This window comes from Corynebacterium sp. S5S1 (genome assembly GCF_001913985.1).
Lineage (GTDB): Bacteria > Actinomycetota > Actinomycetes > Mycobacteriales > Mycobacteriaceae > Corynebacterium > Corynebacterium marquesiae.
The window spans coordinates 1-56,426 of record NZ_MKXT01000019.1 but is presented as its reverse complement, the minus strand read 5'-3'; the positions used below and the strand labels follow the sequence as shown (position 1 = coordinate 56,426).

Sequence of the window (56,426 nt, the reverse complement as noted above, 5' to 3'; positions counted from 1 at the left end):
AAGAGACCATGCCTGCGTGGCAGCGCATGGTCACCCCGGTGGCAGAGCACATGAATGATGCTCAGCTGGACTCCATGCCGGAAGAGGCCCGCGAGATGATGGGCCCCATGACCAAGATGATGAACCAGATGTCTGGCATGAACTTTGGCATGCAGCTTGGCCACGCCTTGGGCGATTTGGCCTCCCAGGCGCTGACCGGCTCCGATTTCGGCCTGCCCATCGCCCCAGCCAATACCGTGGCACTATTGCCACAGACCATCCAGAAGGTCGCCCGCGAGCTTAATGTTCCTGGCCAGGAAGTGCTGGTTTATATTGCCGCCCGCGAGGCTGCCCGCCAGCGCCTGTTCAAGCACGTGCCCTGGCTGGTAGAGCGCATCGTCTCCTCTGTAGAGGAATATGCCATCGGCCTGGTTATTGATACCTCCCATCTGGAGGAAGTCACCCGCGAGCTCAACCTCGAGTCCGGCGATCCACAGGCAATCCAGGACGCGATGAGCAAATTGCAGGGCATGGACCTCTCCCCGCGCATTACCTCCAAGAACACTGCGGCCGCATCCCGCCTCGAGACCCTGTTGGCACTCGTTGAAGGCTGGGCCGAGCACGTCGTTACTGAGGCACTGGGCGAGCGCATCCCGTCGACCTCGAAGCTGACCCAGGCATGGGCTCACCGCCGCAGCACCGGCGGTTCCGCCGAGAACGCCTTCAGCAAGGTGGTCGGCATCGAACTTAATGCCCCGAAGGTCTCTGAGGCCGCTGAGCTATGGCGCCGCGCCACCGTCGCCGTAGGCGCGGAAAAGCGCGATAAGGCCTGGGATCACCCGGACTTCCTGCCCACTGCAGAGCACCTCGATAACCCGGCCGCCTTCATCGACTCCCTGCTGGACGAAGGCCCGGATGAGGGCTTCGAAGAAGAGTTTGCCAAGTTGGAGGAAATGCTCAAAAACGGCGAGGATTCCTCTGCCGCGCAAGGCGACGAGTCCGAGAAGCCGGAAGGCGAAGACGAGAAGAAGGACAAGGGCAACGAGGACGAGGAGAACTAGCAGCCCCAGCGCTGATAGGCCTCAAGATAGCCCTTCGCCCGCTCAGCGTGGGGCGCCCTGTCCGCCCACTGCCAAAAATCCCGCCCATGACGCGGGATAAAGGTGTGGGTGAGCTCGTGCATAATCACTGAATCCAGCACATAGTCCGGCACGTGTTGCAGCCGGTCGCTCAGCCGAATGTCCGCGGTGGAGGTAGTACAGCTACCCCATCGCGTATTTTGATTGCTCACCCACCGAATAGAGCCGATGGTTGCACGGCCATCTAAATACGCCGCGTTGAGCCGCCGCGCATGTTCTTCGAGCTGGGCGTCCGTGCGGCGGCCACTGCCCTGTTTCTTCTCCACCCGCGCCAACATGTCTGCGACGGCATCGCGCTCATCCCTCACGGACATCCACGCGGGAATGCGTACCTCGAGCACCCCGGATACCATGCGCGCCTGCACGGTTTTCTTCCGCTTGGCAGAGCGAATGACTTTAACCTCTGGGGGCTGCGGTGCGATGGGCTGCGTGCTCGACATGACAGGTGATTGTACCTGTGGTGCAATGGAGACCACATACTTCGGGGGAAGGGGTTAAAAGCGTGGGGATTTCTGCCACCCAAGTGGTCTTGGCGCCAGGCAGCGCAGTGTTGTGCCGCGAGGAAACGGTGATCCAATTTGGCATGGATGCCACCCGCGTTGGGGTTGCGGAAACTGGAAGCGCGCTCACCGTCGCGACGGCTTTCAACACCGCTCGCGAACCAGTGTCCCCGGAGGACTTATCTGAACGACTGCGTGCTGCAGGGCTTGAGAAGGCGGCGGCGCTGAGCCTCATTGAAGACGCACTGGACTACGGCATCCTCTGGCCACACAACGAGGCCGATGCCAAGGCAGACACCATTGTCCTCATGGGAGGATCCGCCTTGGCGGAGAGGCTCCGCGCGCGCCTTGAGGCGGATGGCTTCCAGGTCCGCATCCCGTTGGAGGAAGACAATGTCTTTTCCTATATCCACGACCTCGACGGCATGTATCCAGTACTTGCTGTGGACCAGCTGCACTGCCCACTGGATTGTGCGAATGCACTCGCGGGCACAGACACTACGTGGATTCCGGTGTCTTTGCTGGACAATCGTGGCGTCATCGGGCCTGTACGGCTGCGGGGCCAAGGACCGTGCCCATTGTGTGCGCACTTGGCCCGCGTGGATATGGACCCACTGTGGAATATCATCAGCACCCAGCTCACCCGCGTGCGCCGCACTCCGGAAGCCGTGGTGCTCGATGCGGTCTCGGCGCACACGCAGGTGACTATAAGACGACTGATGGGGCGGCCGCTGCCGCCAGGCGCACCGACCACAAAGCCGCGCCCCGGACAGCAGTGGGAGGTCGATGTCTACGGACACCATCAGCAGCGCACCGTCATTGCGCATCCACGCTGCCCGGTGTGCTTCGGCGGCAAGACCAACCTGGCTAGCTGCGAACCGAACGAATAACCTCTAGTACTTGGGCGCCGTAGCGCTCCAGCTTGCTAGGGCCTACGCCAGAAATGGAGAGCATCTCTGCCTCATCGGAGGGCAATTCCTCCGAAATCGCCTGCAGGGTGGCATCGGAAAAGATGACATAGGCCGGAACCTTTTCCTGGCGCGCAATCTGGGACCGCCACGAGCGTAAGGCGGCAAAGACCTCTTCATCGCCGCCGCCTTCACAATCTTCATGGCGGCCTATGACCTTTTCCGCCGGTGTTCCCAGCGGACCAGAGCACACGCGGCAGCGCTTCGGGCGGCGTGAGCGAGACCCACTGCCGGAGGCATCTTCGGCCGCCGGAACGATGCCATCGAGGAAGCGCGTGCGCTCGCGCGAAGCCCGCGAGCCGGTAGTCTTCGCCAGCGCCCATGACAGTGCGAGGTGCTCACGGGCGCGGGTAATACCCACGTAGAAAAGGCGGCGCTCCTCTTCTACCTGTTCGTCGCCGGCCTTAATGGCATGGTTGATGGGCATAAGCTTTTCCGTTAGCCCCACGAGGAATACCGCGTCCCATTCCAAGCCCTTGGCGGCGTGCACGGTAGCCAGCGTCACGCCTTCCATGGCTGGGGCCTGCTTATCGGTAGAGCGCCGGCGCAACTCCCCCAGCACCCCGTTGAGATCGATGCCAGGAGTGGATTCCACAATCTTTTCGATGAGCCCAACCAGCGCGTTGAGGGACTGCCAGCGCTCACGGGCCTGGGCGCCTTGCGGCTCGGTGGAGCTCAAACCCAGCTCGACAAACGCAGCCCGAGCAATCGCCACTGGGTCATCCGGCAGGTCCTCGCGGCGGGTCGCGGCGATAAGCACGCGGATAGCCTCCAGGATTTCCGGGCGGCGGAAAAAGCCCTCGCCGCCGCGGACTTGGTAGACCACTCCGGCGTCAGCAAGCGCCTGCTCAAACTGCTCCGACTGGGCATTGATGCGGTACAGGATGGCAATCTCGGAGGCCGGCACGCCCTGGTCCAGCAGCGTGAGGACCTGGCCGGCCACCTCCTGGGCCTCAATCTCTTCGGACTCATAGGCCTTGAAGGTGGGCTCGGGACCGGGCTCGCGCATGCCTTGCAGCTCCAAGCGCGTGCCAGCTGCGCGGCCGGTGGCCTTGCCGATGACCCGGTTGGCCAGGTCAGTTACCTGCGGCGTAGAGCGGTAGTCGCGCTGCAGCTTGACCACGGTGCCATCCGGGTACGTGCGTGAGAAATTGAGCAGGTAGTCCGGGGAGGCGCCGTTGAAGGAATAGATGGTCTGGTTAGCATCGCCCACCACGGTAAGGTCATCGCGTTCGCCCAACCAAGCGTTGAGCACCCGCTGCTGCAGCGGGGTAACATCCTGGTACTCATCGACGACAAAGGTGCGGTACTGCTCACGGAAGGTCTCCGCAATCGCCGGCACATTCTCGATGGCACCTGCGATGTGCATGAGCAGGTCATCGAAGTCCAAGTGCATCATGTCCGGCGTGGCCTTGGACTGCTCGTAGCGGCGGAAGGCCTCTGCTACCTTGGCCGGATCGGCCGGTGCACTGCGGTACGTATTGGCGATCACGGACTCATAATCTTCGGCGCTGACCAGCGCGGACTTAGCCCACTCGATCTCGGCCAGGACGTCTCGAATCATGTCCTTGGAATTATCCAGCCCCACCGAGCGCACCGCGCGGGCAACTAGGGGGAATTTATTATCCAGCAGCTGCCACGGAAGATCTCCTGCTACCTGCGGCCAGAAATACTTCAACTGGCGGCGCGCCGCCGCGTGGAAGGTCTGCGCCTGCACGCCGGCCACGCCCATAGTGCGCAGGCGATCGCGCATTTCTCCGGCCGCTCGCGCCGTGAAGGTCACCGCAAGCACGCGCTGCGGGCTCACAAAGCCTTGGTCCACCAAGTTGGCAATGCGATAGGTAATAGTGCGGGTCTTGCCCGTACCCGCGCCGGCCAAGATGCACACGGGCCCGCGCGGCGCCGTGGCCGCGCGCAGCTGATCTTCATCCAGCAGGGACAAATCCGGCTTAGTCACCGTGATACCACTCCATGATCATCGTGTGTGCAATTGAACCCGGACGTGGAAGCTTTAGCTCAAGGAGCTCGGCGCGCTCCACCCACCGGATTTCTTCCAATTCCCCATCAGTATGGCAGGTGGGGTGGACATCAGCCGTGCGCGCACAAAAGCCCAGCATAAGGGAGCCACTCGGTGGCCACGCCTGCGAGCCCCAATAGCGAATATCGTCCACCTTGCGCCCGGTTTCTTCCAGGGCCTCGCGTGCAAAAGCAGCCTCTGCGGTCTCGCCCGGCTCAACGTAACCAGCGATCAGGGAGAAAAAGCTAGTGCGGCGGCGATTGCGCGCCAGCAAAATCCGGTCGGTGCCGCTGAGGCGAATAAGCCCGATGACGGCAGGATCTAGGCGTGGGAAAACCATCCGGCGCTCGTCCAAGGGATCGCGTCCCACGATTCCCGGTGCTGGGTAGTCCAGCTTGTGACCGGTGCGCGGATCAAAGCGCTGCTCGCGCCGGTTGCGGATCAGCGCAATCGCCTGCAAAATCACCGGTCGGTCCGCAAAGAACGTCGCGCTTTCTAGCCGGCCCAGCTCGCTAGCACCGTCTTCCGGATACGCGCACGCCTGCAGGGTACCTAGGTCCACTACTGCGTGCTTGCCGACGCCCCCGGGAACCTTCTCCACCAGCACCGGTTCCCCCGCTGCCGTAACCGGAACCTGGCCGTGAGGAGTTACTGGGAGGAACATTTAGTCCTCATCATCATCGTCCATGACCTCGATGGGCTGTTCCATCTCATGCTTGATGTAGAGCAGGCGGTCGCCCGGCTTCAGCGCGGAGGCATCCGCGGTATCCACGCGGTGCAGCTCGTTATTGCGCAGGACAGCCAGCACGATATCTGCCAGGTGGCGTGGGTTGGACCCTACCTCGAATTCGCGCACGGCGCGCTCGGCTACGGAAAAACCCTCGTTGGGTGAAAGCAGGTCTTCCATCATCTCCACCACCGTCGGGGTGACGGTGGCCAGGCCTAGCAGTCGACCGGCCGTCTCAGCGGAGGTGACCACGGAATCCGCACCGGATTGGAGCAACAGGTGACGGTTTTCGGACTCGCGCACCGACGCCACGATCTTGGCCTTGGGCGCAAGCTCTCGCACGGAGAGGCAGCACAGCACCGCGGTATCGTCCGTGGATGGGGTAACGACAATGGAGCTGGCGTGCTCTACCCCAGCGATCTTTAGCACGTCCTGCTTGGTGCCGGAACCAAAGATGGTGACCAATCCGTGGTGCTCGGCGTGAGCGAGGGACGCACGGTTGGTATCGATGACCACGATCTGGGAGGACGGAACATCATCGGCCAGCAGCGCGGCCACGGCTCCGGCGCCCTTGGTGCCATAACCGATAACGACGGTGTGGTTACGCAATTGCTTTCTCCAGTTCTGGATTTGGAAAGTACGGCGGGCCTTATCCGTCAACACGGACAAGGTCGCGCCGACCAATAAAACAAGGAAGATCAGGCGGGCAGGGGTAATAAGCACTAAGTTAATGAACCTGGCCTGCGGGGACACGGGCACGATATCGCCGTAACCCACGGTGGTCAGGGACACCGCCGCATAGTAGGCGGAGTCCAATAACGACATGTCCTCGCTATACCCACCGCCGTCCACATAGACCACGATGGTCACGAAGACAACGATGCCAAAAGCCCACAGCACACGCTTGCCCAGCTGACGCCACGGGCTGGAATTTTCATCCCTCGGCACCGTAATGACATCAATGAGCGCGTGATCCGGCTGCGAGGACAGCTCGACCTGCGGCAAGAAGCGACTTCTAAAGCGTGACTTCATTGCCTGCGCACGTTTTTGGGCCACTAGTCCAGCCTTCTTTTCTGGTCTCGAATGGTTACTCAAGAGATTGCGCGCTTACGCAACCGCCCACATACCTTAGCCCTTGTGGTACTCAACTGACGATTCAAGGAGTTTCTTCAGCTCTTCCCCACGCGGCAGGCGGGCAGGCTCAAAGGTATAGCCATCGTGCACATAATAGAACGCTGCACGAATCCTTTCCTCGCCGTGGATGCGGCGCCAGGCCTCTGCATACACCGCTAGCTGTATCTTGGCAGCATCCATGGCTTCTCCCTGGGGTGGGCGGCCGGTCTTCCAGTCCACCACCATCCAGGTGCCATCCTCCAAGCGGAATACCGCATCCATGCGCCCGCGCACCACGGACTCACCAATAGTGATTTCAAAGGGCGCCTCCACGTGCTCCGGTTGACGCTCGGCCCACTCGGAGTTCAGGAAGGCCTGCTTGAGCTCTTCCAAATCGAAGTCTTCCGGTTCATCGATTCCCGGAAGTTCTTCCTCGCCCAATAGCGCCGGGCTGCCGAAGCGGTCCTCCAGCCACGCGTGGAAGGCGGTACCGCGCTTGGCATAGGAATTCGGCTTAAACGGCACGGGGCGGCGCTGCCTGCGGGCAAACTGAAGCGGGTCTGCCCGCAGCGCAACCATGTCAGAGGCGGTCAGCTCGCTGGGTAGCTCAACGTCTACCACCGGCTGTTGCAGGGCCTTATACTCCTCAATGAGAGCGCCAGCTTCCTGCTCCCATAACTCAAAGGTTTCACCCCGGCTCAAATCTGGGAGTTCCTCCATTGCTGCAAGGACTAGGTCCGCACCGGCGACTGCCTCTGGGCTAGCCTCAAGCGCTGGGAATTGTGCGCTCTCCCCAAAATCATCCTCGGAAGGCTCGTCGGGGACGGACCACTCCACCACGTACTGCGGGAATTGCTCTTTCAGGCGCTCTAGGTATTCATAGGGAACCTTCTTGTTCTTTCCATTGGCGTTATTGGTGCCCGAGCCGGTAACGGTCAGGGTAGATTCGGTACGCGTCAGCGCCACATAAAAAAGGCGCGCCGATTCTTCCGCCTTGATGGCGCTATCTGCTTTCTTAAACTCCTCGCACGCGTTTTGGAAATGCGAGCGCTTTTGGGCATCCTCCGGGACCTCAATATAGTCATCGTCTCCCGGGACCTTATCGATCCTGGACAGGAAGGTCTCTGCTTGTGCGCTATAGCTAGACGAATCCGCATGCACCACGCAGACGTGTTCCCATTCCAAGCCCTTGGCCTTGTGCGCGGTCATAATCTGCACGCGGTCAGTGGCCGCGGGAACCTCGCCAAGGTCTAGGCCATCTTCCTTTTCGAGCGCTAACGCAAAGTAATCCAAGAGCGCATACAAAGAATCACCGTGGAAGCCCGCGACGATATCGGCAAATTTATCCAGATGTGTCGCGCCCCCTGCGCTTCCACGCGCAAGGACTTCGGTGCGGATATTAAACAATGCTTCAATATCGGCGAAGATATCCACCAGCGGTTTGGACAGAGAATAGGTGCGCAGGTGTCGCAGTTTGGCAGAAACCTCTTCCATACGGGCGAGGCCTTGCGGAGTATAGCGGTCTCTCTCACCTAGATCGGCCAAGGCGTCGGCAAGGCCGACGCGCTGATCCGGCTCCTCAGCGGTGACATCTTCCAACTGCGCACGCAGGTAGTCTTCCGGGTCCATCCCCGGCTCCCAGCGCAAGCGCTCCTCCCTCGCGCCGGCCAGGTTTCGTTGGCGGGAAGCAAGCGCTTGAATATCACTAATTCCCAGGCCACAGATGGGCCCTGCCAGCACCCGCACTGCCGCAGGCAAGTCTTCTGGGCGCACGAGCATGGTGGCAATAGCTACGAGGTCCTGGATTTCTGGCTGCCACAGCAGGCCACCGAGACCAATGATCTCATTGGGTACGCCCGCTTTGTCTAGCGCCGCAGCGATGGGGGCGGAGTGCCTATTTTTACGCACCAAAACAGCCGCGCTGAAGGTATCTCCCTCGCGCTTTTCCCACTGCTCTTTCAGGTACTCGGCAACGAATTCACGCTCGCGAACTTCGCTGTCGAAGTACGCCAACTGGATGTCGCCTTCGCCCTTATGCGGGGCGGCAGACAGCTCGTCCACGGGACGTTCAACGCCTTCGAATACGCCCTCCGCCACTGAGTTAGCCAAGTCCAGCGCACCAGAGGGGTTGCGCCAAGAGGTGGTCAACTGGTCCTTCGGAGCGGGTGTGCCCGGCGCGACCGGGAAGTCCTCCACGAAGGCAGTGAGGTTTTCAGAGGTCGCACCACGCCACCCGTAGATGGCCTGCATTGGATCACCCACGGCCGTCACAGAAAGATCCTTTTGCTCCCCTCCGAACAGGCTTCGTAGAAGCACGCGCTGGGCATAGGAGGTGTCTTGGTACTCGTCTAGCATGACGACCTTATAGCGCTGGGATTGTTGCTTGCCCACCACAGGATGATCGCGCGCTACGCGGGCAGCGACGGCCATTTGCTCGCCGAAGGTGATGACTTGTCGCTCGGATTGTTCCTTTTTCAGGGCCTCCAGCAGCGGCACGTACTGCACGCGGCGCTCCTGTGTTTGGATATAGCCCAGCAGCGTCTTTGAGTATTCGGGGCCATTTTTTTGAGATTTATCGAGGTTATCGATGTCCGCCCGAAAATCGCGAGCATGCTCGGCGATGTGACTCGTGTCCTTGAGCCCATTATCGATGTCTTGGCTGAATTTCAGCAGGGTCTCGGTAATCGTGGCTAGGGCGCGATCATCCTCCAGCTGGCCGGTGTAATTGCGCACCACATCGTAGGCCAAGGAATAGCGCTCGGCCTCGGTGATGATGCGTGCGGTGGGCTCTACCGGAACCAAGAGCCCGTATTCACGGACGAGTTCTCCCGCGTAGGAGTCATAGGTGGCTACCTTCGGCGCGATGTTTTCTAGCGCTTCTGCCACCTCGCCGCCTGGCGGGATGAGGCCGGAATCGCGCAATTTAATCAGCTGCCGCCGGATGCGCTGCTCCAGCTGTTGCGCGGCCTTACGGGTGAAGGTCAGGCCGAGAACCTGCTCCGGGCGCACATAGCCATTGGCCACCAGATATACCACGCGCGAGGCCATGGTTTCTGTCTTTCCGGCACCAGCGCCGGCAACCACGAGTTTGGGGCTAAAGGGGCCTTCGATGACATGGGTTTGTTCCTCGGTAGGCGGAAAGTCCTTGCCCAAGGCTGCAGCGATCTGCTGTGGGGAAAAATTGCTCTTAGGCATCGGTAGTCATCCTTCCTTCTTCCTGCACGGGGCAGATGGAGCGAATTGGGCACTTATCGCAGTCTTTATTGGTGCGCGCTGTGATGCGCGGGCCGCGCATCTCTTCGACCAGCGGGGGTAGAAGTGCGGCGAATTCTTCCAGGGCCTCCGGCGATTTATCGCTTTGCCAAATCTCACCAATCTTTTTGGTGGTCGCACCCGGATACACCAGCACACCGCCCTGGCGCGGCATGCCTTCGCCGTCGTGAACCTGGTGGCCGTCAAATGCGCCATGGGCAAGCGCGAGCTGATAGGTCATCAGCTGCACATGGTCCTCGCCCTCTTTCTTAGCTGGCGTGCTTCTACCCGTCTTGAGGTCCACCACCAAGTAATTTCCCTCTCCATCGCGAAGCAGACGGTCCATATAGCCGCCGATGCGCACCTCCTCGCTGACGCGTACGCCTACGGGGATTTCCACACCGGCAAGCTCTTGATTGACCTCGGATTGGCGCGCCCATTCCCGGGCGCGGTCCAACAGGGTGGAAAACTCATCGAGCTTAAAACGCAATTGCCACTGCGGTACGTCCTGAATGCGCTCGAAAGCCTCCATCACCAATAGCTTGGCCTTTTCCGCATCCATCCCGCGGCCAATGGCTTCAAAGAAGGCGTGCGCCAAAGTACCGCGGAGCAGGTGCTCCTCGGTGCTTGGGTCCTCGGTCACATTTCCTAGCACGGCCTTGAGCGGGCAGTTGAGTAATGCTTCCACCCGGGAGGGTGACAAACTGTCGCTGGTATGCAGCGGCAGTTCAGCTGCAACGGAGCGCGCAGACCACCACTGCTCCGGGTGGGCGCCAGGGATATCGGCTGCCGCTAGCCGAGCGAGTTGGCGCGCTGCTTGTTTGCGCTCAACCTCACCGGATTCCGGATTGGTAACTACGCGGCGCAATTGTGCGACAAAGGCCGGCACGGACAGCACCGCCACATCGAGGGGATCCACCTCGAGCCCGTCGCGCAATGTCACGGGTGCGGGTTCGGGCACATCGAGGCCCAGTTCGCGCGGGAGCTGGGTGCGACGCAGCGCCCGCTTTGCTTGCCGACGCCCAGCCTGGCCGGGCACGTCCACACCACGGCCAGCGAATTCGCTAATGAAGCGCGAAGGCTCAGAGACCGTATCACCTTCCGGGTTTTCCACAGCGGCAATGAGCAGGCGCTGTCGGTGACGCGTGGTAGCGACATGGAAGAGTCGACGCTCCTCTGCCAAACGGGAGGCAACGTGGCTGACGGGGGTATCGGGATCAATATCGTGGTCGAGGAGATCGATGAGATCTTCTTGACCAAAGATGGAGCCGGTCTCCCCTAGCGAAGGCCAGCTTCCTTCCTGCGCGCCGGCCACGATGACGGTATCCCATTCGCGGCCCACGGCGCCGTGTGCAGTCAGGATCTCTACTGCCTGCGGAATAGCGGTGCGGCGGTCACGCACACCGGTGGGAAGTTCCTGTTCGGTGATATGCGTCAGGAAGGCACGCAGCGAGGAATCAGGGCGGCGCTCGACGTAGTCACCTGCGGCGTCAAAAAGCGCCATCATTGCATCCAAGTCGCGGTCGGCCTGCGAGCCGGTCGCACCACCGCGCAGCGCCGAAGCCTGCAGGCGGTTATCGAGCTCGGTTGCGCTCCACACAGCCCAGAGGACCTCCTCCACCGAGGCCCCGGAGGCGAGTGCGTCCCGGCCGGCGCTTAGAACCGCGCGTACACGCTCCAGAATGGAGTATTCGTGCTCAGTAAGTTGCCCATTAAAATCTGGAAGCTCGCCATAGAGAAGACCGCGAAGGCTATCGATGCCCCGGGTGGTGGAATCCCAGCGGCGCAGACCGCGGATAAGGCGGCGCAGGGTGACGGGATCGGCGCCACCCACGGGGCCGGTGAGTAATTCTTCCAACTCCGAGTTTGATAGGTCTTTCTCCAAGGCACGCAGGGCGAGCAGCACGGCGGAAACCAAACGCTGTTCGGCTAAGACGACGTCGGTAGGGCTAATGTGCACGGGCACGCCGGCGGCCAAAAGAGTGCGGCGCATCTGCCCGATATCACCGGTTGAACGAACGATGACGGCGATATCGCGCCAGGCCACGCCGTCTTCTAAGTGGCGGCGGCGCACAGTATTGGCTACGACGTCACGCAGCCTGCCCTCCGAATCCACGATGGAGATGCACGCCGGTGTGGGTGTGCGGTGAGGCTCGGTGAGCTCGATGTCGTGGTCAGCTGGGAAGTCCCGCAGGAAACGCGAGCTAGCACCGCGGAAGGCATAGACGGACTGATCGGCATCGCCGCCCACCACCACGAGATCCGCCTGCGGGGCCATTTCGCGAATGAGCTTGCCCGCAGTGGGATCAAGCAATTGCGCATCATCGACGATAATGGTGCGGAAGGGGTGCTCGCGCAGGAGCTGGGGGCGCTGAAGAACTGCGGTCACCAATTCCGCAGCGGAATAGGAATGAGCGCGGGAAAGAAGCTGCACGTGTTCGTACTCGCGCAGGAATTCACCCGCCGCGGACCACATGGGGCGGCCGTGCTCGGCGCCGAGGCGCTCTAGGTCGCCCGGGCCCAGGCCGCGTTCAATGGAGCGCAAAAGGAAATCGCGCAGCTGCCGGGCGAAGCCCACATATTCCAGCGCGGGGCGCATTTCCGCGGGCCACGAGCCATGTCCGTCTTCTGCTTGGCCAGTGAGCAGCTCGCGGATGACGGCGTCTTGCTCCGCACCGGTGATAAGTCGCAGCTCCTCCTCGGCCGCTGTGCGCAGCAACGCGAATGCGAGGGAGTGTACGGAACGCACCATGGAGGTCTGTGCGGCGTAATCCTCGAGCCGCTCAGAGAGCTCGCGGCGCAGCCGGGCGCCGGACTCCTTTGAGGGAGCGATAACGAGGATGCCAGAGGGATCCGCGCCGGTCTCCCGGGCTTTATCCAAGGCATGAATGACGGTATCGATAAGGAAGCTGGACACACCGGTGCCGGCGGCACCGGTTACCTTCCAGCTACCGGATTCGGGCAGGTCAACAGGCCAACTGCGGGTCGTGGCGGACTGGGTACGGGGAACGAGGCGCACCTGCGGGGACGGTGGAAGGACCACTCCCGCACGCGCGGTGGAATGGGGGTCGTAACTCACCGCTCCAGTATGGCAGATGCCCGCGACACCAGATGCTGCTCCACCCGCTCAATGTGCGAACGCGTGTTTGAACGCGAGGCGGGGTGCAGGTCATTGATGTGTCGGCGATACGACACCGCGCGCAACAGCAATTCCTGCATACCGAGTACGTGACTGAAGCGCTGGCAAATCCCATCATCAACAGCCTGGGCAATGAGCCCGTCCACAATAACCAAAGCGGCGGTCCAGCCGGCTGGGCGTGGGGATTCGCTCGGCACAATCTCCACGATGCCCGGCGGGTTGGAGCCATGGTAAACCGTGGTGGTGAGAAGAGCGGTGTGGGCGGGGATAAGGGGGACGTCGGCAAGCAGTGCTGGGCGATAAGCCTCGCCCGTTTCCTCCCAGGCGGCGCGCTCTGCGCGAGCGAAGGCATCGCTGCGCTGCCCGTTGGGAAGGGGTACCTCGGCTATAGCCGCATCCAAGCGCAACGCCATCTGTGCGGTTTCATCAATTCGCCCGCGTACTTGGCCCGGAATAAACTGGGTAGCCTTCCACCCAGCGGCCGTGTGCCGGCCATCGCTCGACAGCACCGGCCGGGAAACGCGGGCCCCCTGCACGCTGAGGCGCTCGCGCACCTTGGCGGACCAGGCGGCAAACGGACCGGCCTGGGAATAGACCACGTCGCCCACCTTGATGCCGTTATCCCACACCGGACCCAATTGATCGCCCTGCGCGCGGCGGGTACCAGTGGCACCGGTTTCCGCGTGGAAGGCGCTTAAAACATGCTCTGGGGGAAGCGGCATCCTTAACTCCTATTCGGGTTGGTGGGGATCCTTATTATCCGGATTCGGATAAGGCCACGGGTTAGGTGAGCAGGTCACGTCCTCATCAGGATAGACCTCGCTGGGCTTGCGATCGTGCAATTTTTTGTTGTTAAGGTCCAAGGTCTGCTGCATCATGATCGGCGCTAGCTTGCCTTGGCCGCCACACGGCTGGTGGGCCGCATAGCCAATGGCATGGCCCAGCTCGTGGTTAATGACGTACTGGCGATAATTGCCCACATCGCCTTCAAAAGGCGTGGCGCCGCGCACCCAACGGGCCTCGTTGATAATGGTGGTGGACTCTCCAGTAATGGTGGTGTGGCAGGAGGTTTCCGTTTCAATCTTCTCGCCGCAGCGCTCTGCGGCGGTGCCGAGCGAGGTCAGCTGGATGCGGGTATCCGGTTCCGCATCGGCGGCCACGTGCTCGAACTCGAAGTCCTTCTGTGCGGTCCAGCCGCGCGGGTCAGACAAGGTGGCCTCCACCATGGCGGCAAATGACTCATCGCCGCCATACGGTGCGGTGTTAAGACCATCTTCTACCTCGATGGAATAGCGCACCTTTTGCTCGCCGCCCTTACCCGTGACGGCGCCAGGCTCACCTACCTCGTGGAAGGTGCCCTTGCCCTGCTTGGTATAGGAGCCACCGGGCGGCATCTCGCTGATTTCCCGCTTGACCGCTGCGGCACCGGCAGGATCAGGGCCTACCTTCTCCGTACTCGTTGGGGCAGCTTCGCTAGTGGCTTCCGCCTTTTCTTCAGAGGAAGAGGCGGTGGCGATATCGACGATGAACCAAATGGTCAACGCGATCATGAGGGGGATAGCCACCACGCGCCACCAGCCATATTGACGCGCAAACCGGACCACCGCATTGGGGTGGTCCGGCGCATGGCCCTGGCTCCGGTGAGCGTGGCGATTCTCCCTTTTTTCCATGGGGCCTTAGGTTACCCGTTTGTATTTAAAAAAGCTGAATCAGCAGCCCTATGCGCTCGCCTAGGCGCCGGCGAATCCCACGGCGTGCTTCTTTGCAATGCCGACCTCGACGTAGACCACGCGGTCAGTGCGCACGAGGTACTTGCGGCCCTTGTCATCTTCCAATTCCAGGGTGGAGTTATCCGCCAGGGCACTGTTGATCTTCTGCGTCAGCTCGGCTTGGTCACCTGCAGCGCTAATGACCAGCTCGCGAGCGGTATCCGCGAAGCCAAACTTGATATCCATGAAGATTCCTCCTCTAACTAGAGTTTTATTGTCAATGGCCCCACTATAACCATCCCGGCTACTATCAAGGTGTGTCTGACATAAAATCCCAGCCACCGAGCTTCGCGGAACTCGGCGTTGCGGCCGAAATCTGCGATGGTCTCGCCACTCGTGGCATCACGCGTACTTTTGCAATCCAGGAATTAACCCTGCCCATCGCGCTATCTGGCCAGGACTTGATTGGCCAAGCGCGCACTGGCATGGGCAAGACCTATGGCTTTGGCGTGCCGCTTTTGGACCGCGTCTTTGATGACGCCGATATCGACGAGCTCGATGGCACCCCGCGCGCCCTCGTGGTGGTCCCTACCCGCGAGCTTGCCCAGCAGGTCACCGAGGACTTACAGGTGGCTGCCGCCCACCTGCCCGTGCGCTTAGCCTCCATTTACGGCGGCCGTCCCTACGAGGAACAGATCAAAAAGCTCAACAAGGGCGTAGATGTCATCATTGGCACGCCTGGCCGATTGATCGATCTCCACGAACGCGGCGAACTGCAGCTAGATCGCGTGGCTATCTTGGTGCTCGATGAGGCCGACGAGATGCTGGATCTGGGCTTTTTGCCCTCGGTGGAGGCTATCCTCAAGGCACTCGATGGCAATGCCCACCAAACCATGCTCTTTTCCGCCACGATGCCGGGCGCGATTTTGACGCTTGCCCGCCGTTTTATGGAAAAACCCATCCATATCCGTGCCGAATCCGGCGAGCAAGAATTCACCCATTCCTCCACTCGCAAGGTCACCTTCCAGGCCCACCGCATGGATAAGGTTGCCGTTGTCGCCCACGCCCTGCAGGCCGCCGACCGCGGACGCACCATCATCTTCGCTCGCACCAAACGCGCGGCCGCCCAGCTGGCCGATGACCTAGCCCGGCGCGGCTTCCATGTGGGCGCGGTCCACGGCGATCTGGGGCAAAAGTCGCGCGAGAAGTCGCTCCATGCTTTTCGCACCGGCCAGGTGGATATCTTGGTCGCCACTGATATTGCCGCCCGCGGCATCGACGTTGATGATGTCACCCACGTCATCAACTATCAGGTTCCGGATGATCCGATGACCTTTGTCCATCGCATCGGCCGCACGGGTCGCGCCGGCCATACCGGCACCGCTATCACCATGGTGGGCTATGATGAGCTGGCCAAATGGCAGGTTATTAATGATGAGCTGGATTTGGGTGAGCCGAATCCGCCGCAGTGGTTCTCCACGTCCCCGGAGCTGGCCCAGGCGCTAGACATCCCCGCGGAGGTAGAGGAAACTGTCGGCCCTGAGACCAAGGTCGTGGGCCAGGTGCCTGTCCGCGAAAAATCCCCCACCCGTACCACCGCGCGCCGCGGCAGCTCCCGGCGCCGGCGAGGAGGCCGCCGATGACTAAAGCTCCCATTTTGCGCTCAACGCCCGCCGATTGGAAGGCTACCGGCATTATTGCCGTGGTCTGCGCCATCGCGGTCGGTGGGGCGGCTATCACCGCCAATATTAATCAGGCGCATCTGAGCCAAGCGGCCGTTCCTGGGGATAAGGATGCACCCGCGCTTGCCGACGTCCCCGATGCCCTCCACGAGTCCTTCAGCCTCCCCAATGAACCAGTACCCGGCCAATACCGGGCAGTCTCGGCACACGGACTGACCATCACGCACGCCGATCACACGCTCACCGCCACCAACCCGGATGGCTCCGAGGCGTGGACTTATGAGCGCACGGACGCGGATCTCTGCTCGCTGTCTACTGCGTGGGGCAAGATCGTGGCGTCGTATAAAACCGGCGTGGGCTGCGGGGATACCGTGGCAATTGAAGCTGCGACTGGCGAGTATGACAGCACCCGCAGCGCCGTCAACTCGGAAGAGGTAGTACCCGTTTCCTCTAATGACCGGGTAGGAACGGTCTCTACCGACCGCATTGATCTGTGGCGCTCCGATTTGGTGCGCACCGTGGAATACGGTGACGTGGAGGCAAAACAGGAGCCGGACAAGCAACCGCATGAGGACTGCACCATTAGCTCCGCGCTTACCCGTACCGAGAATTTGGCACTGACCGAGTCCTGCCCCGATAAGCCGGGCACCACCTGGCTGCGCTTCCAAGACACCACCCCTGATGATTCCCGTGAGCCCGATATCGCTGCCGATGTGGACATAGCTACCGACGGCGCCCGCCTTATCGCCGTGGGACAAAAGGCCGCCGCCGTCTACCGCCCAGGACCGAATCCCACGATTGAGTCCTATGACAATAAGGGCGAAAAGCTGGACTCTACTTCGGCAGAGCCTTCTCCAGACATTGACGCAGGCGCCTCCCCGTTCGCCCCGGCAACCGCGGACCTGCCGCACCATATGACCTGGTTTGATGGCTCCCGCCTCTACCTTTTTAAACCGAGCGACCTCGCAGTGGATCACGTGGTGGACGATGCCATCGGCACCCCCATCGCCGTCGCCAAGCACATGTTGGTACCTACCCAAGCAGGCATTGCTGTCATGGATTGGTCCACCGGCAAAACCCTGCGAACCATCCCGGTTGATCGCGGCAGCTACCACGGCCCCGTCTACCTCACCTTGGCGGGAGACACCATCGTGGAAACCCGCGGCGATCAGGTCGTGGGCCTAAGCGCCGATTAACACCCTCCACTACAGAAAGGGCCGCGCCTTCCGGATTTACCCGGGGCGCGGCCCTTGTGCGTGGCAACGAATTTAGAAGTTTGCTGCCGCCCACTCGGTGGAAGCGCGGACGAACATCAGTAGGAAAATGACTACTGCGGCGCTCGCCAAGGTCACCGCACCAAGAAGCGGCGATCCGCCGCTAAACATCTGGAAGGAGCTCGCCGCCAAAATCAGCTCCACCAAAATAATGGCTCCCCTACCCCAGCGCTTTCCCCTGACCATGGCCCAAGCACCGACAATGACAAAGCCAAAGACAATAAAGATAAATAGCGCGGTGCCCAGCCCCACAAAGCTCCCGGAGCCAGAGTCCGAGACCATGGAACCATTTTCTGCGCCGGTCACCTCACGCACAATCAGAAAGATACCGAAGCAGATGACGGCGATGGACTGAACCACGGCGAGCGCTGCGGCCACGAGGACCGGCTGTGGCGCGCCCTGCTGGGCCTTCTCCTCACGCGCCGGCTGCGCGGAGGAAACACTTTGCTTTTTGTTTACCTGCTTTTTCTTCTGCTTAGACACAAACCCACAGTCTACTCACCGGTCAACGACATTTCTTTGTGCGCCACTCAGGTTTCGTGGGGGCAGGAGTTAGCCGGGCAGATTTGACGCTTCTTCAGTCACCACACTCAAGGATTTTTGGACAATACTCCAGTTCAGCGAGTTTCTCACAGGGTTCTTTCAACTCATACGCCACGCTAAATGACCCCCACACTAGTTTCATTCACGTGAGGTTGACCACAATTTTGCCTCTACCCCTAGCGGAGTCTGAGTAAACATGTCATGATTCTGGGGTAGCAAAAAGAAAGAGGACGTAAACCTCTTCTTAACTTGAAGGAAACTTCAAGTAACCACAATGTGAACCATTGGCGGCGGCGACGCTGGCCCGACCTCGAGACCGGGCCCCACTGCACGCAGACCAGTTCACACAACCACCCACCCTGGCATTGGTTGCTTTTCATTTTCATGAAAAGCGCTTGTGCTTACTGCTGTCGAATTTTTGTTAGGAGATATCAATCATGGATTGGCGCCACGAAGCTGTTTGCCGCGACGAAGACCCCGAGCTGTTCTTCCCAGTAGGCAATTCTGGTCCTGCACTTACCCAAATCGCTAAGGCCAAGCTGGTCTGCAACCGCTGCCCTGTTGCCTCTTCCTGCCTGAAGTGGGCGCTGGAATCCGGCCTGGACGCCGGCGTCTGGGGCGGCCTGTCTGAAGAGGAGCGTCGCGCCCTCAAGCGTCGCCGCAACCGCGGCCGTGGCCGCGCTCGCGTTTCCGCTTAATAAACGGCCCCCAATTTTCGTTTCGGCGCCCTTAGCCGCTACAGTTGAATAAAGTTCAACGAAGGAGTGCGCAATGAGCAAGCGTGGTCGCAAGCGCAAGGATCGCCGCAAGAAGTCCGCTAATCACGGCAAGCGTCCTGGCGCATAACGCACAGCATTACTCAAAGCCCGGTTCCCTCGGTCACTTCGACCGTAGAACCGGGCTTTTGCTATGTCAGACGCACATCGATGTCGTCTCCTAGCTGCCCACTTGACCACTCCGTGCCTTAAGTCCAATGTGATCGGGCCGAATTGAACACATTGGGGTCTCAATTCGGCCCTTCCGCCCTCAATTCGGCCCGATCAGTATGGACTCAAACAAAAAGTTGAAAGATCATGAGACCAGACCCCACCACAGCGGGTGAGCAACAGTGCCTACCACGCCGTGTCGATGCGAGTGATTTCTACGGAAATGCGGCGGCGCAGCGCCTGCGGCGCCTTAGCCTGGCCGTTACAGCAGTTGCGCACTAGGGAGCGGATAATCTCCTCGCTCTCGAGGCGCTGCTGGCAGAAATCGCACTGGGCGATGTGCTCGCGGATAGCGAGTGCGCGGGCATAGGTAGTCGATTCATCGAGAAGCTCGCACAGGAGGGCCTGTACCTCTGGGGAGCTACACGCACCACAGTTGTGTTCCGTTGCGCGGTCCATTACTTCTCCTCCATGTCTGGGTGTTCTAATCCAATGCCTTGTTCTCGTGCCACGTCTTTCAACGCTTTCCGGAGCAATTTTCTTCCCCGGTGCAACCGGGACATCACCGTGCCCAGTGGAGTATCCATAATTTCTGCAATTTCTTTATACGCCAGGCCCTCTACATCCGCGTAGTACACCACCATCCGGTAGTCATCGGGCAGGTCATTCATGGCCTCTGAAATGGTGGCATTTGGCATGTCCTTAAGCGCAGCTACCTCGGCGGATTCTAGGCCAGTGGAATCGTGCCCAGCAGTGGTATAGAGCTGAAAATCGCTCAGGTCATCGGCCGAGGACTCAGTGGGCCGGCGCTTCGCCTTGCGGTAGGAGTTGATGTAGTTATTGGTCATGATGCGATACAGCCAAGCCTTAAGGTTTGTACCTTGCTTGAAGGAATGAAAGGACTTATAGGCCTTGAGGTAGGTCTCCTGCACGAGGTCCTCAGCATCTTGCGGGTTGCGCGTCATGCGCAGGGCACCGCCGTAGAGCTGATCTAGCAGGGGCAGCGCTTCCGCTTCGAAGCGGCGCTGCAGCTCCTTTTCGCTGATTGTTTCTTTAGCCACAATTTCTATCCTAACGCGTAGCGCTAGAATCCCAGGCATGTCCAAAAAGTCCCCGCATGCAGCCACCCCAGCGCTCAAAGTCGTGGAAAACGCCGGCGTAGGCCACCATGTGTACACCTTTGAGGCGGGCAAGGATCACTTCGGCGATCACGCCGCGGCGGCCCTCGAGGTAGAGCCGGAACGCGTGCTCAAAACCTTGGTCATCGATTTAACGGCAGGCAAGGGGCCCAAGCGGAAGTTGGCGGTGTGCGTAATCCCTACCACCCACCACCTGAGCCTTAAGAAGGCCGCGGCCGCCCACGGCGTTTCTAAGGCCGCCATGGCGGATCCGCATGACGCGTCCAAGTCATCCGGATATATTCCCGGCGGCATTTCCCCACTGGGACAGAAGAACCCGCTGCCCACGGTCATTGAGGAAACCGCCGTGCTTTTCGATACCGTCTTTATTTCCGGCGGGCGCCGCGGGCTAGATATCGAGCTCAATGCGGAGGACCTCGCAGAGCTGTGCTCTGCTAGCTTTGCCGATCTACTCGCCGAGTAGCTCCGGATAATCGTTGGATACGCTGCCCACAGCCTTGTCGGCGGGGTTGGTGTGGAAGCCACGCAGGGGCGTCGGCAAGAGCAGCTCAGCGGCTTCTTCGGGGCTACCCTCCAGCCAGGTACGCATTTCTTCGGCCGCCAAGAAGCGTGGCAGGCGGTGGTGCAGCCACTCCATTTCTTCCGTAGCTGCAGTGGTGACAATCGTGGCAGACAGGCGGTCTAGGCCGGTGTCCCACAGGCCTGCCGCCCACAACAGGCCTTCTTCCGCGCGGACGAAATAGGGTTGCTTGCCGCCTTCTTCTTGGTGCCATTCGTAGTAGCCGTTCATGGGGATAAGGCAGCGCTGCCCTTTAAAGGCATGCCGGAAGGAGGGTTTGGTGGCCACCGTTTCCGCCCGGGCGTTAAACAGCGGCGGGCCGTCCAGGTCCTTCTTCCAGTTCGGCAGCAGTGCCCACCGCGCAGGGTCGACTTGGGCGAGACTTTCGCGCACGCGCACCATCGCCACCGGCTGGGTGGGCGCAATATTGCAGCGCGGGCCTGGGGTGCCTTGTGGGGCATGGATCTCAGTAATTCCGGGCAGCGCTCCCACCTCATCAAGAAGGGACTCGGTAAAAAGAACGAATCTTCCGCACATGCCCTCTATTATGGACGATATGTCTCAACCATGGTCCGCCCCGCAAGCGGCAGGCCCCATTACGTGGGCCCAGCACGTGCCGGGCTCGAAGTCTATTACCAACCGCGCTTTCATTCTGGCGGCGTTGGCCGATGGCCCTTCTACCCTGCGCGCGCCGCTCGTCTCGCGCGATTCGCAGCTGATGGAAAAGGCCCTGGAATCTATGGGCGTGCGCTTCGAGCACGACGGCGAGGATATCCACGTCACCCCAGGCCCGCTTAAGGGTGCCACGGTGGACTGCGGCCTGGCCGGCACGGTCATGCGCTTTATCCCGCCGGTTGCGGCCTTGGCTGAGGGCTCCGTGCTTGTCGACGGCGACGAGCAGGCCTACGCCCGCCCCATGTCCACCACCCTGGATGCACTGCGCCAGCTCGGCGTCGAGGTGGACGGCGATAGCCTGCCTTTTAGCGTGTGCTCGCACGGAGCGCCGGAAGGCGGCGAGGTTACCATTGATGCCTCTGGGTCATCGCAGTTCGTCTCCGGACTTTTGCTGGCCGGTGCGCGCTTTGCACAGGGCATTACCGTCACCCACAAAGGCGCTCCCCTGCCCTCCATGCCGCACGTAGAAATGACCGTGGGCATGCTGCGACAAGCGGGCGTGTGCGTAGACTCCGGCGAGAATACGTGGACCGTGCACCCCGGTCCGATCGCAGGCCGAGAGTGGACCATCGAGCCGGATCTCTCCAATGCCACGCCCTTCCTTGCCGCCGCTGCCGTCACCGGCGGCCGCGTGACCATTAAGCGCTGGCCTGCCAATACCACCCAGCCGGGCGACGCCATTCGGCATATTTTGGTGGATATGGGTGTCATGGTCACCCAAGAGCCGGGCTTTGTCACTGCCAAGGGCGCCAAAGACGGCGCGCTGCAGGGCATCGAGCGCAACATGGGCGATATTGGCGAGCTCACCCCCACCGTCGCGGCATTGTGCGCCCTAGCAGACACCCCCTCTACACTTACCGGCATAGCACACCTACGCGGCCACGAGACCGACCGCTTAAAGGCGCTGGCAGATAATATCAACGCCCTCGGTGGCAAGGTCACCGAGCTTGCCGACGGCCTGCACATCGACCCCGCCCCTCTCCACGGCGGGGAGTGGCCGTGCTACGCGGATCACCGCATGGCCACCGCGGGCGCGATTATCGGCCTGCGGGTACCGGGCGTAGAGGTAGAAGACATTGCCACCACCGCGAAGACCCTGCCCGGCTTCGACCGCATGTGGGAGACGATGGTGGACCCCGAGCAACAGGAGAGCAATGGCTAGGCGTTTCGGTTCTTTCGATGAATCCGACGTGCGCGTGCGCCCCGGCAAGGGCTCGCGGCCGCGCACTAAGGACCGCCCCAAGCACAAAAATGCCAAGTTCGGCATGGTCATAACCAAAGACCGTGGGCGCTGGGGCGTCGCGCTGGATGATGGGCCCCGGGTTACCGCCATGCGCGCCCGTGAGCTGGGCCGCACTGCCATCGAGGTGGGCGACCGCGTGGGCGTGGTGGGCGATACCTCCGGCAAGAAGGACACCCTAGCGCGCATTGTGAAGCTGGAAGAGCGCACCTCGGTCCTCCGGCGCACGGCCGATGATACCGACCCTTATGAGCGCATCGTGGTGGCGAATGCGGACCAGATGCTCATCGTCACCGCCGTGGCCGATCCGCCGCCGCGCTCTGGGTTTGTCGAGCGCGCCCTCATCGCTGCGTTTGTGGGCAATATCCACCCCATCCTGTGCCTGACCAAAACCGATCTCACGGATCCTGCCCCCTTTGCGGCCGAGTTCGCCGATCTTAATGTCACGGTGGTGGAAGCCGGCGTCGAAGACGGACTTGAGGCGGTGCGCGACCACATCGACGGCCACGTCACCGCGCTCATCGGACATTCCGGCGTGGGTAAATCCACCCTGGTCAACCGACTGGTACCGGATGCGGATAGGGAGACAGGGGAAGTATCGGGCGTCGGCAAAGGCAGGCACACCTCCACCCAATCGGTGGCGCTCCCCCTCCCCGCCGAGGATGCATTCACCGGCGGCTGGATTATCGATACCCCAGGCATTCGTTCCTTTGGCCTCGCACACGTGGATGCCGATGACGTGCTTGGCGTCTTTGAAGACCTTGCCGCAACCATCGAGGACTGCCCCCGCGGTTGTACGCATATGGGCCCGCCTGCGGATCCAGAATGCGGCCTCGATGACCCTGCACTTATCCCCCCTGATACCGCCAGTGCGCGGCGGCGCGACGCGGTGCGCGGCCTACTCGAGGCCCTGCGCACCAACGTGGACTGGGAAAATTAGAGGTGGAAGCCGGTATCGGCAATAAAGCCGAGCAGGACATCAATGATGCCAAAGACCACATCGAGGATCTGGCCCCAGGTGCCCTGGGACGAGGTCTCTAGCAGTGCTAGCCACGGAGTGGTGGGCACGGCGTCGGCAGCCGCATCCGCAGCTGGGGTGGTATCTGCCAGGGCTGCCGGCGCGGCACTGAGGGCTGCGCCGGCGGTAACGGTGGCCGCAGCGATGTTCTTGAACCGCTGAGTCATATCGTCTCCTTGAGTATTTAGAGCAGTTCTACCAGGAACGGCAGCTCGGTGGGGTGATAAAAGGCCATGAATTTATCCAGTGCATCGCCTACAGCCAGCTCCGCATCCTCATCGCCAAGGTCTGCGGTATCGATAGCCTCGATGGCCTTCGCTGTGGTGTCCTCGGACTCTGCAATATCCACGTGGATGGCCGCTAGGTCATCCTTGCTGAACTGCGCGGGCTTGAGCTCTACCACCGGCTCGCCCATATCCGGGCGCGGGGTGAGGACAGAATCATCCAAGTCTACTGAGATAACCACGCGGCGGTGCGGGAACTTCTCTTCATCGCCAATGGCCAAAAGGCGCATGGAGGCCATAGAGGCCTCGAGGAATGCTGAGTAGGCGATTTCTTCTTCATCGCCCTCGGTATAGAACTCCTGCAGCGCAGGGGTCACCATAAAGCCCCAGCCGGAGCGTGCGGACAGGGAGCCGGTTTCTTCCAGTTCCGCCAGCATGGCGTAGGTCGCGGGGATATAAACGCGGGCTTTAGCCACTAAAATTCACCTTCAATATCGAAGACTGCCTGGATTTCTACAGAGACGCGATCAAAGCTGGTGTACAAAAAGCCCACCATGCCGGATTCCACAGCGGCGCGCACGTTGAGGATGGAATCATCGATCATGACGCAGTCATTGAGCGGCAGCTCTAGGGCATCTGCGGCCGCCTGGAAAGCAGCGGTCTCAGGCTTTTCCGCCCCCACCTCGCCGGAGAGAACGACTGCGTCGACGTTGCCGCGGTACTCCCACTCGCGGATGTGCTCCGCGCCTGGTCCGCCTGGGTCATTGGACAGGATGGCGGTTGCTGCGCCATTTGCCTTGGCGGCGGCCAGCAGCGCCTTCCAGCGGCGGTTGTCTTCTTCGGTGCCATCAAGGACGCCGACATAGTCAACAATTAGACCACGCATGTACTTAAATCCTTTGGTTACGATTCTCTTTAACTCCCCGAGAGTATAGCGAACCGCGCGCGCATTCGCGCCTACCCCTTTCAGGAAACCCTCAGAAATGGCGGGCTTGGGGCGGGCATGAGACAATTATCACGCGTCCGCCTCCTGCCCTTATGCAGGAGCATTACTTCCCCACCATGTACCAGCCCATTCCTGGCTACTCGCACCTCAAACTCTTCATTGCGCCCCACCGCGTGCGCTATGGCCGCTTGCCGACGTCCGCGGAAGTCGCCGCCCAACACCGCATCCAAGGCTGGGTAGTCTTCGCGCTCGAGGTAGCCGCCGGCTATCGCCCGCTAGCCCACCTCAATTCCGCGCGCTATTCGGATGCCATCCGTCTACACATTGGCTCGTGGGTCCGCCGGCGCACAAGCCCCTACGCCACGGACAAACTGCAATTGACCAGCCTGCACGCGCGGCCCAATGGCGAGTACTTTGGCTCCGCCTACATAGGCCAACAGCAGCATGCATTTACTGGCTCGGCGAGCCCCACCGGTTTAACGTCATTCCGCTTGCTTTAGCCCTGCGGGCAGGGCTTGGCGCCTAGGAAAAGAACTGGCCCAGGTGAGAAAGAATCTCGGACCAGTTGAGTGCGGACCATCCGAATCCGGCGGCGCTGGCCAGCGCCGCTAAACCGGTGGCCAGAAGGCCGCCTTCAAAGGCGGATAGACCGGAAGGCTCGTTCGCCGTCGCATTCGTGCGCACGGTTCCCACAACATGGTGCGACGCGGCGGCCTGCTCCAAGGGCGCATTGACCTGCTTGGTAATGGTGACAATATCGCGCAACGCCGACGCATAAGCCGGAAACTCATCTGGGAAGGCGGAGCCTGTATCCCCGATGGTCAGCAGCTGGGTACGCGGAGAGGTCGCCGCGTGGCCGGCGGGAATCTGCGGCACATCCTTGGTGAATTCACCCAGCTCGGCGCGAATTACCGCCTGGGCATAGTTGGCGCCCAGCATGTCGAGGTAATCCAGTACGGCCGCTTCGGTGTACTGCTTGCCGTCTAGGGATTGCGGCCGTCCCTCTGGCTCCCACGGGAAGTCCAGCGGCGTGGAATAAATATTGCCATCGGTGCGAGCTGTATTGAGCCGGGCTTTGCCAAAGTAGTACTCGAAGGCGGCGTCCGCCTTATCCTGAGACAAAATTCCATCGGCCACCAATGCTTCCTTGCGCTGGGTAGCAATGGCCAGGATGGCCGCGGCTGCGTTATTCTGCTCAATTTTTTCGCCCGAATCCAAAATGATGCGCAACGAGGTGGCAGACTCACGCTGCATCTCATAGGCCACGGCCGGCGTGGCGCCACCGAGCAAGGTGGCAGACAGGAGCGTCGTAATACCGAGACGCAAAGAGCGGCGGCGCATCGTCAGTGGAGCTCCTCACAGGAAATAAGCAGAATGGACAGGTTTCTTATATTCTACTCATTTTTTCCTGAAAAGAAACCCGCCCCGCGCCCACTATCACGAGCGGGGGCGGGGCGGGGTTGGAGGAAGGACGCCGAGGCCTAGGCCTCTACGGTGCCCTCACCGTTGCTGGAAGCGGTAGCAGCGGATTCGCCGGCCTGCTCCTCTTCCTGCTGCTTGAACTGCTTGCGCAGCATAAACAGCTGGCGGACGGTCTCTTCCTTCACGCCATCGTTCATGGCGTTGAACATCTCGCCGCCCTCCTTCTGGTACTCCACCAGCGGATCGCGCTGCGCCATCGCGCGCAGGCCGATGCCCTCCTTGAGGTAGTCCATCTCATAGAGGTGCTCGCGCCACTTCTGGTCAATAATCGGCAGGATGACCATGCGCTCAGTATTGCGCATCTGCTGCTCGCCGCCAATAGCGGTCACAGACTCTTCGAGCTTGTCGTACTCATTATTGGCGTCCTGGACCAAGGCGTCGCGAAGCTGCTCAGCAGAAAGCTCACCCGGGGAACCATATTCAGAGCCTTCCACCAGCTCCTCATGGGAAATGGTGGGGCCGTAGAGGGAATCCAGCGCATTCCACAGCGCGTCCAAATCCCAGTCCTCCACATAGCCGGTGGCGGTAGCGCCAGCGACATACGCGGACACGGTGTCATCGATCATGCCGCGAATATTGTCCTGAATATCGCCGGCATCAAGGATGTCGTGTCGGGTAGCGTAGACCACCTTGCGCTGCTCGTTGAGCACCTCGTCGTACTTAAGGACGTTCTTACGCATCTCAAAGTTCTGGTTCTCCACCTGGGCCTGGGCGCCCTTGATGGAGTTGGAGACCATCTTGGCCTCGATGGGGACATCGTCCGGAACATTGAGGCGGTTCATCATATTCTCCATGGACTGGCCCACGAAACGCACCATCAACTCATCGCGCATGGACAGGTAGAAGCGGGTCTCGCCTGGGTCACCCTGGCGGCCGGTACGACCACGCAGCTGGTTGTCAATGCGGCGGGACTCGTGACGCTCGGTACCCAGTACGTAGAGGCCACCGGCCTCGCGCACCTGGTCACCCAGCTTCTTGGAGCGCTCCCTCTCGGAATCGATTTCTGCTTCCCAGGCCTCCTGGTACTTCTCTTCATCCTCGAATGGATCGAGGCCGCGCTCGCGCAGCTTCTCATCGAGGATGACCTCAGGGTTGCCACCGAGCACAATATCGGTACCACGGCCGGCCATATTGGTAGCCACGGTGACGGTGCCGGGGCGGCCCGCACGGGCGATGATCTGACCCTCTTCTTCGTGGTGCTTAGCGTTGAGCACATTGTGCTTGATGCCGCGCTTAGACAGCAGCTGGGACAGGTACTCGGAGCGCTCCACGGAGGTGGTACCGACCAGAACCGGCTGGCCGGACTCGACGTGCTCGGCAATATCGTCCACCACTGCGGCGAACTTAGCTTCCTGCGTCTTGTAGATGCGGTCAGAGTGATCGGCACGCTGATTCGGCTTATTGGTAGGAATAGGCACCACATCCAGGCCATAGATGGAGTGCAGCTCGGCAGCCTCGGTTTCTGCCGTACCGGTCATGCCGGAGATCTTCTCGTACAGGCGGAAGTAGTTCTGCAGGGTAACGGTAGCCAGGGTCTGGTTCTCGTTTTTGATCTCCACCTGCTCCTTGGCCTCAATGGCCTGGTGCATGCCCTCGTTGTAGCGGCGTCCGGCCAGCACGCGGCCGGTGAAGCCGTCCACGATCATGACTTCGCCATTGCGAACGATGTAGTCCTTGTCGCGGGTGAAAAGCTCCTTGGCCTTCAGGGCGTTGTTCAGGTAGGACACCAGCTGGGAGTGCTCGGGGGCGTAGAGGTTATCGATGCCGAGCTGATCCTCGACGTATTCCACGCCCTCCTCCAGCACGCCGATGGTGCGCTTCTTGTGGTCCACCTCGTAGTGGATGCCTTCGCGCATGCGCGGTGCTAGCTGGGCAAAGACGCTGTAGAACTGAGAGGAACCGTCAACCGGGCCGGAGATGATGAGTGGGGTACGGGCTTCATCGATAAGGATCGAGTCAACCTCGTCCACGATGCAGAAGTTGTGGCCGCGCTGGACCACATCATTAAGGGAGCGGACCATGTTATCGCGCAGGTAGTCAAAGCCCAGCTCATTATTGGTGCCGTAGGTAATGTCGCAATCGTAGGCAGCCTTACGCTCTGGCGGGCGCATCTCGGACAGGATGACGCCCACGGACAGGCCAAGCCAGCGGTGGACACGGCCCATCATCTCGGCGTCGCGCTTTGCCAAGTAATCGTTAACGGTCACGATGTGGACGCCCTTGCCATCAAGGGCGTTGAGGTAGGCCGGTAGCAGCGAGGTCAGGGTCTTGCCCTCGCCGGTGCGCATCTCGGCGACGTTGCCGAAGTGCAGGGCCGCACCGCCCATGATCTGCACGCGGTAGTGCTTCTGATCGAGGACGCGCCAGGCAGCCTCACGGACGGTGGCAAAAGCCTCGAGCAAGATATCGTTCATCTCCTCGCCGTCTCGCAGGCGAGTCTTAAACTCGTCGGTCTTTGCCTTAAGCTCGTCGTCCGAAAGCTCCGCGTACTTATCCTCAAGGGCAATTACATCGTCTGCCATTTTGCCCAGGCGCTTGACCGTACGGCCCTCGCCCGCGCGCAGCAGCTTGGAAAGTCCAAACACGGTTAGTTAGTCCTTCTAGTCGCGACAATAAAGTTAACTCGTCGCTATTGTACTCACTCGCTTTCACAAAGCATCTCCCGCCTAGCACATAGGGCAGGCGCACAGCCTCCGTTCAGCCTGTATATCCCCCGGAACCTGCTTGCCGGCGGCCCTCCCCTAACCACAAATTCGACCCTGCTGCATAGACGCAGCAGGGTCAATAACTAAGAGAAGTAGAAGCTTCTTTAAGCTTCAGCATCTTCCGATAGGGAGATAATGCCGTAGTCGTAGGCGTGGCGGCGATAGACCACGGACGGCTTATTGTTCTCCTCATTAATAAAGAGGAAGAAGTCGTGGCCCACCAGCTCCATCTCGCTCAAGGCATCATCCACGCTCATCGGGGTAGCCGGGTGCTCCTTGGTACGCACGATCTGGCCTGGGCGAACGTCCTCCACTGTCTCAGCATAGGGGTCGACGTAACGCTCTTCCTTGGCGCGCTCAGCCTCGGCTTGGGCCACCATCTCAGCGGCAATCTCGCCGGTGCCCTTCTGCGCGCGGTGACCGCCCTTGACGTTTTCGCGGCGAACCTTCACCTTGCGCAGGGAGCGCTCCATCTTGCCCAAGGCGGTTTCAAGCGCTGCGTAGAAGGAATCTTCCTTGGCTTCGGCGCGGGCAATGTGCCCCTTACCGGTAGCGGTAATCTGAATGCGCTCCGCTTCGGAGTCACGGCGCGGGTTAGGTTCGTGCTGTAGCTCCACATGGAAGAAGGTCAGGGTGGGGTCAAGGCGTTCAATTTTGGCCAGCTTGTCATTAACTCGCTCTTGGAAGTGTTCGGGGACCTCAACGTTGCGGCCCGTAATCGTTACCTGAGCTTTGTTTGGCTGGGACATTGAGATGCCTCCCTTGAGTAGTGGGACTAGAATCAATCACAGTAACTACCTCTCTGTGATACTCCTCATGATAGCACTGGTTATGACCTGAGAGGGTGGATTTTCAGTCCGCTCCCCCACCTCGAGGGTAGGTACCGGCCCTATCTAGGCATCCGCAAAGACCAATGCCCCGCAGACTTCTACACCCGTGGCCTGCAGGGCGGCGATGCTGGCGGCAAGGGTGGCGCCGGTGGTAATGACGTCGTCGGCAAGCAGCGCAGGCGCCCGAGCAATAGGCACGCGCACGCGGACTCGGCCCTGCAGGTTGGCCCACCTATCCTGCGCGTTGAGCTCGGACTGGTCCGCGGTGGACTGGCCCATAGTAAGCGCCGCGCACACGCCCACGCGCTGGTGCTGCGCCGCGGTGTGACACACAGCGGACACCGGATCTCCCCCGCGTGCCCGCGCCGAACGCGGCCGAGTAGGCGCGGGAACGAGGGTGAACTCGCGCGGGATATCGCCGCGGGCGCTCAAATGAGCCAGCCCGGCCGCGAAGACGGCCCCCACATACTCGCGCACCGGCCGATTGCCACGCTCCTTCATGCCAATGATGATGCGGCGGCGAATATCGGAATAGGGGCCGAGAGCATAGACAGGCGCGCCCAGCGGCCGGGGCCGCGCCACCATATAGGGCGGCTGCCGCAGGTGATCGCGGCACGGTGGGCACAAGACCTCACCCGGCGCGCCGCACCCAGCGCACGCACGCGGAAAAATAAGCTCCCCCAAGCCCATAATCGCCTCTCCCCAGCCGCGCAGGACCTCTCGCGGCTAATTAGAAACGATAGGGGAAGAACGCCGACCCTGCAGGCCGGAGACCTCGCGCCAATTGGTTTCGTCCATGACGGTGGAAGGAAGCTCCAGCATGGCGTGAGAATCAGTAATGAAGAGCTTGGTGGGCGAGGTTGCCACGGCCACCACGGGGGCGGTGATATTACCGGTAGGCATGGTCGACGCCGAAGAACCATCCTGCTCAATGCGCCAGACGGGCGACTGGCTCGAGGAAGTACCCACGATGAGCGAGCCATCCGCATTCCAGTCCAGCGATAGTGCCGAACCGGATACTTCGGGGCCAACCTCGCGGGCGTTGACGATGCGCTTATCGCCGCTGCTGGATTGAGCAACGGCCGCGATGTACACGTGGCCATCAATAATCATGGCCACGCGCGCACCGCTATGGGACAAGCGGATGACGGAGATTTCGCCCTCGATATCGTCGATGCTGCGGGCATCCACCTCGGATTCGGAGATGCGACCTGTAGTCTTGGAACGCACCACGCGCACGATGCGATCGCCATCAACCACGGTCCAGGCGGCTTGCCCGTTGTACTCGAAGGCCGGCCGTGCCAGTGTGGGGCCCTCCACCGAATCCTGCAGTTGGCCGTCAAGCTCGCCTATCTGCAGCGAGAAGTCATTATTGGATTTGCGGCGCACTGCCGCAACGAGGCCGCTATCGGCAACATCTACGGATTGCACGTCACCGCTGCTGCCCAGCGTGGATTTCACGGGCTCGGCCACACCATCGTCCACCTCGAGCAGGTTGCCCTCATTGAGGGCGTAGAGCTTAGACAAAGAGGTGCTGCTTTCCTCCGGGTTATAGTCCGCGAAGTCATCCACGCTGAGGCTATCCATGCCCTCCACCAAGTCACCGCCATCGGCCTTGACCTTGAAGGGGCCGGTATGGCCGGCTTCCGTGAGCGTCCACACTAGCTGGGCTGCAAAGAGCGTGCGATCTTGGGCGTCTAGGTCAGCAAGGCCCTCGAATTGGTAGCCCTGTTCGCGGTCATAGCCGGCGAAGGTGACATTCTCCCCCGCTGCCCGGCGGGTAGCGGGAGCAATGCTAGATGAAGGTCCCTCCATCAGCAGCGTAAGGAGCGTCGACTCCGATTGTTCGCCGCCCTTATACAGCCAGCGGCGGTCTGGAACCAACACATCGTTGCTCTGCTTAAAGAAGTACAGCGATTGTGGGGTGTAGTGATTGCGCATTTCATTGCGCTCCATTATTACCCCTGCCGGCAAGCCATCGACGCGCCACCTATCGTCTTGCTTCTTCATGTAGATGACGGCCTCGTAGCCCTCATTTTCCGGCACGTACGCACCGCCGGATTTAAGGCGGCCGATGATGGTGCCGCGCACCGTGAAGGCGCGCTCATTATCCCTCGAGCTTTGCTTACTAGCGGGCGCGGTAACGATGTCCAAGCTATCGACCACCATCACATCGCCGCTGGCGTCCCAGGCTTCGCGGGCGTTATCGGTCAGAAAGCCGCGCGCGACCTCATGATCGTTTCCCGGCACGGCGGAAGCCTGGTAGAAATCGCGCAACGTCAAGTCCGGGTCATCGCCGGGTTGCGGTGCAATGACTTCTTCCGGGCCTTCCGGTTGCTGCTGGTAGGTACCGACTACTTGCGGACCGGTGTTATTCGGCAGGGTGGAACAACCGCTGACAAAAACCACGGCCGCTGCGGTGCCGACAACTGCGGTCTTGCGATACTTCGCTCTCAACACGCTTATTTCCTCCTGCCCTCAAAGTCCGGGGCCTTATAGGCGCGCCTGTCCGGGGCGGCCGCGCCGCGGTTAAGCTCACGTTCCGAAGGCCAGAGGATGCCATCGCCTTCTACCTCACCATCGGTGTCCCTGTCACTCTTCTCGACGTGCGGTGAGCTCATGCCGGATGAAATGGCCGGCGTTGCAGAGGCGGGCCCGCCATCCGGCTCGGCGGCGCCAGGGCCCGGTGCTTCTGCAGCCGCAGCATCGGGTTCTGGTCGCGATTCTGCCAGCTCACTACCATCCGCAGTGCTGGTGACGGGTGCGCCGGGAATCTCCACAGCGATGGGAGCCTCGCCCACCTCGGTATTCGGGGTACGTGGAATAATGAGGCGGAAGCGAGAACCAAATCCCTCGTAGCCGGTGGCATCTAGCGTGCCGCCGTGCAGGACGGCATCCTCGCGGGCGATAGCCAAGCCCAAACCGGTGCCGCCAGAATGGCGTTTGCGGGAAGAATCCGCACGCCAGAAGCGGTTGAATACCAGCTCTTCCTGGCCAGGTTTTAAGCCCACGCCATGGTCCGTAACAGTAACGCCCACCGCAGTGTCCGTGGCTGCGACGTCTACCGCCACTGGATTGCCCTCCGAGTGGTCAATGGCATTGGCCAGTAGGTTGCGCAAGATGCGCTCAAGGCGGCGGGAATCGGCCTCGACTCCGATGCGCTCCTCCGGCAGGTTGAGCCGGACCTCCACGTCGAGCTCGCGGGCCAAATGCTCCACCTGCCCGTAGGCCGCCTCCACACACGAGCGCAGATCAATGGCTGCCGTAGACAAATCCGCCACACCAGCATCGTGGCGAGAAATCTCCAGCAAGTCCGCGAGCAATTCCTCGAAGCGGTCGAGTTCGCTCGACATCAAGCGGGAAGCGCGCTGGGCACCGTACGGCAGACTATCGCTCTCCGCCTCAATCATGTCCGCGGCCATGCGCACGGTGGTCAATGGGGTGCGCAGCTCATGGGAGACGTCAGAAGTAAACTGCCGCTGCAAATCGCCGTACTCCTCCAGCTGTGCAATTTGGGAGGAAAGCTTATCGGCCATGTTATTGAAGGACGCGGCCAAGCGACCCATCTCATCATCGCTATCGACGGCCATGCGCTCCTTCAAATGACCCGCCGCCAAACGCTGCGCAATGCGCGAGGCCGAGCGAATCGGCGTAATTACCTGTTGGGTGGCTAGCCAGGCAATGCCCACCAGCAACACCACGACCACTACGCCGGCTGCCGAGAGCAGGCCACGCATCAACGCCATGGTGGATTCTTCCGACTCCATGGACAGCGCCAGGTAGACCTGAGTATGGGGAATATCGGTATCGGTAGGCGTGCCTACTAGCAAGGCGTTGTAGTGATCACCATTTTCGCGCGGAGCTGGGAAATACTGCTGCGCAATCTGGCCTTGATCCACCATTTCCCGCAGCTGATCCGGCACGGGGAAATCCTCGGGCGAAGTGGTAACAGAGCCATCCTGGTTTTCCACCACGATGACTGGTTCATAGACCGCTTGGGCATCGCCCTGTTGGGCGGAGAGCTGGCCCAACGCAGCACGCGCAGAGTTGATGCGCACCTGGACGGAGTTAGCAGAACTGGTGGCATCAATTTGCTGTTCCACGGCCGTGCGGGCGCGCTCCAGCTCCTGTTGGGCCACGTCTTCCTTCTGGCTGACCAGGCGCTGGGTAAGCACGGACACCAGCGCGTAGGCCAAGATGATCATGACCACCGAGGAGGCGACCAAAATCATGCCAATGACGCGCGCCTGCAAAGAGGTGCGCCACGTTGTAATAAAGGCGTCTCGAATGCGCCTTAGACGCTCAATGATTCCGATGATCCTTACTCCCCGGCGCCGGCCTTGCCGGTCTTATACCCCACGCCGCGCACGGTCAGCACGATCTGCGGGTCTTCCGGATCGTGCTCGATCTTGGCGCGCAAGCGCTGGACGTGCACGTTTACCAGGCGGGTATCAGAAGCATTGCGATAGCCCCACACGGATTCCAGCAGCGATTCACGCGTATGCACTTGGCCGGGGCGGCGCGCCATCTCCAGTAGCAGGTCAAACTCCAGCGGGGTCAGGTTCAGCTCGGTGCCATCGGTGCGGCGCACGGTATGTTCCGGCACGTCGATGACAAGGTCCGCAACCTCCAGGATTTCAGCTTCCGCAGAATCGGTGCGGCGCAGGCGGGCACGGATGCGGGCGATGAGCTCCTTAGGCTTGAATGGCTTGGTGATGTAATCATCCGCGCCGGATTCAAGGCCGAGCACCACATCAACCGTATCGGTCTTGGCGGTCAGCATAACGATGGGCACGGAGGATTCGCGGCGGATGGCACGGCAAATATCTACGCCATTCATGCCCGGAAGCATGAGGTCCAGCAGGATGAGGTCCGGCTCGTGCTGCTCAAAGGCAGGAACAGCGTCATTGCCGTCCATGACCGGAATGGGCTTGAGTCCCTCGGACTCGAGCACAATGGTCAGCATCTCTGAGATAGCCGGATCGTCATCGACAACCAAAATCTTGGGCGCCACGTTCTATTCTCCTACAAGGTCTTTTATCGCTGAAATAATAGTATCCGCATCGGCGGTAGCGATCCAGCGTCCACCCCAGCCCGCATCTGCCAAGCGCCGGTAGGCTGCGGCGGTGCGTTCTTGCAACCCACCATCGCGTTCGTAGCGGTCGCGTTCCCGGCTGGCGTCTGCTTGGGCTCGTGCCTGCGCTCTTTCCGACGCCACCTCTACCGCCGTATCCAAATACACCTGCAGGTCCGCCTGCGGCAGGCCGAGAGTGCCAAATTCCAGATCGTGCACCCACTCCATCACCGCATCGTCTTCGAGCCGCGCCGCCGAATAGGCGGCATTGGAAGCCACGTAACGATCCAGGAGCACCACAGTGTCCGAATCCTTGGCGCGCTGCAGCTGGTCCTTTACGCCATAGCGATCCAACGCGAATAGCGTCGCCATGGCATAAGCCGAATCCGTGAGGTCGCCCATCTTTCCATAGAGTGCCTTCTGCGCTAGCTGCGCGTGAATCGAGTCTGCATAGCGCGGAAAGGCAATAACCTCTACGGGCCGGTCCAACGACTCCTTAAGTGCGGAGACCAACGTATTTTTACCGGCACCGTCGATGCCTTCGATGCTGATCAGCATAGGTGTGGGCTATCTTCCCTTCTGTTATTTCACCCGCGGGGCCGCTCTCGCGCGGCCGCTGCCGCGGGCAGCAGGTTCGGCTTAGGACAGGGCCTCAATGAATGGCTCGAGGTCATATTCTTCCTCGACGTTTTCAAGCACCTCGAGGGCATTTTCCGTCAGGGTCTCGCTGCCAGAGCCCACCAGTTCCCTAATATAGGGGTAGTCTTCGACTACTTCGCCTGCGCTAAAGGGCGCACCAGCCCAAATGGCAGCAATGGTGGCCGCCGCTTGAGCATTCTGCTCCTCTTCTTCGCTGAGTTTTGGCTTGCTGTGTGCGACCTCGCAGGCATCCTCGACGGCGCGAATTACCCCTTCTTCATCGAGGTTTGCCATCTCGTCCAAGAAATCGACGTTGAGGTCCGTGCTGAAAATATCTTCGTCCCAAGTACTCACTTTTTGACTCCTTCGGTGCTTTCAGCGCCATTTATACACGCTTTCTTAGTGAAAGAAAGAAGACGATGAAAAGGTTTGCATGGCCTTCTACGCCCGTGAACTGCCTTTTTGTGTACTTATCACAGAATTGCGACGCCGTCGCAATGTTTCCCAAACATGATAGTCTCGTTACCAACTTGTTACCGGGGCGCTGTATCGCCCTCCTCCTTGGGCTGAAACCGCCCACCTCATAGAAAGGACAGCCACGATGAAGCCAGATTCGCGCCGCGTCTACGTGTTCATTGTGGCCGGACTGATCGCCGCGGCCGTCGTCGGAGTCGCCGTCTGGCGCATGAGCTCGCCAAGCGCCAACTATTCCAATGCCGCGGATCAGTCCGCGACCACCTCCGTCTCCCCGACCCACACCGCAGCCGAGGAGACCACCACTTCTTCCACGGACCGCTCTCCCTCGAAGAAGCACTCCTCGCGCACCACGACATCTACTGCCTCATCCGGTGATGCCAAGCACCAGCAGCCGCACAACAACGATCCGTTTCTCGCCCCTAATGCGGTAGTGCGCCCACAGGCAGCAACCCAGCCCACCAAGGTCTACCGTCCGGAGAATATCTCCCCGCAGGGCACCGCCTCGCAGGGCAATACCACCACCCAGGGTGGTCAGGGCACCGGCCAGGGAAATCAGCGTCTAACGCCTGATTACCCGAGCAACCAGAACGGCTCGCAGGCTACTGGTGCCCCGCAGAGCAACCAGGGCGGCACCACCCCGCCGGCCACCACTGGTCCGTCCACTCCACAGCCTTCGCCTGAGGAGCCTTCCGTGCATGAAGATGCGGGCAAGATTACCGACACCCCAGCCCAGGAGCCAGCTGGCACGGAGCACCACACGGTCGAAAAGGCAGAGGAAGAGAAACTCACCGGCCATGCCGCTGCGAAGCGACCTTCCGCCGATCAGAACCAGGAGCCTACCGACTTGGTGCCAACTAAGCAGGCACCGGCCACGGCCCAGCAGGCTCCGAGGGAAGCGGCGCCTACGCGCTAATTCGGAGCCGGTTCTCGGCGTAGACGAACAAAACAAGCACGTTTCCTCGATTTTAAAGGCAGAAATCGGGGAAACGTGCTTGTTTTGTATGCGCTGGAACGCGGTAGTTACGACGCAGCCACAATGTGCGCCAAAAATTGGGCGGAGCAGACCGCAACGCGGCCGTAATGAAGACTGAAAAGCACGCTTCGCCTGAAACCGGAGGACGGCGGCGAAGCGTGCTTGTGTGGACTAAACGCGGACTAGGCGCGGGCGACGAAGAGGTCGGCGGCGTCGGATTCCGCAGTAGCGGTAACGAGGCCCTCGGAGGCTGGCAGCCAGACGGCCTGGCCTGGAGTCACGGTGAGGGTCTTGCCCGCAGCATCGGTCAAGGTTACGGAACCTGCGGTACACAGGGCGATGGTCGGGCCATCGTAATCAAGCTCCACAGAAGACGAACCGGTAAGCTCCACGCGATCCAGCAGGAATTCCTCGATGGGTACCGGGTAGGACCATGCGGCGGCATCGTGGACATTGTCTTGGGCGGACTTATCTTGTTGCTGCACACGCGGCTCATCGGCAGCAGCGTACGTCAAGACCTTGACCAATTCTGGAACGTCCACGAACTTAGGCGTCAGGCCACCGCGCAACACGTTATCGGAGTTCGCCATGATCTCCACGCCGAGACCCGAGACATAGGCGTGAAGCTGACCGGCATCCAAGTAGACGGCCTCACCGGGCGAGAGCTCGATGTGGTTGAGTAGCAATGCGCCCAGCACACCGATATCGCCTGGGTAGCGCTGGTTGAGATCCAGCACCGTGGACATGACGCGGGACTTCCAATCGGCTGGGTCGGCGGCGATCAGGCGCTCGCCAGCGGCAACAATGGCGGAAATGAGCTCCTTGCGCTTGGCAGACGGAATGGTAATCCATGTGGTGAAAAGGACGCGCAGGTTGGCGGACTCGGTGGTTGCCGAGGGGTCGTCGTCAAGCATGGCAACGTAGTGGTCCAGCTCCGGGCACTCGAGGGCGGCAAAAAGCTCGCGGGTGCGCGCCAAGGGGCGGAAGCCGGCCATGGCATAGAAATCCGTGAGCGCGACAATGAGCTCGGGCTTGTGATTATCGTCCTTGTAATTGCGATTAGACGCGGTGAGCTCGATGCCGGCGGCGTTTTCGCGGGCAAAGCCCTCTTCCGCCTGCGCCTTTGACGGGTGGGCCTGCAAGGACAGCGGCTCCTCGGCCGCAAGCACCTTGAGCAGGAAGGGCAGGCGCTCGCCGTACTCGGCAGAAACGCGGCCACCTAGCTGCCCTGCCGGATCCTCGGCAATGACCTCATTGAGCAGGCGGCCATCCACCGTGGAAGGGTCGCCGGGGTGGGCGCCGAACCACAGCTCTGCGACGGGCTTATCGGCATCGGGCTGGCCCTGCAGGTGCGGGATAAGGGTACGCGAGCCCCAGGAATAGTTGCGGGTGGCACTGTGCAACAGCTGCATGTGTTTCTATCCTTTAGAAATCTCGTAGGCGGTCGCGGCAAAACTCCGCGTAATAAGCTGCAGTGAGCGGGCAAGGTGCCCCAGGCCCGGATCCGGGTCGATGCTGCGGACTGCAAGCGAGTTGGGCAGGTTCGCCTCTTCCTGCCCCCAGAAAACCACCTTCAAGGGTACCAAAGCACCCTCGGCACCATCGCCATCAATGAAGGGGTCATAAAAGAGATCATTGGCCGGGGAACTATCAGAATCCCGGTCGAGCGCGCGGCGCAATTCGGCTGGGTCCACATAAGCACTCGGCAGGCCGTGTACGGCCCAGATGGTCGCGGCCATGCGGGCCACGAGGGCATCGAGCTGCATGTGCTCGCGACGCTCAGAATAAGAGTACGGGTCGAGCACACAGGAATGGATGATGCGGGCGCCGTCAATAAACTCGCGCAATTGGCGGCCCGGATTGGTGGTGGCATCGCGCTCGGGAGAAAGCTGTGCAAGCTCGCGGTCCACGGCCGCAGCGAGGTCCTCGAGGGTTTCCTTCACCGCGATCGGGCCCTGATAGAGCAGGCAGCACAGCGCATGCAGGGCGGCAATGCTGCGCGCGGGCGAGCTACCCTCGGCCGTCGGTAAGCAAGGGGCGACGAGCGTATCCTCCGGGCAGTCCTCGACCAGCGGGCCCTTGGCCGGCCCGATGAGCACGGTGGTGGCCCCGCGCTGGCTGGCAGTAATGAGGGCGCGCGACGCCCAGTCGCACTCGCCGGGCTCGCCGACGACCACGACCACGTCCAGCGCCCCCACGTAGCGCGGGAGCGATTCGGTCACCACAATCGGGATTCGCAGTGGCTCGGCTAGGCCAACTCCCAGGTGGGCGGCTTGGCGGGCAATCGCATCGGTGGGGATAATGACCAGCGAGCGGGGATTGAGACCACTGAGCGCCTCGCCCCAGCGCTCCACTTCTCCGGCCACAAGGCGGATTTGGGCGCCTTCGTGCGCCACATCAAAAAAGCGCACGGTTTCGGCATCATAATTACCGGTATCCATGTGGCCCAAGCATAGTCGGGTGCCCACTAAGATGAAGTCCTATGACTTCCGCACAGATCCATCCCGTTACCCTGATTGGCGGCGGCCCCGGCGCGTGGGACCTCATTACCGTGCGCGGCATGCGCGCCCTGCAGGAAGCAGAGGTTATTCTTGCCGATCACCTGGGACCTACGGCGCAGCTCGATAAGCTGTGTGATATTTCTTCCAAAGAGCTTATTGACGTCTCTAAGCTCCCCTATAAGAAGTCAATCTCGCAGGAAAAGATCAACGAGCTGCTTATCGAGCACGCCCGTGCTGGCCGCAAGGTGGCCCGCCTTAAGGGGGGCGATTCCTTCGTCTTTGGGCGCGGTTTTGAAGAAGTGCAAGCGCTAGCGGAAGCGTCTATTCCCGCCACAGTCATTCCGGGCGTGACCTCCGCCATTTCCGTTCCCGCGGCCGTGGGCATCCCGGTAACTCAGCGCGGCATCGTCCACGGATTCACTGTGGTTTCCGGCCACCTGCCGCCCGGCCATGAGAAGTCCTTGGTGGACTGGGCAGCGCTCGCCCGCTCTGGCGCCACGCTCGCGGTCATCATGGGTGTGAAAAATGCCCCGGCGATTGCCAGTGCGCTAATCGACGCCTCCCTCTCCCCCTCTACTCCCTGCGCCGTCATCCAAGAAGGCACGCTGTCTACCGAGCGCGCCTACCGTTGCACCTTGGGCACTCTGGCGCAAACGATGGCCGAGCACGAGATCTCCGCGCCGGCGGTCTACGTCATCGGCGAGGTGGCCGGGCTGTAGCAGGCAGCAGGTAGCGGGTTCTCGAGACCTGGGTGGCCGGGGCCAACCTATGGCCGTGTTCTCCCTCGGCAGGGCCACCATTCGCCCTTTATTGTGGCCAAAGGTCGCGGTGAAAGCACTACGTCCGGTCCGCGGCGGGGCTTTCAGGCGCCTTGTCCTGCACGATGGCGACGCCGGACCGGCGCGAACCGTGGTCGCGACAGGCTGCGGCGACGCGCTCCGGATAATCAGGCGCATGGAAATCAGCATGGGCGGCTTCCTCGGCGTTTTCGGCTTCCAATTCCGCCGCACGTGCACGCCTGGTGCGCAGCGCGCCACGGATGGTGGCGGCCACACCAGCAGCGACCACGACGGCGACGACCGCCGGGGTGATTGCTGAAGGCACTGCCCAGCCGAAGTACGTCTTGGCGCCACCAATGACCTTGCTGATATTGAGGCCCACGATGGCCGTGCCGACGAGTCCGCCGAGCAAGACGGGGTTGATGCGGGAGATAAGCCACGCGGCGATGGGCGCGGTGATGGCGCCACCGATGAGCAGGGCGATGACTGCGGCTAAGTTGGCGACGATATCGTGCCAGAGCCCGACGATAAAGCCTGCGGTAGCGCCAAAGGTCACTAGGAACTCAGCGGCATTGACCGTACCCACAATGCGGCGCGGCTGCTCGCGGCCGATGGCCATGAGTGTTGAGGTCGACACCGGACCCCAGCCGCCGCCACCGGTGGAATCGACGAATCCGCCCACAAGGCCAAGGCCGGCGAGAAACGACGTGGAGTGGGTGCGCTTATAGGCGGAGCCACGGCGGCGCGGTTGGGAGAAACGCCAAATGAGGTTGGCACCGATGCCGACCAAGATGAGTGCGGTCACCGGCGCGGCCGCCGCGGTGGAGATATTCGACAGCAACGTAGCGCCCAAAAAGGCCGCGATCCCGCCCGGCACGCCCAGTCGGACCACGGTTTTCCAGTCCACGTTGCCGAAGCGCGCGTGGCTCAATCCGGAGATGGCCGTGGTGCCTAGCTCGGCGGTATGGACGACGGCCGAGGCCTGCGCGGGACCGAGGCCCGCCAGCAACAACATCGTGGTAGAGGTGACGCCGAAGCCCATGTCGATTCCACCGTCCACGAGGTTTGCGGCCGCACCGGCGAGCGCGATGAGGATGAGGGCTAACATGGCGCGAACACCTCCTGTGCGACGCCGCGGGCGTGGTGAAAGCGATCTGCGACGAGGCCCGCGAGGTCGGTGCCTAGCGGACGGTCGACGGTCGCGGGTACGCCCGCCAACCGGTCCAGGAGCAGGCCTTCGGTCACGAAGAGCGGGATCACGCGTACACGGGCGGGGTCTTTATACTCGCGGCACAGGGACACAATCCCTTCGCGGCCACCGCGGGTGGCGAACTCCACCGAGATGGGCACGCCGGTGAGCGCGAAGGTGCGGTGGGCGAGCTCACGGATGGCATCATTCGCCGTGGAATCGGAGGAACCAACGGAATAGATGACCACATGGGCATCGCCAGGCCGGGTACGGGAGGCGAGCACGCGGGCGAGGTCCTCGCCGGTGCCGAGGCCTGCGGCGAGGTGGAGGGAAAGGTGGGAGGTTTTGGAGGCGTCGGCAAGCGCGCGCGGGACGTCCACGCGCTGGTGGTAGCCCTGGGTAAAAAGCAGCGGAACTACCACGGCCTCGGTCTCCCCTAGCTGGGCGAGCTCGAGCGCGGCCGTGGTGAGGTCGGGCTCGTTGAATTCCAGGTGCGCCGCGCGGGCTGGGCGCAGACCCGCGGCCTGGGTCAGGCGCTCAATGCCGGCCGCGGCGCCTGGGTGCCGCGAACCGTGGGACAGGGTAATAAGTGCGGGCATGGAGACATCCTTAAGCCTTCGGCGCCGTGGAGTGTCCGCGGCGGGTAAGCGAGCGCTTTAGGGCCTCATTGGATGACACAGCCGGTGCGGGGGCTACCGGGGCATCGTCTTGGCCGTGAAAGCGCACGGAGAAAATCCGCAGGCATTCCTGGCACTTCCAGGCAAAGTCATCTTCCTCATCCGGGAAGAGGTCGGTGCCGGCGCAATAAGGGCAGAAGCTGGGATGGTTGCGGTTGGGGTTGGGCTGGCGGCGAAAATTCACTGCAAGTCCTCCTCCTTGGCACGCAAGACCCAGTGGCGGAATTGCTCGCCTTCCTCGCGCTGTTCTTTGTATTTATTGACCAAGCGAATGACGTACTCGGGCACCTCATCGGCGACGACCTTGTGGCCGCGCAGCTTGCGGCCCCAGTCCGGGGACAAGCCAAGGGCGCCGCCCAGGTGGACCTGGAAGCCCTCGACGCGGTTGCCCTCGGAATCGGTAACAATCTGGCCCTTCAGGCCGATGTCCGATACCTGCGAACGCGCACAGGCGTTGGGGCAGCCGTTGAGCGCGATGGAAATCGGCACGTCCAAATCGCCCAAGGTGTCTTCCAGGATGTCGACCAACTCGATGGCGCGGGCCTTCGTGGTCACGTGCGCGAGCTTGCAGAACTCCAGACCGGTGCAGGAGATGACGCCGCGGCGGAATTCGGACGGCTGGGAGTACAGGCCGGTCTCATCGAGCGCGCGGGAGAGCGCCGGAATGTCTTCTTCCTCCACATCAAGGAAGAGCAATTCCTTCATCGGGGTGGTGCGAATGCGGCTGATGCCGAATTTCTCGGCCACGTCCGCAATGGCGATGAGCTGCTCGCCGGTGGCGTGTCCCACGGTAGGCTTTACGCCAACGTAGAACTTGCCGTCTTTCTGGCGGTGCACGCCCAAGTGATCGCGGGAGCCGGGCTCGACCTCCAGCGGGATGCCATCCAGCAGTGGCTTATCCAGGTATTCTTCCTCCAGCACTTGGCGGAAATTTTCGATGCCCCACTTGGCTACCAAGAACTTCAAGCGGGCACGGTTGCGATTGCGGCGGAAGCCGTAGTCACGGAAGATACCGACCACGCCGGCCCAGACCTCTGGCACGCGCTCTAAGGGAACCCACGCGCCGAGGGACTGCGAGAGCATCGGGTTGGTGGACAGGCCGCCGCCAACGAAGCAATCGAATCCCGGACCGTACTCTGGGTGTTTCACGCCCACGAAGGCAACGTCTTGAATCTCGTGGGTAACGTCTTGGCGAGCGTTGCCGGAAATAGCGGTCTTGAATTTGCGCGGTAGGTTATGGAATTCCTCGCGCGGCAGGTAGTTATTCTTGATTTCTTCGATGGCTGGGGTGGCATCGATAATTTCGTCCTCGGCCACGCCGGCAACCGGAGAGCCCAAAATGACGCGCGGCACGTCGCCGCAGCCCATGAGCGTGCTCAAACCTACCGACTCGAGCTTGTCCCAAATGGTGGGCACATCCTCGATTTGAATCCAGTGCAGCTGGATATTCTGGCGGTCAGTAAAGTCCGCCGTGGAGCGGGCATAATCGCGCGAGATCTCACCGACGGCGCGCAGCTTGGCAGGATCGGCACGGCCGCCGTCGAAGCGCACGCGCATCATGAAGTACTCGTCTTGCAGTTCCGCGTTAGACAGCTTGGAGGTCATCTCGCCGCCCAAGTTCTGGTTGCGCTGAGTATAAAGGCCCAACCACTTGAAGCGAGGGGCTAAGTCATCAGCTGGGATAGAGGAAAATCCCTGCTTGGAATAGATATCGATGACGCGCTGCTTGGCAGAAAGCCCACCGTCTTCCTGCTTAATTACCTCATCGTTATTGAGGGGCTCGGTGCCGTCAATCTTCCATTGGCCTTCGGGCTTCTTGGCGCGGGGCGTGCGCTTGATACTAGTCGCGGTGGTCATGGTGTAGATCTCAACCTGCCTTTCCAAAGTATTGAAAGACAACCTACCCGTCTAAATTGGGTAGACAAAGCGGTCTTTTTTATTTTCAAGTAAAAATCGCCCTGAACTGGCCAAAAGGGAGACTATTTTTAGAATCTAATTCAACTCCTTGCCGCAACCTAGACTAAACGGTTCAATTGCCAGAAAGATAAGCCACAAAAATGAACCTAGCGGTCTAGACCCCGCGATTAAGAGAAAGGCATTCACGCAGCATGAATCAGCCCTTGAAGGTAGCCGTCATCGGCGCAGGTCCGGCCGGCATCTATGCCTCCGATATCCTGGTGAAAAAGACCGGGGGCGAGGTACAGATTGACCTCATCGAGCAGATGCCCGCGCCCTTCGGCCTCATCCGCTATGGCGTGGCGCCGGACCATCCGCGCATTAAGGGCATTATCAAGTCCCTGCACCGCGTGCTCGATACCGAGCAGATTCGCCTGTTGACCAACGTGCACATCGGCCGTGACATCACCGTGGACGAGCTGCAGCAGCATTACGATGCCGTGGTCTTTGCCACCGGCGCCGTGGGCGACCGCCACCGCGATATCCCTGGCGCGGACTTGGACGGCGTGCATGGCGCCGGTGAGTTCGTGGGCTTCTACGATGGCAACCCGCGCTTCGAGCGCGACTGGGATCTCTCCGCCAAGGAGGTGGCAGTCATTGGCGTGGGCAATGTGGGACTGGACGTCTCCCGCATCTTGGCCAAGACCGGCGATGAGCTCAAGGTCACCGAGATCCCCGATAATGTCTACGAGTCCCTGGCCAAGAACCAAGCAGAGACCGTGCGCGTCTTCGGCCGCCGCGGCCCGGCGCAGGCCAAGTTCACTCCGCAGGAGCTCAAGGAGCTGGACCATTCTGAGTCCATTAATGTTGTGGTCTCCCCCGAGGACATCGACTATGACGAAGCCTCGCTGGCCGCGCGCCAGGAGAGCAAGTCCACCGACTTGGTGTGCCAGGTGCTCGAGCAGTATGCCATCCGCGATCCCAAGGAGGCGCCACACACCCTGCAGATCCACCTCTTTGAGCAGCCGGTAGAGATCTTGGGCGAGGACGGCAAGGTCAGCGGCATCAAGACCGAGCGCACCGCGCTCAACGGCGATGGCAGCGTGCACGGCACCGGCAAATTCACCGAATGGCCGGTGCAGGCAGTCTACTTCGCCACCGGCTACCGCTCCGATGCGGTCGATGGCGTGCCCTTTAACCAAGAGAAGAACGTCATCAATAATGACGGTGGCCATGTCATTGATGAGTCCGGCGCGGTAGTGCCTAGCCTCTACACCACCGGGTGGATTAAGCGTGGCCCGGTGGGTTTGATTGGCAATACCAAGTCCGATGCCACGGAAACGATTGGCATGCTGCTTGCCGACGCCGCCTCTGGCGCCCTCCCCTCCCCCTCCAGCGCTGCGGATATCACCGAAGTCTTTGCCGAGCGCGGTATCGATTATCTGACGTGGCAGGATTGGCAGCGCTTGGACGCGGCCGAGCGCGCCCTAGGCGAGCGCGAGGGCCGCGAGCGTAAGAAGTTTGTGGAGTGGGAGGACATGGTCTCCCACTCGCGCGCCGAAGTTTAGCGGCGAATGATGGCAAGGACCTCGTCGACGATGGACTGCACCTCGTCGGCGGTCTTTGCCTCTACATTGAGGCGCAGCAGCGGCTCCGTATTGGACGCGCGCACGTTGAACCATGCCTCGGTTTCCTTGAGCTCGACGGTCACTCCATCGAGCTCATCGACGGACTCAATCTTATCCGCCAGCTCATCCAGTACTGCCTGGGTAGCGGCCTTCTGGTCCTCCACGGTGGAGTTGATCTCGCCGGAGGCCTCGTAGCGGGAGTATTCCGCCATGAGCTCGCTCAGCGGCTTATCGGACTGGCCCAGAGCGGCCAGCACGTGCATCGCCGCAAGCATGCCGGAATCGGCGTTCCAGAACTCCTGGAAGTAGTAGTGCGCGGAGTGCTCGCCACCGAAGGCGGCCTGATGCTCGGCCATCTGCGCCTTGATGAAGGAGTGGCCCACGCGGGTGCGCACCGGGGTGCCGCCCTTTTCCTTAATGAGCTCCGGCACGGTCTTGGAGGTAATCAGGTTGTGGATAATGGTAGCGCCGGGGAACTTCTCTAGGTAGCGCTCCGCCACCAGTGCACAGATGGCAGACGGAGAAACCGGCTGGCCCTTTTCATCCACCACGAAGCAGCGGTCCGCATCACCGTCGAAGGCCAAGCCAATATCGGCCTTCTGATCCACGGTGAACTTCTGCAGGTCTACGAGGTTCTTTGGATCCAACGGGTTCGCCTCGTGGTTCGGGAAAGTGCCATCGAGCTCGAAGTACAAATCGCGGACGTCGAAAGGCAAGCCCTTGAAGACGGCCGGCACGGTGTGGCCACCCATGCCGTTGGCGGCATCGACAGCTACGACAAGCGGCTTGGACTCCTCCAGCGGCACCAGCTTGCGCAGGAAGTCGGCGTAACCGGCAAGAATCTCCTGCTCGGCAATTGCGCCCTCGGTGCCGGTGAACTCCGGGGTGCCGTCGATAAGCATCTGCTTAATCTGCTCCAAGCCGGTCTCCTGGCCCACCGGTACCGCGCCGGCGCGGCAGAGCTTAATGCCGTTGTACTTGGCCGGGTTATGAGAGGCGGTAAACATAGCACCCGCACACTTCAAGGAACCGGCGGCGTAGTAGAGCTCGTCGGTAGAGGTTAGTCCCAGCAGGGTCACGTTGAGGCCCTGCGAGGTCACACCCTCAGCAAAAGCGCGCGCCAGAGACGGCGAGGACGGGCGCATATCGTGGCCGACTGCTACGGTATTTTCGCCTTCTTCCCGCAGGATGGCGGCAAACGCGGCGCCCGTATCGCGCACGAAGTTCTCATCGATATCTTCGCCCACCACGCCACGGACGTCATAGGCCTTAATTACTGCATCAAGATGCTCACGAGTTCGCATAACCTGCAATAGTACTCCCGCCCGCTAGGAAACTACCGCACCACAGGGTCCGTGTCAGTCCTGTTCCGGTTCCGCGGGCGTCGTTTCATCGGGCACGACCGAAAGGTGCGCGCGGCGCGCCTTTTTGGCATAAGCCACGCGGCGGGTGCGAAAGACCGGGTGATTCGAATTGGCAGGGTCCGCTCCATCAAAGGTCGCGGAATAGTCGATAGGGTCTGCACCGGAGCCGGCGCTGCGGTCATCGACCAAGCCGGTGGTCACGCGGCCGTCTTCCTTGACTGCCTCTGCCAGGGCCATCAGGTCATCTTCCTCATCCAGCTCGATGCGGTCCACACGCACCAGCTCCCAACCCACCGGGGCTGAGATGCGGTCGCGGTGGGTGGCGCACAGATCCCAGCTGTGTGGGTTTTCCTCTTCTGCCAGCGGTCCAACGACGGCCGTCTGGTCCGCGTAAGCGTAGGTCAATGTCGCCACGGCGGGGCGGCCGCAGCCTGGGCGGGAGCAATGGCGAGAAATAGTCACAGCGCATAAGTCTAAACCCTTAGTTGAGATTTAGATAGTCTTCGCCCCGGCGTGGCTCCGCTAAATCCAGCCCGCCAGCGCCTTAGAATCAGGGTCATGACCGCCGCTCGCCCGCATATCCGCCCCGCCCGCGACCGCCACGGCCACGGCATGCGCGGACCTCTCCTTCCCCAGCAAACCCCGCGCTACCGCAGCGCGCGCGAGCACTTCGACATGGCCGTATTGGAGGCCTATGCCCCCATCCAAAACGCCTTCGCGCCACAATTGCGGGGCCTCGACTTGGCTGTAGACACCATCCCGCGCATGCGGCTTTCGCCCGATATGACCGTGCTACCGGATGAGATTATCGCCGATGGTCCAGTTCCCCTCGGCCGCGTGGTTCCCGCCGGCGTAGATTCCGAGGGCCAGCCCACCCGCGCACGCTTGGTCATTTTCCGCATGCCCATCGAGCAACGTGCTTCTACCCCGCCCGAGCGCTCCGAGCTCCTGGGCACCGTTATTACCGCGCTGGTGGCCAACTACCTCAACTTGGACCCCGAAGAAGTGGACCCGCGCTATAGCTGGTAGCCCCCGGTAAATTTCGCGGCGCAGCAGAAAAGCCCCTGGCCGCACATTGCGTGCTAGCCGGGGGCCTTACTGGACACCTTAATTATCCAATCTCACGTTTGAGGCGGCGGCGCTCACGGTCCGATAGCCCGCCCCAAATACCGAAGCGCTCATCGTGCTCCAGCGCGTACTCCAAGCATTCATCGCGCACCGCGCAGGCCTGGCAGATGCGCTTGGCCTCACGGGTAGAGCCTCCCTTTTCAGGGAAGAACGCTTCAGGGTCGGTCTGCGCGCACAGCGCCTGGTCCTGCCACTCCTGCTCGACGGCACCGAAGAGTTCATCGAGCGACATCTCTGCAGCAGCACCGCCACGGAGAATGGCGTTGTTATTAGCCATTTTGTCCACGCCTTTTCCTTTCTCCGAGGTTGGGTAATTCTCATCAGTGCGACCGACTGTACACCACATTCTCCTTGGGTAGCCCCGCCGGGATGGTGTGGAAGTAACGGCGCCGGCCGCTGTTTCTTTCACTGATGTAATTTCACACCGGATCACTAAATATCGTCAACCCGAATTGGCGGCTTCTTCGCGCTTTCCGGCAAAAACGCAGCACACGATCCCCATCCGTCACATCTGTAACAACTGATCCCCCGTGGGGGTGTAGGCAGGGGGTACTACATGTAGTGGTACCCTGTTTTTCTGTCAACAATTTTCAGAAAATCCCGGCGTGTCGCGCGCACAACCCCGCAAAGAAGGGATCCATGCACTTCAGATCTGTGCAGAGTTCGCATCATGTCGGCCGGTGCGAACAGGCGGGCTCGGTGGCCCCATAAAAAGAGAGGCCGAACCGAGGCTCCATTGTCCTCAGTTCGGCCTATGTCAGCTGGACCTAGTGCAGTGCCCAGACCGCTGCACAAGCGTTAAGCATCGGAGCTAAAACGCACGCCGGCATCAGGGATGGAAACGCCGGGGAAGACACGCATGCCGTCGAGAAGCTCGCAGCGTGCGCCGATGTGGGCGCCTTCACCAATGACACAGTTCTCAATGACCGCGTTGGCGCCAATGTGGGCGCCGGAGGCAATGATCGAGTTGTGGATGATGGCGCCTGGCTCAATGCGTACGCCGTCGAAGACAACGGTGCCCTCTAGGCGGGAACCCGCGCCCACCTCGGAGCCACGGCCCACGGCGGTACCGGACAGCAGCAGCACGCCACCGGCGATACCGGCGGAGGGATCCACCAAGGACTCGCCGGTCTTGCCCTCAATCAGCGGGGACGGCGCGATGCCGCGCACCAGGTCAGAGGAACCGCGGGTGAAGTCATCTGGGCGACCCATGTCGCGCCAGTAGGAGTTGTCTACGTGGCCGACAACCAAGCGGCCTTCAGCCAAGAGCCCTGGGAAGGTTTCGCGTTCCACGGAAACAACGCGGTTGGCCGGAATGGACTCGATGACGGAACGCTTGAATACATAGCAACCGGCGTTGATCTGGTTGGTTGGCGGATCCTCGGTCTTTTCTAGAAACGCGGTGACTCGGCCGTTAGAGTCGGTCGGCACGCAACCAAACGCACGCGGGTCAGCCACGTTGAGCAGGTGCATAGTGACATCGGCGTCCTTGTCATGGTGCGTGGTGAGGATCCCTTCCAGATCCATGCCGGAGAGCACGTCGCCATTGAAGACCATGACCGTGTCATTGCGCAGTTTGTCGTAGACGTTACGGATGCCGCCGCCGGTGCCGAGCGCGGTCTCTTCCACCACGTACTCGATCTCCAAGCCCAGATCGGAGCCATCACCGAAGTACTCCTCAAAGACCTCGGCCTTATAGGAGGTAGACATGACGACGTGCTCAATGCCGGCGGCCTTGATGCGGGCGAGCAGGTGCTGCAGGAACGGGTAGTTTGCCGTCGGCAGCATCGGCTTCGGCGTACCGATGGTTAGTGGGCGCAGGCGGGTGCCGCGGCCGCCGACGAGAATCACTGCATCCGTGCTGGCACCGTGGGTGGTGGCTGCTTCAGTCATAGTCTTCCTTATGTATGCGGACAGTTTTATTCTGTGATTTTCTGAGGGCCAGTGTAGAGCGTATGGCGCGCAATCCAGGTCAACGGCACGCGCACTGGACCTTAAGAACGCGCCGAAGCCGAGGCAATAAGTCCGCGGACTCGCAGCCCCAACCACAACGCGCCGCGCAGTGGGGCCTGCCACCATGCAGGATGGCGGTCTGCCTGAAAGCGATAGGCGGAGTTGTGGTGGGCGCGCAGCATCGCGCCGGCGTGCGCTTGGGTGGAATGCCCCTTAGCGTGGCTGATGACGGCCTCCGGGCAGAAGATGTTCTGGTAGCCGGCGCGCGTGAAGCGATCTCCTAGATCCACGTCTTCGAGGTACATGAAATAACGCTCATCAAACCCGCCGATGGTTTCGAAGGCCTCCCAGCGCACAAGAAGGCAGGAACCGGATAGCCATCCGGCCGGGCGCTGGGCGGTCATATCGGCTTCATCGCGGTAAGCGCGCGACCATGGATTGGAGGGCCAGATCGAAGAAAAGAGTGCGTGCCCAATGCCGGTAGCCACGGTGGGCACGGCGCGGGCAGAGGGATAATTGCTGCCATCCGGTTCCACGATGCGCGGGCCCACGGCCGCAGCATCCGGCCACTGGCGAGCGCACTCGATGAGCTGGTCAATAGATCCCGGGGTAAAGGTGACATCGGGATTAGAGATAAGGAAAAATTCCTCATCCACGCCACCGCGCTCGCGGGCGAAGCGGGCACCCGCATTCATGCCAGCGCCGTAGCCGATATTTCCGCCGGTATCGAGAAAGTCCGCCCCGGCACGCTCGCGGGCAGCGGCCTCGGGCACGCCGTCGGTGGAGCCATTATCCGCAAGCACGACCTTGGTGCCGCGAGCGCAGGCGCCCGGCAGGGAGTCCAAAAAACTACCGAGGTATTCACCGGGACTATAGGTCACGGTGATCACGGCCAGCGGGGATTGATTTGGTGTAGTCACAATGGCCCCGAGCTTAGTCACTGGCGCTCCTCGCACGGGGCAGGGACACTACCCGAACACGCGAAATCGGACACGGATCACTAATTTTTGCCCGTTCTGCCCTAAACTGTCTCCAGATCCCCACCAATCTAGAAAGCCTCCACTTGTGACTTCTGAGAACACTCGCCAGGCGCGCACCATCCAGCCGGCGCCCTCTGCCGCTAGTGCGGTAAAGCAAAAAGGTTCCACGGCCATCAAGGCGATCGTGGCACTCCTGTCTGCCTTGATCCTGGTGGTATCTGGCGTGGGTTATGCCACCGTGGGCCGGCTGGATAATGGCATGTCTTCGGCCACGGACTTGTCCCTGGACGGCCAGGGCTTGTCGGGTAACTCGCTCGATGGCGCAGTGGATATCTTGCTGGTGGGCAAGGATTCGCGTACCGACGCCAAAGGCGATCCCCTCTCTGAGAAGGAATTGGCGGACCTGCACGCCGGCGTGGCCGATGGTGAGGAAAATACCGACACCATGATGCTCATCCGCGTTCCGGAGGACGGTTCCCGCGCTACCGCCGTATCCATTCCGCGCGATACCTATGTCAAGGATCCGGACTACGGCAATATGAAGATGAATGCTGTCTTCGCCTCCCATAAGAACGCCAAAGTGGAAGAGCTCGAGCAGGAAAATGCCGAGGCGGAGGCTAAGGGCAAAAAGAAGCCGCACTCGGATAAGGACATCGAAAAGCAGGGCGTCGAAGCCGGCCGCGAAGGGCTTCTGGCCATGGTGCGCACTCTGACTGGTGTGTCCATCGATCACTACGCCGAGGTAGGCCTGTTGGGCTTTACCCTGCTAACCGACGCCGTCGATGGCGTAGATGTCTGCCTCAACGATGATGTTGATGATGACATGTCTGGCGCTAAGTTCAGCAAGGGCAAGCAGACCCTCGACGGCGCCAAGGCGCTAGCCTTCGTGCGCCAGCGCTATAACCTCCCGCGCGGCGACCTCGACCGCATCGTGCGCCAGCAGGCCTACATGGCGTCCCTGGTCAATAAGATCCTGGACAATGACACCCTGGCTAATCCTTCCAAGCTGTCCAAGATTGCCAAGGCTGTGGAGCGTTCCGTGGTCATCGATGATGGCTGGGACATCATGGGCTTTGTTACCCAGCTGGCCGGCCTTGCCGGCGGCAATGTCACATTCACCACCATCCCGGTTACCTCCATCGACGGCCAGAGCGATTATGGCGAATCCATCGTCACGATCGATGCCGCCGAAGTCCACCGCTTCATGGATGACCTGGCCAAGCCCCACGATGAAGCCACCGATGAGTCCAAGGCCGAAGATAAGGACAAGCAAGAAAAGGCGGACAAGGACAAAGACGTCGATCCGAATATCAATATTCACGTCCTCAACGCCGGCAATATTGATGGCTTGGCATCAGGCATCGGCTCCTGGCTGGAAGGCAAGGGCTACACGGTGGAGCGCTCCGCGAACGCGCAGCCGGGCATCTACAGCGAGTCGCAGGTCGTCGCCGCCGATCCGACGAGCGAGGATGCTAAGGCCCTGGCCAAGAAGCTGGGTGGGTTGCCGGTGGCAGAGAATCCGCAGCTCGACGATGACACCCTCATCGTGGTTGCTACCGATGATTACCAGGGACCTTCCGATAAGGAAGCTAGCGACCAGGAGCCGGAGGCGGATAAGTCCAGCCAGCCGGTAGGCACCCCGGGCGATGACTTCGGTACCGCTAAGGTCTCCCCGGAGATTGACGCTGGTGGCGACGGCCCGCGCTGCGTGAACTAGCACTTCTTCCCTACGATGGGCGGGTATGGAACTACTCGCCCATCTTTTGCGTGCCGACGCTGCCTCCCCGCGGCTTACCGTATACAACGAGGCGACCGGCGCGCGCATGGATTTTTCCGCGCAAACGCTCGACAATTGGGTGGCCAAGATTGCCAATATGTTGGAAGAAGAGCTCGACCTAGAGGCGGATTCCACCATCGCTATCGATCTTCCTTCCTCGTGGCAGGCGGCCGTTGTAGCCTTGGGTGCCCTTGCGTCTGGCCCTTCCTATACCTTTGGCGAATCTGCCCCGCTTGCCGACGTCGTCTTTACCTCCCCCTCCCGCTACGCGGCCGCCCACGAGCGCCAGCCCCAAGCCGACATCGTGCTCATTAGCGAGGACCCCTTTGGCCGCGGCGTCGTCGAGTCCGGCGGGGAGCTGCCCACCGGTGCCATCGATTTTGGACCCACCGTGCGCTTCTACGGCGATCAGTACTTCGGCGAAACCCAACCACTGCCCCGGCTTGTCGATGCCCCCGCTACCGCCGAGCGCCTGCTTTCTACCGGCTGGTCCGATAATGAGTCTTTCTCCCGTGCCGTGCTCGAGCCCCTAGCCGCTGGCGGTTCCGCGGTCATCGTTGCCGGCATGTGCCCGGCCGAACGCTTGGAGGAAATCGCCGCCAATGAAAAGGCCACCGCCCGCCTCTAATAGTTTCAGAATGCAGACTGGGCCCAGATACACTTAGCCCTCGTTATGTTTCTGGGAATCTCTGTAGACGCATGGTCCTCTATCTTCATCGGCGTCCTCATCCTCGCTGGCACCATTACTCAAGGCACCATCGGTTTTGGCTTAGGCACCATTGCCACGCCCATAATCGCGCTCATTCGTCCTGAGCTCGTGCCCACGCTCATTCTGCTGCTCGCGCTGTGCATTTCCAGTTATACGCTCGCGCGCACCTACCGCGAGACGTCCTGGCGCGTCGTCGGCATCTCTTCCCTCGCCCGCATTCCCGGTTCCCTAGTGGGCGCTTGGGCAATTGCCAGCCTCTCTCCTGATGGGCTGTCCATCTTTATCGGTTGTGCCGTACTTTTTGCTATGACGCTATCCAGCTTGGGATGGAGCCCTCGCCCCACCACCGTCAATACGCTCATCGCTGGCGTAGTCTCCGGCATCCTGGGCACCTCGACCTCCATCGGCGGCCCGCCCATGGCGCTGATCATGAAGCGCTTTGCCCCCAACCGCACACGCGGCACCTTAGCGGGCACCTTTGTCCTCGGAACCTTAATTTCTCTTATAATTCTGACGTTTAATGGGCAGATCAGCGGCACCCAGGTCACCACCGCGGCGGCCTATTTCCCCTTAGTCGTCATTGGGCTCATTGCCGCCAACTACCTCAACCGATTTATAGATAGGCATCTTCTCAACCGTATCGTCATCACCGTGGCCATCGCTGCGGCCCTCATGCTGATTGTCGAATCGGCCCTATTCTAGCCTCGGACCCTACCCCCTCAGCGGAAAGCCCCGGCAGGTTCTAGCTGCGAAACGGGCCAACCTCTGCCATGTAAACACCTATAACTTACGTCACGTAACATTCATGACAAAGCATTTTATAACCCTTCCCTACCCGCTTAAATGCAGCGTACGACGCATATTGTGACGTGTCCACAACTTTTCGTCAGGTCCCTAAACCCCTCCCAGAGGCCACCCAAACACCCCCAGATAGGGGCCGAACCCCTCCGTGTCGATTCTCTATTGTATAGACAATCATTCATCAATATTTTTTCACGCACTATCAGCCGCTTAGCGGGAGCAAACACCAATAAACAGCTTGGCCTATATAAAAATACCCACCCACCGGCGTGGCAAATATATAGACATCTAAGAGATGAATTAATTCTGAGCCTGTTTTAGCGTTTTCTTAGCGCAACATCGAGAGTTGCTGGATTTCATTCATAAGTTCATTCATTTTCTACCTACCTAGGAGAAGTTCTATATGTCGATTCGTCGTCGCATGACCGGCCTGACCGCCGGCCTCATCGTCGCCGGCACCGCATTCGCGGCACCGCTGGCTGGCGCAGCTACCCAGACTGAGTCCTACCCGGAGACCCCGGCCCTGAACCCGGACCTGCCAATCATCCACACCACCCACGGTTCCGACCACATGAAGGCGAATATCCTGAACCCTCGCCCGGTATGTAACCCGTGGGAGGACCACCGCACCGTGGTCTACAAGGTCTCCGACCGCTTCCTGCCGGCCGGCACCATCTCCACCACCAACCAGACCAAGAAGGACATCCCGCTGCAGCAGGATCTGTCCAAGTCTCAGTCCATCTCCCTTTCTGTCAACGGTGACCGCACCGAGACCACGTCCATGAACCTGGGCGGCAAGGGCTCCAAGAAGGGCGCTGAAGGCTCCTTCGGCATCTCTCACGAGATCGCTACCAAGATTGGTGCTAGCGCTTCCTACTCCCTGTCTTGGGATGCTGGCCAGTCCATCGGACCTTACGACGTTCCGCCAAACCACACCGGTGAAGCCACCTACGGCTTCCGCGTGCTGAACATGACTGGTACCCAGCAGTACTGCAAGCCAAACGGCACCTGGTCCACCCCGACTGCCTGGAACGCAATGCAGCCGGTAAAGAACGAGGTTCGCGTCAAGCTGTACGACAAGCTGTCTGACTCCTACGCTCCCAACAAGGACGCTCAGAACACCACCGACGTCAATGACCCGAAGGTCGTTGAAGAGGACAAGAACCTCGAGGCTGACGCAGAGGTAGTCAAGGAGTCCGAGGGCAACGCCAAGGAAGCAACCGAGAAGGTCTCTGAAGCAGAGGGCAAGAACGAAGAGGCTGCTGACAAGAAGAAGCAGGAAGAGGTTGACGCCAAGGAGGACAAGAAGGACTCCAAGCACAAGCTCGACCTCGAGCCTTACCTGACCGTTTCCGGCGCTAAGCACGCTGGCTTCGCAGGCACCGTTGCCCTGCGCGCTAAGAACGTTGGCTCCGAGCGTTACTACGGCGAGTTCCCAGCTACCCAGTTCCGCGTGGACGTGAAGACCGCTAAGGGACCGAAGGGCGTTGACCGCCTCATCACCCCGCGTTCCTCCAACGGCGCTCACATCCGTGACCTGGGCTTCAACGAGAAGACCTCCACCCGCTCCTTCGAGGTAACCCTGGCTAACCCGATTAACGCTGGCGAAGAGGCCCGCATCGCCAACCTGGACTTCGGAGATGGCAAGACCAAGGAAGGCCGCCTCATCAACAACATCGAGGTAACCCAGACTTCCCGCATCAAGGGTGATGACTCCAAGCACAACGACCAGAACGTTGACTCCCGCGAACACACCCTGAAGGACACCGGCAAGAAGGCTGAGGGTCTGTTCTAAGAACGCCCCACTTCTGCCCTAGGAACATAGTTTCCTAGCCAGTCTCATCCAGAAGGCCGCTGCACCACTGATGGTGTGGCGGCCTTCTTCTTGTTCATTTCCTTTTACAAGGCAACACATATTGTCTGCGGCGCTATCTGGCTCAGTTTTCGCCCCCTACGGTCGCGTCTAGGCTCTGCAGCTGTAGGTTATGGGCAGACCCGGGTTAAGCGACAAAATGTGTGTCCGGAATCGTTGATTTTCATGCTCTGAACTCCGCGTTTGCGGAAAATATATGCTCCAAAAGCATATATTGGCCCT

54 protein-coding genes (1 of these 54 running past the window's edge) are annotated in these 56,426 nt (G+C 61.0%); 18 read left to right on the top strand and 36 right to left on the bottom strand.

Features of this window, described 5'->3' with window-relative positions; all coding sequences use genetic code 11:
* Positions 1-1,040 carry the 3' portion of a zinc-dependent metalloprotease gene (locus BKN05_RS07805; protein WP_286688359.1) on the top strand. The gene continues 373 nt to the left of window position 1, outside the view, so only the last 1,040 of its 1,413 coding nucleotides appear in the window; its start codon lies off the left edge, out of view; the stop codon is at positions 1,038-1,040.
* On the opposite strand, the gene BKN05_RS07800 is transcribed toward BKN05_RS07805, so the two are convergent.
* The gene (locus tag BKN05_RS07800; RefSeq protein WP_286688358.1) at positions 1,037-1,558 is read right to left on the bottom strand and encodes a M48 metallopeptidase family protein; all 522 of its coding nucleotides are present in this window, start codon (positions 1,556-1,558) and stop codon (positions 1,037-1,039) included. The genes BKN05_RS07805 and BKN05_RS07800 overlap by 4 nt on opposite strands.
* 62 nt (positions 1,559-1,620) lie before the next feature.
* On the opposite strand from BKN05_RS07800, the gene BKN05_RS07795 reads away from it, so the two are divergent.
* Positions 1,621-2,508 (top strand): hypothetical protein, encoded by an 888-nt coding sequence (locus BKN05_RS07795; RefSeq protein ID WP_286688357.1) that lies wholly within the window; start codon positions 1,621-1,623, stop codon positions 2,506-2,508.
* On the opposite strand, the gene BKN05_RS07790 is transcribed toward BKN05_RS07795, so the two are convergent.
* The 8 genes from BKN05_RS07790 to BKN05_RS07755 form a co-directional block, all read right to left on the bottom strand.
* Positions 2,486-4,543 (bottom strand): ATP-dependent DNA helicase UvrD2, encoded by a 2,058-nt coding sequence (locus BKN05_RS07790; RefSeq protein WP_286688356.1) that lies wholly within the window; start codon positions 4,541-4,543, stop codon positions 2,486-2,488. The two genes, BKN05_RS07795 and BKN05_RS07790, sit on opposite strands and share 23 nt — an antisense overlap.
* Positions 4,536-5,267 (bottom strand): NAD(+) diphosphatase, encoded by a 732-nt coding sequence (locus tag BKN05_RS07785; protein ID WP_286688355.1) that lies wholly within the window; start codon positions 5,265-5,267, stop codon positions 4,536-4,538. The genes BKN05_RS07790 and BKN05_RS07785 overlap by 8 nt, the downstream gene beginning before the upstream one ends.
* The gene (locus tag BKN05_RS07780; protein ID WP_049378777.1) at positions 5,268-6,362 is read right to left on the bottom strand and encodes a potassium channel family protein; all 1,095 of its coding nucleotides are present in this window, start codon (positions 6,360-6,362) and stop codon (positions 5,268-5,270) included. It abuts the gene before it with no gap.
* A gap of 96 nt (positions 6,363-6,458) precedes the next feature.
* Positions 6,459-9,638, bottom strand: coding sequence for an ATP-dependent helicase (locus BKN05_RS07775; RefSeq protein WP_286688354.1), 3,180 nt, complete (start codon positions 9,636-9,638; stop codon positions 6,459-6,461).
* Complete coding sequence (locus BKN05_RS07770) at positions 9,631-12,738, bottom strand: ATP-dependent helicase (RefSeq protein WP_286688367.1); 3,108 nt, start codon at positions 12,736-12,738, stop codon at positions 9,631-9,633. The genes BKN05_RS07775 and BKN05_RS07770 overlap by 8 nt, the downstream gene beginning before the upstream one ends.
* A gap of 32 nt (positions 12,739-12,770) precedes the next feature.
* Positions 12,771-13,556, bottom strand: a complete 786-nt coding sequence (locus tag BKN05_RS07765; RefSeq protein WP_286688353.1) for a hypothetical protein — start codon at positions 13,554-13,556, stop codon at positions 12,771-12,773.
* Between the two features lie 9 nt (positions 13,557-13,565).
* Positions 13,566-14,504: a DUF3152 domain-containing protein gene (locus tag BKN05_RS07760; RefSeq protein ID WP_286688352.1), complete on the bottom strand. Its 939-nt coding sequence runs from the start codon at positions 14,502-14,504 to the stop codon at positions 13,566-13,568.
* A 60-nt stretch (positions 14,505-14,564) separates the two neighbouring features.
* The gene (locus BKN05_RS07755) at positions 14,565-14,789 is read right to left on the bottom strand and encodes a DUF3107 domain-containing protein (RefSeq protein WP_005322370.1); all 225 of its coding nucleotides are present in this window, start codon (positions 14,787-14,789) and stop codon (positions 14,565-14,567) included.
* 71 nt (positions 14,790-14,860) lie between these two features.
* On the opposite strand from BKN05_RS07755, the gene BKN05_RS07750 reads away from it, so the two are divergent.
* Positions 14,861-16,186, top strand: a complete 1,326-nt coding sequence (locus BKN05_RS07750) for a DEAD/DEAH box helicase (protein ID WP_286688351.1) — start codon at positions 14,861-14,863, stop codon at positions 16,184-16,186.
* On the top strand, positions 16,183-17,421 hold the full coding sequence (locus tag BKN05_RS07745) for an Rv3212 family protein (protein WP_286688350.1): 1,239 nt from the start codon (positions 16,183-16,185) through the stop codon (positions 17,419-17,421). The genes BKN05_RS07750 and BKN05_RS07745 overlap by 4 nt, the downstream gene beginning before the upstream one ends.
* Positions 17,422-17,493: 72 nt before the next feature.
* Here BKN05_RS07745 and BKN05_RS07740 read toward each other — a convergent pair whose 3' ends face one another.
* Positions 17,494-17,982, bottom strand: coding sequence for a hypothetical protein (locus tag BKN05_RS07740; protein ID WP_286688349.1), 489 nt, complete (start codon positions 17,980-17,982; stop codon positions 17,494-17,496).
* A 497-nt stretch (positions 17,983-18,479) separates the two neighbouring features.
* Between BKN05_RS07740 and BKN05_RS07735 the strand changes: the two genes are divergently transcribed.
* Together BKN05_RS07735 and BKN05_RS12700 are read left to right on the top strand one after the other, a co-directional pair.
* A complete protein-coding gene (locus tag BKN05_RS07735) occupies positions 18,480-18,740 on the top strand; it encodes a WhiB family transcriptional regulator (protein ID WP_005322377.1) in 261 nt (86 codons plus the stop codon).
* Between the two features lie 73 nt (positions 18,741-18,813).
* Positions 18,814-18,888: a 50S ribosomal protein bL37 gene (locus BKN05_RS12700; RefSeq protein WP_100067784.1), complete on the top strand. Its 75-nt coding sequence runs from the start codon at positions 18,814-18,816 to the stop codon at positions 18,886-18,888.
* Between the two features lie 266 nt (positions 18,889-19,154).
* Here the strand turns inward: BKN05_RS12700 and BKN05_RS07730 are convergent, their stop codons facing one another.
* On the bottom strand, positions 19,155-19,427 hold the full coding sequence (locus BKN05_RS07730) for an anti-sigma factor (protein WP_005326557.1): 273 nt from the start codon (positions 19,425-19,427) through the stop codon (positions 19,155-19,157).
* Positions 19,427-20,029, bottom strand: a complete 603-nt coding sequence (locus BKN05_RS07725) for a sigma-70 family RNA polymerase sigma factor (RefSeq protein WP_005326558.1) — start codon at positions 20,027-20,029, stop codon at positions 19,427-19,429. The genes BKN05_RS07730 and BKN05_RS07725 overlap by 1 nt, the downstream gene beginning before the upstream one ends.
* Before the next feature lie 37 nt (positions 20,030-20,066).
* On the opposite strand from BKN05_RS07725, the gene ybaK reads away from it, so the two are divergent.
* Positions 20,067-20,570, top strand: a complete 504-nt coding sequence (gene ybaK, locus BKN05_RS07720) for a Cys-tRNA(Pro) deacylase (protein WP_049378769.1) — start codon at positions 20,067-20,069, stop codon at positions 20,568-20,570.
* Here the strand turns inward: ybaK and BKN05_RS07715 are convergent.
* Positions 20,556-21,203, bottom strand: coding sequence for an SOS response-associated peptidase (locus BKN05_RS07715; RefSeq protein WP_286688348.1), 648 nt, complete (start codon positions 21,201-21,203; stop codon positions 20,556-20,558). The two genes, ybaK and BKN05_RS07715, sit on opposite strands and share 15 nt — an antisense overlap.
* Between BKN05_RS07715 and aroA the strand changes: the two genes are divergently transcribed.
* A complete protein-coding gene (aroA, locus tag BKN05_RS07710) occupies positions 21,202-22,503 on the top strand; it encodes a 3-phosphoshikimate 1-carboxyvinyltransferase (protein WP_286688347.1) in 1,302 nt (433 codons plus the stop codon). The genes BKN05_RS07715 and aroA overlap by 2 nt on opposite strands.
* Entirely contained in the window at positions 22,496-23,521 is a 1,026-nt protein-coding gene (rsgA, locus tag BKN05_RS07705) for a ribosome small subunit-dependent GTPase A (RefSeq protein ID WP_225745812.1), read from the top strand. The genes aroA and rsgA overlap by 8 nt, the downstream gene beginning before the upstream one ends.
* Here rsgA and BKN05_RS07700 read toward each other — a convergent pair.
* Genes BKN05_RS07700 through BKN05_RS07690 form a run of 3 tightly spaced genes read right to left on the bottom strand, consistent with a single transcriptional unit; the run spans position 23,518 to position 24,709 of the window.
* Positions 23,518-23,766, bottom strand: a complete 249-nt coding sequence (locus tag BKN05_RS07700; protein ID WP_225745813.1) for a hypothetical protein — start codon at positions 23,764-23,766, stop codon at positions 23,518-23,520. The two genes, rsgA and BKN05_RS07700, sit on opposite strands and share 4 nt — an antisense overlap.
* Before the next feature lie 17 nt (positions 23,767-23,783).
* Positions 23,784-24,299 carry a DUF6912 family protein gene (locus BKN05_RS07695; RefSeq protein ID WP_396334661.1) on the bottom strand — a complete coding sequence of 172 codons (516 nt, stop codon included), beginning with the start codon at positions 24,297-24,299 and terminating at the stop codon, positions 23,784-23,786.
* On the bottom strand, positions 24,299-24,709 hold the full coding sequence (locus BKN05_RS07690) for an HAD-IA family hydrolase (RefSeq protein ID WP_225745814.1): 411 nt from the start codon (positions 24,707-24,709) through the stop codon (positions 24,299-24,301). Before BKN05_RS07690 ends, BKN05_RS07695 begins: the two co-directional genes overlap by 1 nt.
* 176 nt (positions 24,710-24,885) lie before the next feature.
* Between BKN05_RS07690 and BKN05_RS07685 the strand changes: the two genes are divergently transcribed.
* Positions 24,886-25,269 (top strand): hypothetical protein, encoded by a 384-nt coding sequence (locus BKN05_RS07685; protein WP_286688346.1) that lies wholly within the window; start codon positions 24,886-24,888, stop codon positions 25,267-25,269.
* 22 nt (positions 25,270-25,291) lie between these two features.
* On the opposite strand, the gene BKN05_RS07680 is transcribed toward BKN05_RS07685, so the two are convergent.
* The 9 genes from BKN05_RS07680 to BKN05_RS07640 all read right to left on the bottom strand — a co-directional run bounded on the left by BKN05_RS07680 (position 25,292) and on the right by BKN05_RS07640 (position 35,853).
* On the bottom strand, positions 25,292-26,110 hold the full coding sequence (locus tag BKN05_RS07680) for a hypothetical protein (protein WP_286688345.1): 819 nt from the start codon (positions 26,108-26,110) through the stop codon (positions 25,292-25,294).
* Between the two features lie 140 nt (positions 26,111-26,250).
* On the bottom strand, positions 26,251-28,836 hold the full coding sequence (gene secA / locus BKN05_RS07675; RefSeq protein ID WP_286688344.1) for a preprotein translocase subunit SecA: 2,586 nt from the start codon (positions 28,834-28,836) through the stop codon (positions 26,251-26,253).
* A 224-nt stretch (positions 28,837-29,060) separates the two neighbouring features.
* Positions 29,061-29,705, bottom strand: coding sequence for a ribosome hibernation-promoting factor, HPF/YfiA family (gene hpf / locus BKN05_RS07670; RefSeq protein WP_286688343.1), 645 nt, complete (start codon positions 29,703-29,705; stop codon positions 29,061-29,063).
* A 144-nt stretch (positions 29,706-29,849) separates the two neighbouring features.
* Positions 29,850-30,476, bottom strand: coding sequence for a ComF family protein (locus BKN05_RS07665; protein ID WP_225745818.1), 627 nt, complete (start codon positions 30,474-30,476; stop codon positions 29,850-29,852).
* Between the two features lie 36 nt (positions 30,477-30,512).
* Positions 30,513-32,246: an MtrAB system accessory lipoprotein LpqB gene (gene lpqB, locus BKN05_RS07660; protein ID WP_286688342.1), complete on the bottom strand. Its 1,734-nt coding sequence runs from the start codon at positions 32,244-32,246 to the stop codon at positions 30,513-30,515.
* A gap of 2 nt (positions 32,247-32,248) precedes the next feature.
* Positions 32,249-34,018 carry an MtrAB system histidine kinase MtrB gene (gene mtrB, locus BKN05_RS07655; protein WP_396334662.1) on the bottom strand — a complete coding sequence of 590 codons (1,770 nt, stop codon included), beginning with the start codon at positions 34,016-34,018 and terminating at the stop codon, positions 32,249-32,251.
* Positions 34,019-34,107: 89 nt separating this feature from the next.
* Positions 34,108-34,800 (bottom strand): MtrAB system response regulator MtrA, encoded by a 693-nt coding sequence (gene mtrA, locus BKN05_RS07650; protein WP_284767931.1) that lies wholly within the window; start codon positions 34,798-34,800, stop codon positions 34,108-34,110.
* 3 nt (positions 34,801-34,803) lie between these two features.
* Positions 34,804-35,418: a dTMP kinase gene (locus BKN05_RS07645; RefSeq protein WP_284844703.1), complete on the bottom strand. Its 615-nt coding sequence runs from the start codon at positions 35,416-35,418 to the stop codon at positions 34,804-34,806.
* Between the two features lie 81 nt (positions 35,419-35,499).
* A complete protein-coding gene (locus BKN05_RS07640) occupies positions 35,500-35,853 on the bottom strand; it encodes a DUF4259 domain-containing protein (protein ID WP_286688341.1) in 354 nt (117 codons plus the stop codon).
* A 247-nt stretch (positions 35,854-36,100) separates the two neighbouring features.
* Here BKN05_RS07640 and BKN05_RS07635 point away from each other — a divergent pair, with 247 nt between their 5' ends.
* Positions 36,101-36,889: a hypothetical protein gene (locus BKN05_RS07635; protein WP_286688340.1), complete on the top strand. Its 789-nt coding sequence runs from the start codon at positions 36,101-36,103 to the stop codon at positions 36,887-36,889.
* Between the two features lie 242 nt (positions 36,890-37,131).
* Here the strand turns inward: BKN05_RS07635 and manA are convergent, their stop codons facing one another.
* Positions 37,132-38,361, bottom strand: a complete 1,230-nt coding sequence (manA, locus tag BKN05_RS07630) for a mannose-6-phosphate isomerase, class I (protein WP_286688339.1) — start codon at positions 38,359-38,361, stop codon at positions 37,132-37,134.
* Between the two features lie 6 nt (positions 38,362-38,367).
* Entirely contained in the window at positions 38,368-39,390 is a 1,023-nt protein-coding gene (locus BKN05_RS07625) for an exopolyphosphatase (protein ID WP_286688338.1), read from the bottom strand.
* A 41-nt stretch (positions 39,391-39,431) separates the two neighbouring features.
* Here BKN05_RS07625 and cobA point away from each other — a divergent pair, with 41 nt between their 5' ends.
* Complete coding sequence (cobA, locus tag BKN05_RS07620) at positions 39,432-40,169, top strand: uroporphyrinogen-III C-methyltransferase (protein WP_198492659.1); 738 nt, start codon at positions 39,432-39,434, stop codon at positions 40,167-40,169.
* Positions 40,170-40,287: 118 nt separating this feature from the next.
* Here cobA and BKN05_RS07615 read toward each other — a convergent pair whose 3' ends face one another.
* From BKN05_RS07615 to BKN05_RS07600, 4 genes are read right to left on the bottom strand one after another with little or no spacing between them, the layout of a single operon-like run.
* Complete coding sequence (locus BKN05_RS07615) at positions 40,288-41,337, bottom strand: sulfite exporter TauE/SafE family protein (RefSeq protein ID WP_286688337.1); 1,050 nt, start codon at positions 41,335-41,337, stop codon at positions 40,288-40,290.
* Positions 41,331-42,017, bottom strand: coding sequence for a sirohydrochlorin chelatase (locus BKN05_RS07610; protein ID WP_286688336.1), 687 nt, complete (start codon positions 42,015-42,017; stop codon positions 41,331-41,333). The genes BKN05_RS07615 and BKN05_RS07610 overlap by 7 nt, the downstream gene beginning before the upstream one ends.
* A gap of 10 nt (positions 42,018-42,027) precedes the next feature.
* Complete coding sequence (locus tag BKN05_RS07605; RefSeq protein ID WP_284811607.1) at positions 42,028-42,279, bottom strand: hypothetical protein; 252 nt, start codon at positions 42,277-42,279, stop codon at positions 42,028-42,030.
* Complete coding sequence (locus BKN05_RS07600) at positions 42,276-43,952, bottom strand: nitrite/sulfite reductase (protein ID WP_286688335.1); 1,677 nt, start codon at positions 43,950-43,952, stop codon at positions 42,276-42,278. The genes BKN05_RS07605 and BKN05_RS07600 overlap by 4 nt, the downstream gene beginning before the upstream one ends.
* Before the next feature lie 251 nt (positions 43,953-44,203).
* Here BKN05_RS07600 and BKN05_RS07595 point away from each other — a divergent pair, with 251 nt between their 5' ends.
* Positions 44,204-45,559, top strand: coding sequence for an FAD-dependent oxidoreductase (locus BKN05_RS07595; protein ID WP_286688334.1), 1,356 nt, complete (start codon positions 44,204-44,206; stop codon positions 45,557-45,559).
* Here the strand turns inward: BKN05_RS07595 and BKN05_RS07590 are convergent.
* Positions 45,556-46,923 (bottom strand): phosphomannomutase/phosphoglucomutase, encoded by a 1,368-nt coding sequence (locus BKN05_RS07590; RefSeq protein WP_286688333.1) that lies wholly within the window; start codon positions 46,921-46,923, stop codon positions 45,556-45,558. The two genes, BKN05_RS07595 and BKN05_RS07590, sit on opposite strands and share 4 nt — an antisense overlap.
* A 54-nt stretch (positions 46,924-46,977) precedes the next feature.
* Entirely contained in the window at positions 46,978-47,445 is a 468-nt protein-coding gene (locus BKN05_RS07585; RefSeq protein ID WP_150850639.1) for a DUF3499 domain-containing protein, read from the bottom strand.
* Positions 47,446-47,541: 96 nt separating this feature from the next.
* On the opposite strand from BKN05_RS07585, the gene BKN05_RS07580 reads away from it, so the two are divergent.
* On the top strand, positions 47,542-48,012 hold the full coding sequence (locus BKN05_RS07580) for a metallopeptidase family protein (protein ID WP_286688332.1): 471 nt from the start codon (positions 47,542-47,544) through the stop codon (positions 48,010-48,012).
* Between the two features lie 82 nt (positions 48,013-48,094).
* Here BKN05_RS07580 and BKN05_RS07575 read toward each other — a convergent pair whose 3' ends face one another.
* The 3 genes from BKN05_RS07575 to BKN05_RS07565 all read right to left on the bottom strand — a co-directional run bounded on the left by BKN05_RS07575 (position 48,095) and on the right by BKN05_RS07565 (position 51,005).
* Complete coding sequence (locus BKN05_RS07575) at positions 48,095-48,343, bottom strand: WhiB family transcriptional regulator (RefSeq protein ID WP_005528147.1); 249 nt, start codon at positions 48,341-48,343, stop codon at positions 48,095-48,097.
* Positions 48,344-48,909: 566 nt separating this feature from the next.
* Positions 48,910-50,004 carry a mannose-1-phosphate guanylyltransferase gene (gene manB / locus BKN05_RS07570; RefSeq protein WP_179387501.1) on the bottom strand — a complete coding sequence of 365 codons (1,095 nt, stop codon included), beginning with the start codon at positions 50,002-50,004 and terminating at the stop codon, positions 48,910-48,912.
* A 101-nt stretch (positions 50,005-50,105) separates the two neighbouring features.
* On the bottom strand, positions 50,106-51,005 hold the full coding sequence (locus BKN05_RS07565) for a glycosyltransferase family 2 protein (protein WP_286688331.1): 900 nt from the start codon (positions 51,003-51,005) through the stop codon (positions 50,106-50,108).
* Positions 51,006-51,129: 124 nt separating this feature from the next.
* Here BKN05_RS07565 and BKN05_RS07560 point away from each other — a divergent pair, with 124 nt between their 5' ends.
* From BKN05_RS07560 to BKN05_RS07545, 4 genes are all read left to right on the top strand, one after another.
* Positions 51,130-52,761, top strand: coding sequence for an LCP family protein (locus tag BKN05_RS07560; protein WP_286688330.1), 1,632 nt, complete (start codon positions 51,130-51,132; stop codon positions 52,759-52,761).
* Positions 52,762-52,786: 25 nt separating this feature from the next.
* Complete coding sequence (locus tag BKN05_RS07555; protein WP_198492650.1) at positions 52,787-53,449, top strand: TIGR03089 family protein; 663 nt, start codon at positions 52,787-52,789, stop codon at positions 53,447-53,449.
* A 45-nt stretch (positions 53,450-53,494) separates the two neighbouring features.
* The gene (locus BKN05_RS07550; protein WP_198492649.1) at positions 53,495-54,232 is read left to right on the top strand and encodes a sulfite exporter TauE/SafE family protein; all 738 of its coding nucleotides are present in this window, start codon (positions 53,495-53,497) and stop codon (positions 54,230-54,232) included.
* A 502-nt stretch (positions 54,233-54,734) separates the two neighbouring features.
* Positions 54,735-56,126, top strand: a complete 1,392-nt coding sequence (locus BKN05_RS07545; RefSeq protein WP_049378742.1) for a hypothetical protein — start codon at positions 54,735-54,737, stop codon at positions 56,124-56,126.
* Positions 56,127-56,426: the final 300 nt, after the last annotated feature.

What these genes read in the sequence shown, in the direction of transcription:
- BKN05_RS07800 (WP_286688358.1), bottom strand. Translation starts at nt 1,558, where the DNA reads ATGTCGAGCACGCAGCCCATCGCACCGCAGCCCCCAGAGGTTAAAGTC.
- BKN05_RS07785 (WP_286688355.1), bottom strand. Translation starts at nt 5,267, where the DNA reads ATGTTCCTCCCAGTAACTCCTCACGGCCAGGTTCCGGTTACGGCAGCG.
- BKN05_RS07780 (WP_049378777.1), bottom strand. Translation starts at nt 6,362, where the DNA reads ATGAAGTCACGCTTTAGAAGTCGCTTCTTGCCGCAGGTCGAGCTGTCC.
- BKN05_RS07775 (WP_286688354.1), bottom strand. Translation starts at nt 9,638, where the DNA reads ATGCCTAAGAGCAATTTTTCCCCACAGCAGATCGCTGCAGCCTTGGGC.
- BKN05_RS07765 (WP_286688353.1), bottom strand. Translation starts at nt 13,556, where the DNA reads ATGCCGCTTCCCCCAGAGCATGTTTTAAGCGCCTTCCACGCGGAAACC.
- BKN05_RS07760 (WP_286688352.1), bottom strand. Translation starts at nt 14,504, where the DNA reads ATGGAAAAAAGGGAGAATCGCCACGCTCACCGGAGCCAGGGCCATGCG.
- BKN05_RS07755 (WP_005322370.1), bottom strand. Translation starts at nt 14,789, where the DNA reads ATGGATATCAAGTTTGGCTTCGCGGATACCGCTCGCGAGCTGGTCATT.
- BKN05_RS07745 (WP_286688350.1), top strand. Translation starts at nt 16,183, where the DNA reads ATGACTAAAGCTCCCATTTTGCGCTCAACGCCCGCCGATTGGAAGGCT.
- BKN05_RS07735 (WP_005322377.1), top strand. Translation starts at nt 18,480, where the DNA reads ATGGATTGGCGCCACGAAGCTGTTTGCCGCGACGAAGACCCCGAGCTG.
- BKN05_RS07730 (WP_005326557.1), bottom strand. Translation starts at nt 19,427, where the DNA reads ATGGACCGCGCAACGGAACACAACTGTGGTGCGTGTAGCTCCCCAGAG.
- ybaK (WP_049378769.1), top strand. Translation starts at nt 20,067, where the DNA reads ATGTCCAAAAAGTCCCCGCATGCAGCCACCCCAGCGCTCAAAGTCGTG.
- aroA (WP_286688347.1), top strand. Translation starts at nt 21,202, where the DNA reads ATGCCCTCTATTATGGACGATATGTCTCAACCATGGTCCGCCCCGCAA.
- BKN05_RS07715 (WP_286688348.1), bottom strand. Translation starts at nt 21,203, where the DNA reads ATGTGCGGAAGATTCGTTCTTTTTACCGAGTCCCTTCTTGATGAGGTG.
- rsgA (WP_225745812.1), top strand. Translation starts at nt 22,496, where the DNA reads ATGGCTAGGCGTTTCGGTTCTTTCGATGAATCCGACGTGCGCGTGCGC.
- BKN05_RS07700 (WP_225745813.1), bottom strand. Translation starts at nt 23,766, where the DNA reads ATGACTCAGCGGTTCAAGAACATCGCTGCGGCCACCGTTACCGCCGGC.
- BKN05_RS07690 (WP_225745814.1), bottom strand. Translation starts at nt 24,709, where the DNA reads ATGCGTGGTCTAATTGTTGACTATGTCGGCGTCCTTGATGGCACCGAA.
- BKN05_RS07685 (WP_286688346.1), top strand. Translation starts at nt 24,886, where the DNA reads ATGTACCAGCCCATTCCTGGCTACTCGCACCTCAAACTCTTCATTGCG.
- BKN05_RS07680 (WP_286688345.1), bottom strand. Translation starts at nt 26,110, where the DNA reads ATGCGCCGCCGCTCTTTGCGTCTCGGTATTACGACGCTCCTGTCTGCC.
- hpf (WP_286688343.1), bottom strand. Translation starts at nt 29,705, where the DNA reads ATGTCCCAGCCAAACAAAGCTCAGGTAACGATTACGGGCCGCAACGTT.
- BKN05_RS07665 (WP_225745818.1), bottom strand. Translation starts at nt 30,476, where the DNA reads ATGGGCTTGGGGGAGCTTATTTTTCCGCGTGCGTGCGCTGGGTGCGGC.
- mtrB (WP_396334662.1), bottom strand. Translation starts at nt 34,018, where the DNA reads ATGATTTTGGTCGCCTCCTCGGTGGTCATGATCATCTTGGCCTACGCG.
- BKN05_RS07645 (WP_284844703.1), bottom strand. Translation starts at nt 35,418, where the DNA reads ATGCTGATCAGCATCGAAGGCATCGACGGTGCCGGTAAAAATACGTTG.
- BKN05_RS07635 (WP_286688340.1), top strand. Translation starts at nt 36,101, where the DNA reads ATGAAGCCAGATTCGCGCCGCGTCTACGTGTTCATTGTGGCCGGACTG.
- manA (WP_286688339.1), bottom strand. Translation starts at nt 38,361, where the DNA reads ATGCAGCTGTTGCACAGTGCCACCCGCAACTATTCCTGGGGCTCGCGT.
- BKN05_RS07625 (WP_286688338.1), bottom strand. Translation starts at nt 39,390, where the DNA reads ATGGATACCGGTAATTATGATGCCGAAACCGTGCGCTTTTTTGATGTG.
- cobA (WP_198492659.1), top strand. Translation starts at nt 39,432, where the DNA reads ATGACTTCCGCACAGATCCATCCCGTTACCCTGATTGGCGGCGGCCCC.
- BKN05_RS07615 (WP_286688337.1), bottom strand. Translation starts at nt 41,337, where the DNA reads ATGTTAGCCCTCATCCTCATCGCGCTCGCCGGTGCGGCCGCAAACCTC.
- BKN05_RS07610 (WP_286688336.1), bottom strand. Translation starts at nt 42,017, where the DNA reads ATGCCCGCACTTATTACCCTGTCCCACGGTTCGCGGCACCCAGGCGCC.
- BKN05_RS07600 (WP_286688335.1), bottom strand. Translation starts at nt 43,952, where the DNA reads ATGACCACCGCGACTAGTATCAAGCGCACGCCCCGCGCCAAGAAGCCC.
- BKN05_RS07595 (WP_286688334.1), top strand. Translation starts at nt 44,204, where the DNA reads ATGAATCAGCCCTTGAAGGTAGCCGTCATCGGCGCAGGTCCGGCCGGC.
- BKN05_RS07590 (WP_286688333.1), bottom strand. Translation starts at nt 46,923, where the DNA reads ATGCGAACTCGTGAGCATCTTGATGCAGTAATTAAGGCCTATGACGTC.
- BKN05_RS07580 (WP_286688332.1), top strand. Translation starts at nt 47,542, where the DNA reads ATGACCGCCGCTCGCCCGCATATCCGCCCCGCCCGCGACCGCCACGGC.
- BKN05_RS07575 (WP_005528147.1), bottom strand. Translation starts at nt 48,343, where the DNA reads ATGTCGCTCGATGAACTCTTCGGTGCCGTCGAGCAGGAGTGGCAGGAC.
- manB (WP_179387501.1), bottom strand. Translation starts at nt 50,004, where the DNA reads ATGACTGAAGCAGCCACCACCCACGGTGCCAGCACGGATGCAGTGATT.
- BKN05_RS07555 (WP_198492650.1), top strand. Translation starts at nt 52,787, where the DNA reads ATGGAACTACTCGCCCATCTTTTGCGTGCCGACGCTGCCTCCCCGCGG.
- BKN05_RS07550 (WP_198492649.1), top strand. Translation starts at nt 53,495, where the DNA reads ATGTTTCTGGGAATCTCTGTAGACGCATGGTCCTCTATCTTCATCGGC.
- BKN05_RS07545 (WP_049378742.1), top strand. Translation starts at nt 54,735, where the DNA reads ATGTCGATTCGTCGTCGCATGACCGGCCTGACCGCCGGCCTCATCGTC.